Consider the following 56,021-nt stretch of genomic DNA (forward strand, 5'->3'; position numbering starts at 1 on the left):
CCCGCCTCCATACGCTGGAGAAGCTCCAGCTTTTGACTTTCATCAATATTTTTTAGCCGTTTGGCCATGCCCAGTTCCCTCTTCTTGCGAGGAACTGTCCGCTATTTTCCCGGTCTCAGGCTGTCTCAGTTTGAGGGTGCACTCCAATCGTGTCCGGTTTTTGATTGGAACGCCGTCCGGTAAATCATCGGAATCTACAACAGATGGAATAAAACAGCGGCATGATGCAAGTTTCCGTCCGATAAGCTCTATTATTTGCATTTTAATTCATCTTATACGTGAATATTACTCGGGTGACGAATTGATGTAAAATATTTTTATTCTGTATATTTGATTCATCTCAAGGATGGAATTGGCAGAACCTGCTTCTCTGCGCGTGGAGTGAAACGGAGGAGCTGCAATGGACACCCACTGGTCGACGGAAACTTCGAACTCATTTGCCACATTTCAAACGGCCGATTTTCAATTGACGAAAATAGACACTGGCAATTGGCGTCTTCGAATCCTGACGCAAAGAGGTAATGCCTGGGTTCGAGTCAATGGGCCGGCCATCGACATTAATGAATTGACGTTGTCGCTCCAGGCGGCAAACAGCTTTCTTGGTCGAGCGCGAGTGAACGGGCTTTGCACCGAGTACGTCGGTCCTTTCGGCAGAAGTCTGATATAGTGTGATCCTAAGCGGAAGTTGCTTGCAAGCGAGAACCTACATCTATGCCGGACGGATGAGCCCGGTATTCGGGGCGGAGTGTCTTCGAAATGGCTGCGACAAAAGCCAAATCGAGCAAACAAGGTGCGTCGAACGGGGAGCGACGTTTGTTACCGATCAACGATTCGGACGCTGAGGGGTGATATTGTTTTAAAGACCAGAGGAGGGCCAGATGTTTTCCAATATTCTCGTTCCAACAGACGGGTCGCCGCTTGCTCTATCAGCCGTAGAACGGGCCGTCAGCTTTGCTCGTGATGCAAATTCGTCGATCATCTTCATCACGGTTATCGAGCCGTTCCGTTTATTCTCAATCGACAGCAGGCAGCTTTCTAGCACACGCGAAGATTATATGAAGTTCGCGGATGCCGAGGCCTCGCAGTTCCTGACCGAGGCTGAGATGAAAGCGCGTGACCAGGGTGTTGTCTGCCGCACGCTTAAAGTGGAAGGAGACGACGTCTATTCCACGATCATCAAGGCTGCGATCGATAATGGCTGTGACCTGATAGCGATTGCTTCCCACGGTCGGGGAGGGGCCGGCACTCTGCTGATCGGCAGCGTGACTGCGAAGATTCTCAGCCATTCGCGCATCCCGGTTCTCGTCTATCGTTGAGCGAGCAAGAAAAATTTGGCTGATAATGGGAAGATGGCTATGATCGCTGCTGCCCCATAGCTGCGGTGATATTCATCTGCGATGAGCTGACGGTGGATCATATCCTTGTGACGGCAGCCCAATCCCAGACTTCTCTTCCATATGAAGTGCATCCAAAGATCGGAATTTTGCTCGGAGAGTTTGAGAGATTTCAGCGGGTCATGAGGACAGGCACCTCACGCTGCTCGACCATAGTCCTTGTTACGCCACCAAAGAAACGTTCCCGCAGCCACCAATGCCCATAGGCGCCCATCACGATGAGGTCGGAGTGTATATGGACAGCATGGTCAATCAGGACGTCGGCGATCGGTCGGCCGTAACTGGCGAGCCGTTCAAGTTCAACACGAATGCCGTGGCGTGCGAGGTAGCGCGCCATATCCGCGCCCGGTTCGGGATCTTCGTCGGATGCCAAACGTTCCGGGTCCACCATGATGACGTGGACCATTTCCGTTGACTTCAGGAAATCGAGTGCCGCACGGGCAGCACGGCTTGCAACAACGCTTCCATCCCATGCAAGAAGAACCTGTTTCGGATGCAGGCTCGAAAGCGGCCTGTCGGGCATGAGGAAGACAGGTCGGCCAGCCTCGAACAAGAAGCCATCCATGAGGTTTTGTCTTAAATCCGGATCATCGAGAGCGCTGGCGCCTGCCAACGCGAGATCGCAATAGAGCGCGCGCTGCCCAAACGCAGCGGCTGCCATCCCACGGTCGGGATAGATGCTCGAAACATCGAAGGACGAGACTGCCGAGGCGCACTCCTTCTGACACTGAGCAACGATCGAAGCGAGAGTCTCGGAATCCCGTTTGCGTTTTTCCAACCACGTCTCGCTGACAGGGTAATCGCCGACGGGGGAGGGATCGGCGATCGCCACGGCAAGCACCGAAAGATGGCTGCGTTCTTCGATGGAAAACATCAATGCCTGCTGGAGATCCATTTCCCAGTCAGTTCGCCCAATCACCAGCAAGATCGATTTCGCATCCATCGTCGTTCTCCGCAGAGGTTGATGGATTCGAGGCTATGTCTCTTTGCCGATTGCGACATTGACGCCGGTCAAGATTACCATCGAAACCCGTCCGCCGATTGCGGCAATCGATTGCCGCCGATGATCTTTGCTTAAGATCAATGCCCAGAAGTTCCTTTCGTGCCAAGAGAAAGGCAATGAGGAGTACTTCACATGGACGGTTCGGTGGAAGCACGGGTGTCGGGGGAAGTATCCCCGCCAGGACTAAAGCATGGGGGCCGCAAGCGTCTTCAGCGTTTGTCTTGGCTGCTGGCGAGCGGTGCGATTATCTCGGTAATTGTGCTCGCCGTGACTTGGCAGCATGTCGCGCAGCCGGATCGTCCCCCCTTCGAGACGGTGCCAGTTGGCAGAGGAGATGTGATCCGGCAGGTGGCGGCTACCGGCACGGTGAACCCGGAACTGACGATCATCGTTGGCAGCTACGTCTCCGGACCGATCACTGAAATTCGTTGCGACTACAACACGGTGGTAAAAGCTGGGCAGGTCTGTGCGACGATCGATCCGCGCAGCTACCAAACTGCAGTGAACCAGGACAGCGCCAATTTGTCGGTCGCCAACGCTCAGCTCAAGAAAGACAAAGCCAATTTGGACTATGCACGGCTCAACTATGAGCGGAACAGTCGCCTGATAGGCTCTCAGGCGGTCTCGCAGGATACTGTTGATATTGCCAGAAGTCTCGCCGATCAGGCCGAAGCGCAGGTCGCTCTCGACGAGGCAACCATTGAACAGCGCAAGGCGGAGCTTTCCGCCGCACTGATCAATCTCGACTATACGAACATAAGGTCTCCCGTAGACGGTGTCGTAGTCTCTCGCAATGTGAGCCAGGGCCAAACGGTCGCGGCGAGCTTCCAGACACCGACCCTCTTCCTAATCGCCACCGACCTTACCAGGATGCAGGTGGACACGAATATCAGTGAAAGCGATATCGGCGCGATAAGGACCGGCGAAGCGGTCGCCTTCAGCGTCGATGCATTTCCCGATCGCACTTTCCGGGGCAAGGTAAAGCAGGTTCGGCAATCACCGCAAACTGTCCAAAACGTCGTTACGTTCGACGCAGTCGTCAGCATCGACAACGGGGATCTTGCCCTCAAGCCAGGCATGACGGCGTCTTTGATCATCACTACCGATCATGAGACGGATGTTCTACGTGTTCCCAATCAGGCTCTGCGGTTCGAGCCGAAAGACGCCCTGGTAAACCGGACTGTATCGCAGCCGTTCGACACCAACGGCACTCACATATGGGTAGAGCGAAACGGTGAGTTCTCCGCGATACCTGCAAAGCCGGGTATCAGCGACGGCTCTTATACTGCGATCGATGAGGGCAACCTGCAAGCAGGTGACAGGGTCGTTGTTGCCCAACGTTTGCCATCAGCGGATGCCTCAGCTTCATTCCGCTTTCTGAGATGGTGAAACTCGGTGCTGCGATGACGTATCAAATAAGCCAACCCCTCATAGAACTTCAGGATATCACCAAAACCTTTGTGATCGGCGATACACACCTCGCTGCGGTCAGTGGGGTGACCTTTTCAATAAGGCGCGGGGAATTTGTCGCGATCATCGGTTCGTCCGGTTCGGGTAAATCCACGTTGATGTCCATTCTAGGATGTCTCGACCGGCCAAGCGGCGGCCGGTATCTCCTGGAGGGTATCGATGTTGCCAAGCTTGCGGAGCCGGAACTTGCAGCGGTCCGCAGTGAGCGCCTCGGCTTCGTTTTCCAGAGCTTCAATCTTCTACCACGCACAAGTGCCCTCGAAAATGTCTGTCTGCCACTCTATTACGCCGAAGCCGGCGCCGGTAGCAGGGCGGGCATGATCGAACACGCACATGTCGTGCTTGCGCGCTTGGGTCTTGGAAACCGCGCACACAATACGCCCGGCCAGCTATCAGGTGGGCAACAGCAGCGGGTCGCGATAGCGCGCGCCCTCGTCAATACGCCGCGGCTGTTGTTGGCTGATGAGCCGACGGGCAATCTCGACACGAAGACATCGCATGAAATCATGGACGTGCTCGTCACTCTCAATCGCCGCGAAGGCGTGACGATAGTGATGGTCACGCATGAACAGGATATTGCCGCCTATGCTGATCGTGTCATCACAATGCGCGACGGCCGGATTGTCTCGGACGAGCAGAAAGAATACCGGGATCGCACAGCCGACTCTGATGTCCCCATCATGTCTGCAGGCCGCGGTGATCGCGTCCGATTAGGATCCGGCGGCGGATTTGCTTTCGGCCGGATGGCGCTGGACGCGGCGGTACAGGCCATCATGCGCAACAAGATGAGGTCAATGCTGACGGTGCTGGGGGTTTTTATCGGCGTCGCGTCACTTATTGTCATGGTGGCCGTAGGACAGGGAGCGAATATCGCGGTTAAAAAGCAGCTCGAAAGTCTCGGAACGAATGTGGTGGTGGTTTTGCCCGGTGCGCTGATCAGCAGCGGCGTGCGCGGCGGATATGGGAGCGCAAGCACGTTAACAGTTGCAGACGCTAAAGCGATCAGTGAGGGCTCGGCAGTTGCCAGCGTCGGCTACCTTATCCGCCAGCAGGGTCAGACCGAATATGGCGGAAACAACTGGACAACAAATATTCAGGGGGTCAGCGAATCCTATCCAGTCATCACAAACTGGCACCTAGCTACGGGTGATCCGATTACCGGCGACAACGAACGCAACAGAGATTTGGTGGCGGTCATCGGTCAAACTGTTTATCGCCAGTTGTTCATGGCAGGCGAAAATCCGATCGGAGCGACGATCAGGATTAGGAATGTGCCGATGCGCATCGTCGGTCTGTTTGCCGCCAAGGGGCAGTCTGCGATGGGGCAGGATCAGGACGATGTCGTCATGATCCCGTTTACAACCGCTGAACGACGCGTGCTTGGCGTTGCAGCGCCGAGCCAGGCGCAAACGCCGAATAACTGGGCTTACCTGCCGGCGCCTAATCCCTACAATCTGCAACCTCGCCTGACCGGTTTTACCAACATGCTGTTCGTGCAAGCCAAGAGCGCCGAGCGCGTGCCCGACGCGATCAACGACATCAATACCATCCTGATGCGGCGCCACAATATCAAGACGGCCGAAAGCAAGGACTTTGATGTACGGAACCTCAGCCAGTTCGCGGAAGCGGCAAAAAGCAGCAGCCGCATTATGGCGCTCTTGCTTGCGACCGTTGCATCCATTTCGCTTCTGGTGGGCGGTATCGGCATCATGAATATCCTGCTCGTGTCGGTGACTGAACGGACGCGCGAGATCGGCTTGCGTATGGCGATCGGCGCGCGACGTTTGCATGTGCTTTTGCAGTTTCTCGCTGAAGCGATCTTCCTTAGTGTAAGCGGCGGCATAGCCGGAATTTTCATGGGCAGCGGCATGTCGTTGATCGTCTCGCAGGTCTTTCAGTGGCCCGCACCCTTATCGGTGGCAGCGATGGCCGGAGGCTTTCTTTTCGCCGCGATGGTGGGGATCTTTTTCGGATATTATCCCGCACATAAGGCGGCCAATCTCAATCCGATCGAGGCACTTCGATATGAATGATCTAAACGGGGACATTTGCGCTATTTGGGCCGCCTTAGACAGCCGCGCTCCTGCTGTCCGAACCACAACTGGCAAGCTGCAGTAAGGCGAACGATGATCACTTGGGCCATGCGGTTCAGGTGTCATCCCAAAGCGGAGAAGCGATATGAACCTCGCCTTGGCAAGACGATGTTATGTTCATCATCGGTCTGCGGTTATCGAAACCACCCTTACATTGGCTGCTGCCAGACGTTGATAAAGACGGCGTCGACGGGCAATCTCCCACCAACCATAAAGGAAGATTTCCAATGGCCGCCAATTGGCGACCCAGCCAAAAATCAGGAGGCTTTCACTGATGACCTTTGCTGGGGCCGCTGGGCCGGCCAAATTGCTGATGATCTGGCTTGCAACGATACTGAGAGCGAGCACGGGGATGCCGATCACAAGAGCTCGCCGTCCCTCTCGCAGCAACTCACGCACCTCCCGGTAGGCTTGAGCCGCGCGATCCTGAAAATTATAGCAAAGCGCCTGTTGCAACGTCTCAATGGCAGCCGTGCCAGCTTCTTCGCCGGTTAGCTGAATGACTATTTCAAGCATTGCGTTGCTGGGAGCCTCCTGGGCCCACTCGACGATAAAGCGCTCCGCTTCCCTGTCGAGATCTCTTTCGCGGAACGGGGTGGGATCAAGCGAATTGAAAAGCCGTGCGGCACGATCGACTTGGACCAGGATAGTGTAAGGGTTCTCCATTTGCCGATCTCACAACTCAAGGTGCCCCGCTATCAAGCAGTTTTGGAAACTTCTTTGGCGACCTGGATATATTTCAAGGCTAGCGGCTGCCACTTCCAGGGATTTCGTGGATTTGGATCCAAGAAGTGGGCCATGCACATCCGAGCCCGCAGCACGGCTCGGAATATCACATAGAAACGATATAACTTTTCGGGTGGTCGACCGCCAAGGAGAGAGGCGATCCTACTCATCAAGAGATCGGCGACCCAGGGATATCCGGCAATGCTGCATTCCTTGCCGAATTGTGCGATTTCTTCGTAGGGATCAACAATCCGCATCATGCGGTTGAACTCCAGGCAATCGATGATCTGAAGAGGGTTTCCCAGCCAGACGTGTTCGGGCCTGAGATCGCCGTGCCCTTCGCGAAACCGACCCGAAGCAATTCTATCCTGCAGTTCTGGAGCGCATTCTTGGAGCAGGCGGTGTGCCTTGTTCAGAAGCGGGGATAGTTGTGCGGCAAGCCCGAATTCCTTGCGGCAAAGGACGACCGCGTCGATATTAAGCTGCTCAGCAAGATAAGCCAATTGGTGATCGGCGTCGATCCTTTCGGACGGCAGGCTCTCGAAAAAGCGCGAAAGAAGGGATGCGATAGCTTCGATGTCCAGTTCTTCCTGCAGACCAGCCCGCATTCGAGTGTCGAGCATATAGTAATCTGAGAGCCGCTGCATCTTCACCACCCAATCAACGGCTTCCCCGTGGTCTCCGAGGTGAAGACCTCCATCGGCTGCGCGGCAGATCGGCAGTACAGATAAATAGGTGTTGCTTGCCAGCCGTCGGTTCAGCCGGAGTTCTTCAAAACAGAAATGGCGTCGTTTGGCGATCGAGGAGAAGTCGAGGAAAGGATAACGCACTGGCTTCTTGATCTTGTAGACGCGGCTGGCTCCGAGAAACAGCCACGACATAAGCGTCTCGCGGATTTCAAGCGTGTCGCCATCAGCCTGGCATAGATTGCCAAGCAGGAGTTTTATTGGGCTATGGAGATCAACGGTCCTATCCATCAACTGCATTTGAGCACCGATCCCGCACGTTCGACATTGACGGAGGTCAACGGCCGAAAGACTGATACAGCGAGCGCGGCCAATGTTTGATGAAGATCAACGCGCGCGGCCGTATTGCAGGTAATCTTAGGATGAATGTGGTGAAGATTAAGACGCGGAGGTGACGTGATGTTTTCGGCAAGAAGAGACTATCTCGTAGGTCCGTCGCGCAATGCAATGCCGTGTTTAGGAGAGATTGAAGGGCGTCTTCTTGTGCTCGAGACAATCGCGTTGACAGCCCTGCCGGCGCTCTACCAAGCGCATAAGGGGGATAGGCGGCGCGTGCTCGCAAGGATCAGGCGCGCAATCAAAGATAAATGCAACGATGCAAAGCTCAGCATGAGTGATGTCGACGCGGCCACTTGTTATGCAATGGAGCTTCTGGAAACGGCCGAGGAGCAAGTCGATCTGGAACCGCAGGCAAGCAGCAAGCGGCAAGAAAAAACGCCTGAAAAGTGCGCCGAAGTTCACGTTCAAACATAGGCGTGACGGAACAATATTACCGCGTACGTAGAATGCTTTTGTCAAAGCCGCAAAACTGTTAGGCAGAAAGCCGTCGAGGGGATGCCTTTCCTGCCGATGCTCGATATATCACGAATGCAGATGCTATAATCTGCCGTCAACCGGCTTTCTTTTAATAGCTCAGCGGCCAGAGGTACTTAGAAGCGATACTTCAGCCCAACATGGCGCAGATGACCGAGTTTGAAATCACCGGATGCCGCTGATCGCACCATCAATATCTCACCAATTGTCTCGTAATTGATAAGGCCGCACAGCAAGCCTGCGTCATCGACCACTGCCACCACTGAGGCATCTTCCTCCCGCATGCGACCCAGGCCTTCCTTCAACGGGGCTCGATAGCCGATTTCCGGAATGTCGCTGCGCATAGCCTGCGCGACCGGCGTCTTAGGCCCTTGTTCCTTCAGCGCCGTGATGATGCTGTTGCGGTTAAGCAGGCCCACGAGGTGCCCATCAGATCCAACGACAGGAAAATCGTTTTGCGTCGTTGCAAGCAACTTGTCGACGGCCTCTTCGATGGAAGAAGAGCGGGAAAGGGTCTCGAATTCGGTGATCATCACGTCCGACACGCAGACATGATCAGCAAGATCCTCAATCTGCGCATCCCGTTCCTCGCTGGTCGCGGCAAGATAGACAAAGACCGCAATCACGATGAGCCAGGGATTAAAAAGCAAACCGAAGAGACCGAGCGCAAGGGCAATGCCCTGCCCGATCGCTGCGGCAATCTGGGTTGCTCGAACCCAGGGCAGCCAGAGGCACAGAATGGCGCGCAGAACCCGGCCGCCGTCCATTGGAAATGCCGGGATCAAGTTAAACAACATGAGAAAGATATTGACGCCTGCCAGTCTCACGAGAAAGCCGATGCGGGGGTCCTGAGGCTCGAAAGCCTGATCCAGACTTCCCGTCCCTCCGATCACCACCATGATCAATGCCGTTATGGCAAGGTTCACGAGCGGACCGGCGATGGCGATCAACATCTCTTGCCGTGGCTCTTTGGGAAGTCGCTCGAGAGTTGCCACGCCGCCGATCGGCAGCAACATGATCTCCGGTGTTTTGATGCCGAAGCGGCGCGCGACGGCGATATGACCGAATTCATGCAACAATACGCAGCCAAAGACCGCAACGATAAAGGCCAACCCATCCCAAGCGGCCCGCGCTCCACTGATTTGATAGTGGGCCAGCCATATCCAGACGAGTAGGATAATAAAGGTCATATGCACGCGGATCGCGGTTCCAGCGATCGTACCAATCTTAAGTGACCATCTCATGCCTTAACCCTCATCTGAACTTAACGTGCTGTCATGTCGAACGATGCAGGCAATCGGGGTGTTTCAGCTTGTCCACAAGCATGGGCACCCACAACCCCATGGCAACGGCAATTCATGCTCCAACGGTTCCAACACCTCAGAAGGAGCAGTTTTGATCTGCGCAGGTCTCAGTGCAGTTCCGGGCATCGACCAATGCCTATCGCAAAGGCCAGTCAGGCTTTAAAAAGCCTTGGGGGGCTTTGATTATCACCGTCCTCAGCTCGACCGTTGCTGGTCGGCATCGGCTAGGCGAACTTGCTGGGCCGCATCGAGGGAAAACTTGCGCATTGTTTCACGCAGACCCTCCTGTTCGATGGACGCGCCTACAGACTGCAGATCGGACCATATTTTACGAAACACACCTTCATCCCCGGCTTCCGCAAGACCTGCTGTCATGACCTCACCGAAATAGGCGTCGACATCCCGCCTGCCGATGAGGTCAGCAGCCCAGCGCGACAACAACCTGTCGCGCCTCGCCCGTACCCGAAACGTCTGCTCGAGCTTTGTCACGTATTCCTTTTCTGCAGCTTCCTCGCGCTTTTCAAGAATGGTCATTGAAACTTCCTCCACGTGAAGGCGCCAATATGGCGAGCTCCAATAACGTCACTTTGATCGAATTCCGCGATTGCGCGTTGATGTCCGTCAAATGTGCAGGATCTTTTTCAGACGACATCGCGTGCGAGCGGAATTTTGCCCGATTTATTTCACCGCTAGAAAGCGTCTGTGGCCGTCACGGAATATTCCCAGCAGAAGCAAGTCATTTTCTTGTCGTGCGGCATCGATAACCGATTGCGGCGTGGGCGTTGGCTTTTGACCGACGCTGATGATGACGTCGCCTGGCGTTAAGCCGGCCGCAGCAGCCCTGCTGCCGTCGATGGTGGAGGCTACAAATGCGCCTTCCACTTTGCCGAAGGCATCCGAGTCCGGCTCAAGCGTCTGAAGCGTGACAAGCGCCAGCAAGCCTTCTCCTTCCACCTCTACCGGGCGAGGTGTCTCCACGATGGGTATGCTTGCGCTCAGCGTCGCATTTACGTCGACTTTGCCATTGGGGCGCATCACGGACAGCTTGACCACCATGTCGGGCGGAAGGGATGAAATCGTCATACGGAGCTCGCCGGCGGTCCGGATCGGCGTGTCGTCGACGGCGATAATGACATCTCCCATCATCATTCCAGCCCTCGCGCCGGCAGACCCGGGGATGATTTCGCCAACCAGAGCACCCGTCGAGGCTTTGATCCCCAATGCCCTCTCGAAGTCGGTATTGTTGTCCTGTACCAGGACGCCAAGCTGGCCCCGGCGAATTTCGCCATGCGCAATGAGTTGCTCCATGACGTCCTTGGCCATGCCGACTGGGACGGCAAAGCCGATACCTATGTTTGCGCCCGACGGGCCCAGGATAGCAGTATTAATACCAACCAGTTCTCCTTGAAGATTGACCAGAGGGCCGCCCGAGTTGCCGGGATTGATGGAGGCGTCGGTTTGAATGAAGTTCTCATAACCTTCGAGCCCAAGCCCAGTCCGACCAAGAGCGCTAACGATTCCAAATGTGACCGTCTGGCCAAGGCCAAATGGATTGCCGATAGCAACGACATAGTCTCCGACCCGCAGTTTTTGCGAGTCACCCAGATGCGCGGCGATCAGACCGGTTGCTTTGATCTGGATGACAGCCAGGTCGGTATCTGGATCGGTGCCGATGACCGCGGCGTCATAGCTGTCGCCGCTGGCGATCGTGACTTTGATATCAATGGCGTTGTCGATGACATGATTGCTTGTCAATATGTAGCCGTTTCTTGCATCGACGATCACGCCGGCACCGGTTGTCTGGGAGATGCGTATTAGGGGGGCGCTGTCGTTTGAAGGGCCATCAGGTTTTTCGGCGCCGGGCATCACGAGTGAGCTTTCATCGTTGGCCCCGCCTTGTGCTCGGACTGCGATGCTGACGACGCTAGGCAGAACATGCTCGAGCATCGGTGCCAGGGATGGTTGCTCTAGGGAAGCCGCCCCGGCCTGGCAAAGGCCCAGGAAAAATATAAGACCGGCCGAGATAGTGACTTTTAGGCCGTTTTGCAGGAAATCATTTAAAACGCGGCTGCTGTTGCTCCTTTGGTATCTGTCTGCGGCCATCTCCGTCGCCCTCCATTGAAGGTCACTAGGATGGATTGGAGGAACGATACGTGCATTGACCAACCTCAAAGAAGCCACGGCATTCGGTACAGGCGGCGCGGTACCAGCGTTCTTTTCCAACATCAGCGACGGTGATGTCTCGCAGCAATGGAAAATCCCACGCCCAGCGGGGCCCCATAGATGGCAGCGCGGATTGCCAACGAAGAGCGCAGCTACGATGAACGCCCGACATTGGCGCCAGTGCCCACGACGGACTGCGGCAAGTTCAAAGATGGTCCCGGGCAGCGATTTCGCAGGATTCACCAAACATGGACAGTGCTTCCTCGAGATAATCGGCGAGTAGTGGCGTACCGAGCAGATAATTGGCCGTTCGGTGATTATGGACCTCGACCGCGAGATCGCGTATCTCGAGCCAGTCCTCTGCGGAACCGTCGCCGCGGCCCAGCCAGACTAAGGTTACGAGGTCGATCTGCTCATCCTCGCTAAGCGCCCATATCGCGCTGCGAAGCTCCTCCTGAACCGGATCGTCGAACCTGTCCTCAAGGACATCGATCATCTCGTCGTCTGAAGGATTGGATGCCGAGCCTTCGTCTGTGACAGCGTCTTTCACGTCGAACTGGCGCGCCCTGAAAACGAAATAGCAGACCTTGTCGGGCGAAATCGTCGCCGGCCAGCCCGGCGGTTCTCTATCTCGAACGTCCTTCATCTTTGGCCTCCATAGCAAGCACTGCATGCTTTGAGCGAATGCGGGCAGCTCGCGGACAAGCTGTCCGCATTCCGTGCTAGCCGATTGAAATATGATCTTCGACCGTTCGTACGCCCGGGGCGGACCACGCAGCATGTTCGGCTGCTTGCCGTTCAGACCAAGTCTTCACCTTGCCATCGAGCGTCACTTTGCCATCTGCCACATTCACGCGAATGGATTGTGCTTCAAGCTCGGCGTCTCGGCGGAAGGCATCCTCGATGCGTTTCCTCACGTCCACGGAACTGACGCGTGGCATCACCTCTATCATGTTCGACACGCCGATGACTCCCGACAGATCTCGAACAGCAGCGGCGGCCGCATTCTTTTGGTAGTGCCATTCCACCTTGCCGTTCAGGGTAATCCAGCCCTTCTGCACCCGAACCTGAACCGTATCCTTGGGGATGGCGACATGCCAGCCAATCATATGGATGGCGCGCTTGGCGATCTCGTCATCCGCAGTGATATGTGTTCCCGCCGGTCGAACCTCGATCTCCTGCGCAATGCCCTTGACGCCCTTGATACGCCGCACCACGCGTTCGGCGGTCTCCTTTTCGGCGTAAGTCGCAACGTGGCCGGTGAGCGTGATGACACCTTCGTCCGCCGTGACGCCGATGTCGGCTGCGTCAATGCTTGGTTCGAATTCCAGCTCGTCGATCACGTTCTGGCGAAGTGTGATATTGTTCATGAGATAGCCTCCTTGTTGATATCTCAAACAATAAAACAGTAGGACGATCTCTCGTTTTCACATTGATATCGCTCAAATGCGAATAAGAGCCGAAACCAGACGTCTGACGGCTTGCCAAATCCACTATTGCAAACTGAAATCGCTAAAAGCGCCATGTCCGAAACTGGGTAGGGGACATGTGAATAGGCAGTTATCGCAGCATTTTGGAAGGCTATGTCTCGAGCTGCCGAATGGCGGCGATCGCTCGCGCCGCCAGTTGCGGCGTCCGGGCGGCGACAAAGCCGCTCACCTTGGATGTCTGATCCTCTTGGTAGCGCAGGGCGGATCCGTCCGCTCGCAGGACGACACCGCCCGCCGCTTCGATAATCGCCTGACCTGCCGCGCAGTCCCAGATCATTGTCGGAGAGAGCCTTGGATAGACGTCAGCCTCCGCTGCCGCGATCGCCGCGAATTTGAGCGAGGAGCCGCATTTACTGACAGTGCAAGGCTGCAGCATGGCCAGAAGGGCTTCTGTCTCGCAGTCCAGATGAGAGCGGCTGGTGAGGATGATTGGCCGTCGCGGCGCCACAGCAAGCCCTGACAGGCTGCGTCGCCCGCTGCCGGTTTCCTCAAACACCAACCCGGTGCCATAGGAGAAGAACAATCGCTCTTCAGCCGGCGCATAGATCAGCCCAGCAGTTGCGTACCCGTCTTCCACGAGGGCGATGTTGATCGCAAATTCTGTGCGCCCCTGAATGAATTCCTTTGTGCCGTCAAGCGGGTCGATAACAAGTGCGGCCATGTGCGGAGCGGCCGCCGTGAAGCAATGATCCTCTTCGCTAATCACGGGGATTGCTGAAGACAAGGCCTGACACCCGGCCCGCAAGATATCATGGCTGATAAGATCGGCGGAAGTTACCGGCGAGCCATCCTGCTTGGAACTCTGTACGATGCCGCTTTCCTGAAGGGAGCGGACGGCTTCGCCGGCTCGTCGAATGGTCGGTATCAATGCCTCGACAAGCTGTCGTCGCGACGAGAGGTCCATCGCTCCACTTCCCAAAATAGTCTGACACGAATGTTTTCATAGAACACGACATCTGTCGGGTCATTGACGCGCGTCAATGCGGGAGCTGCCATCTGTGAAACGATGGTGCATTCCCGTTGGAGCCGCCGCGCGAGAGGTTGGCAGATGATAACCGAAGATCAGTCCGAAACTATCGCCTTTATCGAGCACGCACTCTCGCGAACTGGCTCGGTCGAAATGATCGAGACGCACATCTCCCGCATATTTCTTGCGGGCGACCGCGCATATAAGATGAAACGGGCGGTAAAACTGCCGTACGCCGATTTTTCCACTGCCGAACGAAGGCTGGCGGCCTGTCAGAAAGAGGTGCAGTTGAATGGCCCGACGGCTCCGGGCATTTATCTCGGCGTTCGCGGTATTTCGCGTACAAATGACGGCTGCATGGCTTTTGACGCCGGCGGACCGTTGGTTGATGCGCTGGTCGAGATGCGTCGCTTCGATCAATCTGCCTTATTCGACCGCATAGCGGGCGCGGGTGGATTAACGACGTCGTTGATGACGGCACTCGCGCAGGTCATCGTCGATTTCCATCGGCGCGCACCGGTTATTCATGCCGGCGGTGGCGCGGCTAACGTGGCGGCGGTGCTGAAGGTTAACGAGGCGGGCTTTGCGACGAGTCATGTTTTCTCCGCCGAAGAGGTCAAAGGGTTGACAGCGGCTTTCGAGAGCCAGCTCGCAGTCCTTTCGGAGTTGTTGGACAAGCGTGAGGCAGCCGGCAAAGTCAGGCGCTGCCACGGCGACCTTCATTTGCGCAATATTTTCCTGCGTGATGGCAAGCCCTGTCTGTTCGACTGCATTGAGTTCAACGACCAGATCGCCACCGTCGACATTCTCTACGATCTCGCTTTCCTGCTGATGGACCTTTGGCATCGCGGATATCCGCAATTTGCGAACCTTGTCATGAACCGCTATCTCGATGAGACCGGTGAGGACGATGGTTTTTCCGCGTTGCCCTTTTTTATTGCTTTGCGTGCAGCGGTGCGGGCGCATGTAATCGCCACCCAGGCGGAAGAATCCGACGCTCGTACGCCGACTCTTGCCGCCGAGGCGCGCTCATATTTCCGGCTTGCGCAGGCACTTCTGCAGGCAGTCAAGCCGCAGCTCATTGCAATTGGCGGCCTTAGCGGATCGGGTAAAACAACGCTTGCCGAGGCATTGGCACCGCGCCTTGGCCTCGCTCCAGGTGCGCGTATCGTTGAGAGCGATCGTGTTCGCAAATCCATGCACGGCGTTTCGCCGGAGACCCGGTTGCCCCCAGCCGCCTATCGCGCCGAGGTTTCGGCCAAGGTCTACCAGGAGCTTGGCTTGCGCGCCCGCTACATCCTGGCAGAGGGTGGCTGCGCTGTGGTCGACGCCGTTTTCGATAAGCCTGGCAACCGACGGATGATTGAAGAAGCTGTGAGTGAACGAAGGCACGTCTTCTCCGGTTTCTGGCTCGAAGCCGATCCCGCCTTGCTTTGGCAGCGTGTCGAAGCGCGAACGGGTGGGTGTTCAGACGCGACTGTTGACGTCCTGGCTCACCAACTGTGGAAAGGTAGTGGCGCGGTCGACTGGATAAGGCTGGAGGCGGCCCTTCCTGCAGAAAAACTCGCCGGCGAAATCTTGCATCATCTTGCCATAAAAGATGCCGACCTTGTTTCGATGGCCGCCGACATCTGAGAAGACGGCGCTTACCTCATTGGAGTCAACTGTCACGACCGAGAACAGCGCCCATGTTTCCTTTGTACGAGATGAGGGCGCCGCTTCTGCTAAGAAAACCATGGACGACATAGTTTGACGGTAATGCCGCGTACGCCGGGTTGTCGCAAAGTGGGAGCAGTTGATGGATGATCGAGCAGATTCCATGCAGTCCGCTCAGCAGCCTCCGTACGATGTCGGGGCTCTGTCCGGAGAGACCAGTACCGTCAGTCTCCTCTTGGGCTGGGGCGTGGGTCTTATCGTCCTCGGTGGCCTGATCAGCTTCATTCTCCATTATGGTGACATCACAATTTTCATCGCGACACTAAAGGCGGCCGATCCGTTATGGCTCGCAGTCGCGCTCGTCTCGCAAGCGGCAACCTATGCATGTGCTGCCTCCATCTGGGCTACGGTCATGGCCAAAGCGGGGTTTCGTCGACGCGCGCTCGATCTGCTCGGTCTTGCCGTCGTGGAGCTTTTCGCCAATCAAGCCATACCAACGGGTGGATTGAGCGGCAGTATCATCGTGGTCCGCGGTCTGCTGCATCGGTCCATTCCCTCTGCAATCGCGGTTACGGCGCTTTTGATCGCGGCGCTTTCCTATTACGCGGCCTATCTCCTGATGGCCATCGTCGCTTTCATCCTGCTGTGGTATAGTGGTGAGTTGAGCGATGCATGGCTTTCGCTATCGGTTGCCTTTGCCGGCGTCGTTATCCTCATTGCAGGTGTTCTGCTGCTCATTACGCGCTCGCGAGGTCGCTTTATTCCGAAACCCATTCTCGATTGGCACCCTGCAAAAAGGCTTGCGGATGTGCTGAAATCGGTGAGGCGCGACTTAATCGGCGACGGTGTCATTCTCGCGCAGACGATTGCCTTGCAGGCGGCCATCTTCTTGCTCGATGCGGTGACGCTTTGGCTTACATTGCGATCCATCGGTATGGACATCGAACCGACGAAAGCTTTCGTGAGTTTTATTCTTGCCTCGGTCGTGGCAACCCTATCGCCCCTCCCGCTTGGTCTCGGGTCCTTCGAGGGTACCTGTGTCGGCGTGTTGCATTTACTCGGGGTACAAGCCGAGGCGGCGCTCGCGGCCACACTTATCTTTCGCGGTTTTACCTTTTGGTTGCCGATGTTGCCGGGTCTATGGCTCATTCGCCGCGAGACCAGAGCTGCGTAACGAGGTTGAAACCCTGTCCATGCCCACAATTGCAAATTCGACCGTCTTTATGCAGGCCAGCTACCGCATGGAATTGTTAAATCTTGCGGATCGTCAGGCTGTTGAAACATGATGACGACAGGCCGATCCATTTCTGCGTTTGACTCGGATCAAAGTGAGTTGCTGCTAAAACCGCTATTGTATCCATGCTCACTTTCGAACGTGGAGATACGATCATGCGCTACAAGACAATTCTGGCTCCCGTTGGCGTCAATCAGTTCCAGGAGGATATCAAGAACGCCATCGCCGTGGGTCAATCCGCAGGGGCTCACCTCGCTGTGACGGTTGTCGCATTGGCGGCGCCTCCGCCGGTCGGCGGCTATGCTGAAATCATCTCCGCGGCTTGGCTGGAAGAACGCCAAGGTGATCTTGCCAAGCTCGCCGACCAGGTGGAGATTGCCAAGGATATGCTCGAGGCATCAGGCTTGTCCTATGATGTCCAGGATCTCTACACTGAATTTGCGTGGGCTGATGAAGATATTGCCAAGCGCGCCCTGTATGCCGACCTGACGCTCGTGGGTCGCCAAGCGGCGCAAGATCAGGATCTGTGCAAACGCATTCTGGACGGCGCCCTGTTTCAATCGCCTACGCCAGTCCTCTTCAATCCGGTAGATCGAATTCCAAATCTGACGCCACGGTCAGTGCTCATTGCTTGGGATTCCCGAATGGAAGCAGCGAGGGCTGTTCAGCAGGCCCTGCCAATGCTGCAGACGGCAGGTGAGGTGCACGTAACCTTGATTGATCCCATTGCGACCGAGTCCAACAGCGGCGAGGAACCCGGTGCGGATATCGCCACCTATCTTGCTAGGCACGGTGTTTCGGTTGCCGTCGATGTTGTGTCGGGCGGCGGAAGAACCGTTGACGAGACGTTGAAACAGCATGCAGTCGATGTGGCTGCCGAACTTGTCGTTATGGGCGCTTACAGCCATTCCCGCCTTCGGGAGATTATCTTCGGCGGCGTGACGCAAGCTATGCTTGAAACAGCCAAGCTCCCCATCTTCTGGAGCCATTGAGCGCAGTCAGCGACCGCTAGGAATAACGAAATCATATGCGCCTTAGCGGGATCGCAGGACCTGCGATCAAACCGGGGCGCGTATCAAAATCGCAGTGTCTGGCTGGTCTTCGCTCAGCAACCCATGTGATCTGGCTCTAACTCCGGCCGAGGAGGCCATCCATGTTCAAGCACATCCTCGTTCCTACGGATGGTTCCAAGCTGGCATCGCAAGCTGCCGAGCAGGCGATCGCCCTTGCAGCGGACATGAAAGCAGACATCACGCTGCTGGCGGTTACTGAGCCGTTTCACATGTTGGCGGTTGACAGCACCGAATATCTTCATCAGCGCGAAAAACATGAGAAAACCGCTACCTTTAAGTGCAGTGCTATGCTGGCACAGCAGAAAGTTAAGGCCGACGGCCTTGGCGTTTCCTGCAATACTCTGGTCCTTGGGAGCGAAGATGTCGCTCGCACCATTACGGACACCGCTGCCAATTTGGGATGTGATCTGATTGCTATGGGGTCCCACGGCCGAGGGGGCATTACCTCGCTGCTGCTCGGAAGTGTCACCAGCAAGGTGCTTGAAAAATCGACCAAACCGGTTCTCGTTTACCGTTAAGGGAAGGTTGGGATGTCCATCAAGAATCTCGCGCCTCTTTTTCATCCACGCTCGATCGCCATCATTGGCGCTTCGAACCGGGCCGGCGCCATCGGTACCAAAATACTGCAGAACGTCATTGACGGCGGGTTTGTGGGGGAGGTTTGGCCCGTCAATCCGAAATATCATCAGATTCTACAACTTCAATGTTATGCACGCGTTTCCGAGCTGCCCGCCGCACCGGACATCGCTGTGGTCGCAACGCCCGCTCCGACTGTGCCATTTATTCTGCGCGAACTGGGGGAGAAGGGAACAAAAATTGCCGTTGTCGCAAGCGCAGGACTAACGGCTGAAAACGGTCTGAGAGAGGCGGCGCTTGCTGCCGGCAAACCTTACGGCCTGCGGATCTTCGGACCGAATGTCGTCGGCCTGATCCTTCCGGGAGCTAAACTCAACGCAAGCTTCGTGCTCACAGGCGCTAGTCATGGCAAGATTGGGCTGCTGTCTCAATCCGGTGCGATTGTCAGTTCTCTTCTCGACTGGGCAAGCGAACGTGCCATCGGTTTCTCACAGGTTCTGTCGCTTGGTGACATGATCGATGTCGACATCGGTGACGGGATCGATCTCCTGGCGGCAGACCATGAAACGTCTGCGATCGTCATGTATCTGGAATCGATCGTCAATCCGAGGAAGTTCATCGCCGCGGCCCGGGCCGCGGGCCGGCTGAAGCCGTTGATAGCCATCGTTCCCGGCCGGCATAAGGCAGCGGCAAAGGCAGCGGCAACCCATACCGGCGCGCTTACTGGAGAGCCGCGCATTATCGATGCGATCCTGAAACGGGCTGGCATTATTCGAGTCACTGTGCTGTCAGAACTGTTCGCTGCTGCGGAGATCACCGCCAAGGTGCCGCCACTTACATCGGCGCGGGTGGGGATTGTCACGAATGGGGGAGGGGCAGGGGTTCTTGCCGTCGATGGCCTCCTCGATCGCGGGGAAGTCCTGGCGTCGCTGGCCGAACATACGATTGCAAGTCTTGATAGTCTGTTTCCCAATGGTTGGTCGAAAAGCAATCCGGTCGACGTTCTGGGAGATGCGTCGCCCGATCGGATCGCGGAGGCCATCCGTGCGGTCGCGCTCGATCCGGCTGTCGACGTCGTCCTGGCTTTGTATTGCCCGGTACAGGCCGCGCCGCCATCAGAGGTCGCGTCGGCAATCATCTCGACGGTGCAAGCGCCCAACTGGCCGCAAAAACGCCTTTTGAGTTGCCTCCTCGGCGGCAGAGCAAGTCGCGAAGGCCGACAAATGTTGCGCAATGCCGGTATCCCTGACTATGGCTTGCCTGATGATGCGATCACTGCGCTGCACGTGCTCGGACAATGGGGGCGACGACAGGAACAATTGACTCACGTCGCGACCACCGCAGAACTCCCGTTCGATCGCAATGGGGCGATGTGTGTTTTCGAGCAAGTGGCAAAACAATCGCGAAAGATGCTGACGGAAGTCGAGGCGAAGGCCATTCTTGGCTTTTACAAGATACCTGTTGCCGAATGCGCTGTCGCTAAAACCATCGGCTCCGTTGATCAGCTTGCGGCAGCGTTGCTGCGCCGGCATCCTTCCATCGTTGTCAAGCTTCTATCACGATCCATTACGCACAAATCCGATATTGGCGGCGTGATGCTCGATATCACAACGCGAGCAGGTGCCCGTCGCGCAGCGCGCGCCATCGCGGCATCGGCGGCTGCCGCCGGACTCACTGATCAGGTGGATGGGTACGTCCTGCAGCCAATGATTAAGATAGACGCTGGTGTCGAGCTGTTTGCTGGCCTCTCGGCCGACAAGATTTTTGGTCCGACGATTGCCGTTGGCGCTGGCGGCATCGCCGTCGAGCAGATGGATGATATTGCGGTCGGCCTGCCGCCGCTCGATGACGGTTTAGCAGTCGAGTTGATAAATGCGACCCGGATAGAACGTCTGCTACATGGTTTTCGTCATGTCCAACCCGCAAATCTGGATGCCGTCAAAAACGTTCTCCTAGCCTTGTCGCAAATGGCCATCGACTTTCCGTTCGTTCGCGCGATCGACATCAATCCGCTGTCAGTCGGACATCGAACCGTCGTTGCGATCGATGCCCGTATAGAGATTGATCCCTCTCGGCTGCATGACGCGGTGCCCAACCGCAGTCTTGTCATCAAGCCGTACCCGAGCGAGTGGATAAGACAAATCACCGTGAGCGGTCAGGACTTCATCTTCCGTCCAATTCGCCCCATGGATGCCAAAGCCTACACGGCCATGCTCGGGCTGACAGCATCAGAGGACTTGCGGATGCGGTTCTTCGGACAGGCGAAACTCTCCCAGGCTACGATTGTTCGCATGACTCATATCGATTACGAACGCGAGATGGCTTTTATAGCGATTGATCGCAGAGGCGAGATCGTAGGTGTCGCGCGGCTGGTCATCGACGTTGGCAGAGAGTGGGGCGATTTCGGTCTGTTGGTCCGAAGCGATCGCCAGCATCGCGGCTTAGGGACCGCGCTCTTGCGACAACTTTTGGAGTTTGCTGGCGCTGAAGGATTGCAAGAGGTGCGAGGTTTGGTTCTTGCCCAAAATTACAAAATGCTGGGCTTGTGCCGGAAGGAAGGCTTTAAGATCGTGACGTCGCCCGATGATACCGCCTCTTTGCAGGTAAGGCTGCGGTTGTCAGGCTATTGTCCGTCAACAAGCAAAGCAGCATTGAGCCCACTCGAGACGATCGATGCAGCGTCCGTCCCTTCGTGATACGACACTTGCCAATTTTCGCCGCATGAAGACTCCTCGCCATGCCAGCTTATTGACGAAGCGCAATGACACGACGTCGAGACAGATCATCATCTGAGGCTGAGGTTCAACCTCAGCAAATCTAACCAATTTGGAGAGATGCGATGAATGATCTCAGTTTACGTCAGGATGTGCTTGACGAGTTGGAGTTCGAGCCCAGTATCGATGCGGCCAATATCGGCGTCACCGTGGAAAATGGCGTCGTCACTCTAACGGGACACGTCAATAGCTATGCCGAGAAATCTGCTGCGGATGCTGCAGTCAGACGCGTCAAAGGTGTGCGCGCTATAGCCCAGGAAATCGAAGTTCGATATGCCGAGCGGAAAAAGCATGCCGACGATGAAATCGCGGCCCGCGCACTCGATATCATCGAGTGGGACACGGCGCTTCCCGAAGGCGTCATCGATGTCGAAGTTCAGCGTGGATGGGTGACGCTTTCAGGTGAAGTGCGGTGGCATTTTCAACGGATAGCGGCGGAAAACGCTGTAAAAAAGCTTGGCGGGGTCGTGGGGGTGACCAACCTTCTGACCATTCGCCCGGCTGCTGTGGTTTCCGACATCAAGAGCCGCATCGAAGGCGCATTGCGGCGCTACGCCGAAGTTGAAGCCAGCCGCATCCGGGTTAATGTCGTTGATGGAAGAGTGGTGTTGGAAGGCGGAGTGCATGCGTGGACGGAGCGCAGCGCAGCCGAACAGGCGGCCTGGTCGATACCGGGGGTCACCGCAGTTGAAAATCACTTGTCTATCGGTTGAAAATCACTGACGTGGCGGCAACGCCACGTCGCCCCCAAAGCAGTACCACACTGAGTGCAAAGCAATCTTGTGCCCGGAATTGCAAGAAGCCATGGGGACGGAGCGGATCGCCGTTCGTGGAAAGCTATTTGCCTCTCGCATCTACGTCAGTATCGTTGCAGCGCCATTCGCAAGACAAGTCATTTGGCCGGCGGTTCGAGTTGACCGCCTTATGTGGTCACTGTTATCTCTCTGACAAATCGGTTCGATACGTCAGACGTCGTTTCTCCAGGCTTTCGCGTCCCACAACTCGGGGGCATTTAAAAAGCAGGCAAAGCGCTGACGCGCTTCGCCTGTGCAGGCATCACGTTGCCTTGATGACGACTTTCCGCTCGTTCTTCTGAGCTTGTCCAGTCTTGGGAAGAGTTACCGTCAAAACGCCATTGTTGAACGAGGCTTCGATCTTGGCCGCGTCAACGCTTTGGGGTAGCTGGAAGCTGCGCTGGAAGGATCCATACCGGCGTTCGGAAAGGTAATATTCCTTTTCCTTCTCTTCTTTGGTTTCCTGCTTTTCGCCTTTGATCGTCAGCGTTTGATTGGCGACGCGTACGTCAAGGTCCTTGGGTTCGATGCCGGGCAACTCGGCCGAGATTTCGTACGACTTTTCCTTTTCTACGACATCGACAGCCGGCGCTGCGATTGAGGGGAAGGATTTGCCAAGCGAAAGGCGGGCGAATGGGCGGTGCCAGAACGTGGGCGTGAGATCATCGAACAGGCGATCGATTTCCGTACGCAAACTTTCAAAGGGCGACCAACCGATGTCCGGGGTCCTGGGTTGTTTGTCTTCCGTCTTGACGGGTAGCTTCGTTGCTGTATCGGCCATCTTCATTCTCCTCATGTTTGAAAGATGGAGCGGCGGCAACTCCGGCCTCACCGCTTCAACTGCCGGCAGTCATGTCATGCGCCGGCAGTGAGAACAGCAAAGCCGATTGGCGGGCATCCGACATTGATCGCCGTCAAACATCGATGCGGTATATTAGTTTTGATGAATATCAATGACCTCTCCTGCCTTCTGTTGGAAATTTGCATCCGGTTCTTCGGAGATCGGATCATGTTTGAAGATCGAATGGATGCTGGGCAGAAGCTCGCAAAAGCGCTCCGCCACTATTGCAATCGCGATGTCGTTGTTCTTGGGCTGCCTAGAGGCGGTGTTCCGATTGCGTTTGAAATTCCCAAAGCTTTGCATGCGCCTATGGACGTTGTTTTCGTGCGGAAAATCTGCCTTCCCAGCGTGCCGGAGGTTGCTATGGGTGCGGTTGTGGAAGGGGTCCGCCCCCATATTTATAGGAACGAGGCAGTGATCCGACGCGCTCGCGTCACGGAAAAAGTCTTTCAGTTTTCCGCTGAAGAGGAGTTGCGGGAGATCGCCAGAAGAAAGGCTGTACTTAAGGATGTTTTGCCTCGCCGCGACATACAGGGCAAGACTGTTATTTTGGTTGACGATGGCTTGGCGACCGGCTCGACAATGAAAGCCGCCCTGTCGGCGATCAAAGGGAGGGGCGTTGGCCGTATCATCATTGCCGTTCCTGTCGCGCCCCTTTCGGTAATATCTGCGCTCGAAAGCGAAGCAGATGAAATCATCTGCCTGAAGACGACGCATTTCTTCCGGGGTGTTGGCGATTTTTACCGCCATTTTCCTCAGCTCACAGATGACGATGTGATCCGATATCTTCGTCCAAAAATGGCTGCCCAGCATTTGGGATTATGCCCATGAAGAATTACCTCGTGACGTCAACGCGCCGGCCGCCTGTTCGGCCTTGCTCGGTGGTGCATCGATATTTCACGGCACCGGGGAGTGCCCGCCGGGCCTGTTCTCATGTGCGGCTAGCGAAGGCCGCCGCGGATTCTGATCCGGAATACGTGACCCCGGCGACCCGTCTCAGAACCTCGCGTGCAGGCTCTGAGATCGGAGGTGCTATATGAGACAGGCGCAGGATTCTCTTCGTTGGTTGCGTTGGATGGTGCTTGATCATCTGCTTTTGATCGTTGTAGTTTTGATGATTGCTGCAGTATTCAGTGTGCTGTTCTTGCGCTCAAAAAGCGAGTTGGATCATCAAAATTATGAACTCCAGCGCTCGATAGAGCGACCGCTATAATGACGTCACCAGCCGACGTCGCCAATGTAAGTGTGGCCCTGATTTTATCGAGACGTACCGCGCAGTCGTCAGGACGAGCGCTTGGATTTCAGTTTTTCGTCAAGGACCCTTTTTCATAAGCGCCAAACTGCCTCGGGCAATTGCCCGTCGGCTACACCATACGGCGTAGTCGCCCTGTCCGGCTTGCTCCGTGATCCGGAAGGCGCCCGACACGTTTAATGTCTTCAGCTCATCCGATCCCACAAACGGGCTGACGGTGTTCGCCTGCTTGAGCCGTGGATGCTCCATGAAAAGAGCCTTGCATTACGGAGGGATGATGAGCCTGGTGCCGCGCCGAATTGGCAGCGCGGCAGAAAAGGCTTCGAAGTTTAGGCTTACGCGGCACAAGTTGAACGACCTGAAAACGTATAGGTGCCCCTTAAGCGTGATGTTCGCTTACGGATTTCATCAAGAGGTCGGTCAGAGGTTTACTGCCGCAATGCGAGATATCGCCGATACTCAGCATGCCGACCATCCGGTTTTGAGCGTTCATCACGGGTAGCCGCCGGATTTTATGCTTCTCCATCATGTGCACCGCCTCTTCGATCCGATCGGTCGCATGACAGAATGTCGCGCCAGGCGACATCACTTCACGTGCTGTAAGCATTGATATGTCGTGCCCGTCCGAAAACGCGCGCAAAGCCAAATCCCGATCGGTGATCATTCCAATCATCCGGTCGTTTTCGACAACGGGAATTGCTCCGATGTCTTCTGTCTTCATGATTTTCGCGAGGTCCTTCACCGGCATTGTCGGCGTAACTGATCGAACCTCTTTGTGCATCGCCTCGGAAACATGCATCGCTATTTCCTCCTTCAGCAACAACGATGATCACAGATTTCCACGATGTGGTCCCTGCAGCATTGATGCTGGTCAATGTATAAATGAAGCGAAGCATTCGATCGGCTGAAATGCGCCTCTCCTTCAGAACTCGTTGCTTGGCGTCTGAGACGACCTCATTCAATATTCGCTTTGTTCGACTTATAACGCGGCTTCGGGACGAACGGCGCCTTCTTTCGCATCATCGGGTATTTCCGTCATCGTCGCTTCCGTCAGGAGCAACACACTGGCCACCGAAACGGCGTTTTCGAGCGCGACTCGGACGACCTTCGTGGGATCGACGATGCCTGCGGCAAACATGTCGGTATAGACCTTCTTCTCCGCATCGTAGCCAAACGTGCCATTGCCGTCCAAGACTTTCGCTACAACGACGCCGCCATCGGTCGAGGAGTTTTCCGCTATCTGACGGATCGGTACCTCCAGGGCGCGCTTTAAGATCTGTACGCCCGTCCGCTCATCACCTTCGCAATGCTCCTCTTCGGCGGCGATGGCCTCCGAGCAGCGCAGCAGACCCAGGCCACCTCCCGGCAATATGCCCTCGGCGACCGCTGCTTTGGTAGCATTGATGGCGTCATCAAGGGCCTCTTTCTTGGTTTTCATTTCCGCCTCTGTTGCCGCCCCGACTCTTATGACCGCGATCCCGCCTGATAGCTTTGCCAGGCGCTCCCGCAATTTTTCCTTGTCGTAATCGCTTGAGGTCTCCTCAATTTCGCGGCGAAGCTGATCGATGCGCGCCGCAATCGTTTTCTTGTCACCTGCACCACCGACAATGGTGGTCGTGTCCTTCGTAATGACCACACGGGCCGCGTGACCGAGCTGGTCGAGCGTTACTGCCTCAAGCTTGATGCCAAGGTCTTCCGACAGAACCTGTCCACCCGTCACGATCGCAATATCCTGCAGCATCGCCTTTCGCCGATCACCGAAACCTGGCGCCTTGACCGCGCAATTGCGAAATGTGCCGCGGATCTGGTTGACGATCAGTGTCGCGAGAGCTTCGCCTTCGACATCCTCGGCAACGACCAGCAAAGGCATGCTCGCTTTTGCAATGGATTCCAGCAGGGCAACGCAATCGTTGAGCGCGTTAAGCTTGCGGTCGACTAGAAGGATCGCGGCTTCCTCCAAGACAATTTCCATGCGCTCGCTGTCGGTCACGAAATAGGGCGACAGAAAACCGCGATCAAATTGCATACCCTTCACGACTTCGAGCACGGTTTCCGTTGTCTTGGATTCCTCGACCGTGATGACGCCGTCATCACCAATTTTTTCCATCGCATCGCCAATCAAGGCTCCGATCTGCGCGTCGTTGTGGGCCGAGATCGTTGCGACTTGCACTTTTTCGCGCTTGTCGGTAACCGGCCTGCTGTCTCGTTTGAGCAGGCCGACGGCGCATGCGAGTGCTCGGTCCAGACCGCGTTTGATGTCGATTGCACTGGCGCCGGCCACGACGTTACGCAGTCCGTCGGAGAAGATGGCTTGAGCCAGGACCGTTGCCGTGCTGGTTCCATCTCCGACAATGTCGCCGGTTTTCTCCGCCGCCTGACGGAGCATACGGGCACCGAGATTTTCTTCGGGATCCTTCAGATCGAACTCCTTGGCAATTGTCACGCCGTCGTTGCAGACGAGCGGAGTTCCCCATTTTTTCTCGATAAGCACGGCCTTGGATCGGGGGCCAAGCGTAACGCGCACCGCGTCGGCGAGTTGCGTCGTACCTCTTAGGATTTTCTCTCGTGCAGCCGAGCGAAACAAAACTTGTTTATGCGCCATGACGTCACCTCCATATCGGTAACCTACGCGCAGGCTACCCGTCGGACATTGATCGCAATCAACATCCACAAGAGCGGGGCTTTGCCTGCCCTGTCGGAATCGGAAGTGGTCTTTTCAGTTCGACAGAAAGAGATTTATGGAGGAATTGCGAAGCAGAGAACGCGTAATGCCTCCAAAGATCCATTCCCTGAAGCGGCTATGGCCGTATCCGCCGGCGACAATAAGATCTGCTCCGACCTCCGACGCGATATCAGCGATCGTTGTGCCGATATCGCGGGGTTGCCGTGGTTCAACAACACACCGTCCTTGCACCCCATGCTGCGCAAGATAGTGGACAACGTCACCGAGATCGTAAGGCTGATCGGTTTCGCGTTCCGGGATCGCCAATACTACGACCTCGTGCGCCCGCTTGAGCAATGGCATCGCGTCTGCGACAGCTCGCCGTGCCTCCTTTGTGTCTTTCCAAGCAACGACAATTATTTGAGCCTTAAGCGGCGTCATGGACATGGATGGAAAGAGCACGGGCCGTCCGGCGGTAAGCAGTATGGTGCCCGGATCGATTGTGCGTCGATAGTCGCAGGCTTGGCCTTTGTCGCAGTGGTAAAGAATGATCAGGTCTGCGCAGCGTGCTTGTTCTGTAACAAACGAGGTGGGATCGGCGATCATGGCGCGCCATTCGAGGTGGTTCCGGAAGGGCGCGTTTTGCATGATGCGCTCATGAAGATCGCGCTGGCGGGCGTCGATGGCCTTGATCTCCTCGCGCAAGGTGTCGGTGATTGAAAAGAAACCCAATCCCGTTTCTTGAAGCAAAATGGGACTGGCGGCTGAGGTGCACAGAAGTTCAGCATCGAACCTATCAGCAAGCGCCAGCGCGAAAGTGGCGCGCTTTTCTGGCGCTGCATCAATGTCGAAATGGGTCAGGATTGATCTGAACGTCATGCCCGCACTCCGAAAGGTGGAGGATACTCGGTTGTCGCACCGTCAAATCCCATGATCGGATGATTGCGGTTGTGACGCTTTGATCTTCGTCAAAGCCAACTTGAATGGATTGAGGGATAGTTGAGCCAATTACGTTGGCTTCGCTACACGCGATCTTGGCCGCGTGCCGGTCGACGCTGTCGCCTCCAAATCACCCGGAAAGGCATCGGAAATGTCGCGGGTGTCCTCTCGGAACAGCACATCAAGCCCATTCCGAACAGGTTCAAATGCATCCGAATGAAACAACGAAGCGGAAGGAGAAAGAAATGTTATCGGCAAAACAACGACATGCAGCCATTCTTGCTGCCGTAATCGCGTTCTCGGGAGCAGATATGGCACTCGGGCAGACGTCACCCGATATGGCAGACGGCATGGCGCAAGGAGAGGGAACCGGCTCCTGTGGATACGGCATGATGCCTCATGGGATGATGGGGATGAACATGATGCGGCCCGGCATGATGTCGGGTATGCCGATGATGGCCATGCGAGGGCACATGATGCAGATCATGTTTGCGATCGCCGATACCAATGGAGATGGCGCGCTTTCCTTCGATGAAGTGATGGCGATCCACAAGCGCATCTTCGATATCGTGGATGCTAACAAGGACGGCAAAGTCACGCTCGAGGAGATGCAGGCATTCATGCACCAATAGTCCACGGATGCGCGCAGGCGTCGCATCTCCAACGCTTGCAAAGCGCGTGGAGATTGATCGAGAACAATGATCGGACGCCTGCCGCGGTTAAATAGCCTCAACAAGGAGGGGCCGGCATGACGTATATCCCGTCACAAACGTTCCCGGACGCGGCTAGACAGGCAGAGATTTGGGTGGCGGAGCTTGCTGAACAGCTTCATTGCGAACGGCGGCAGGCCTACGAAATATTGCGGTTGGTTCTGCATGCCGTCCGTGATTGCATCTCGCTGCAGGAGAGTGTTGATTTTGCCAATCATTTGCCGATGCTTCTCCGCGGTCTTTTCTACGAGAATTGGCATCCGACCGAGGCGAAGCCTGCTCAGACCCGAGCGGACCTGAGCGCGGAGGTTTCCAGGCGCCTCAAGCATATCGAATTTGATGCTAAGAAGGTGATGGAAGAGTTTTTCACACTGCTCGAACATCGGCTGAACTCGAACGGCTTCGCCAAGCTCGATAGGGTGCTGAGAGGTGGCGTTGCGGTAACCTGCATCGAAGTACTTTCCGAATCCGGGATTGTTGGGGAGCGCCGCTCCGAGAAGCCCACGGATACCGACATCGGCCGAATTGGTACGAACCCCCCACCGTCTCGCGACACAGGAACTTAGCTTCAGGGAGACAGTCCATGCGGGCAATGGTGATGGAAAAGATTGGCGCACCGTTGCGCATGATGGAACGTCCCGATCCTATGCCCGGAGAGGACGAACTTTTGGTGCGTGTCGAGGCCTGCGCCGTCTGCCGGACGGATTTGCATGTGCTGGACGGCGATCTGTCCGATCCCAAGCTGCCGCTTATCCCCGGCCACGAAATCGTCGGTATTGTCGAAGCGGTTGGCAAAAAAGTGTCCCCGAAGATAATAGGGCGAAGGGTCGGCGTTCCCTGGCTTGGCCATTCTTGTGGCGAGTGTCCTTTCTGCCTTACGGGACAGGAAAACCTCTGCGACGCGCCATTATTTACGGGCTACACCCGTGACGGTGGCTTTGCCACTCACACGGTCGCGGATGCCGATTTCGCCTTCGACCTCGATGAGGAGGCTGATCCCGTCGCTTTGGCTCCGTTGATGTGCGCAGGTCTCATAGGCTGGCGGTCGCTGAAACAGGCCGGCGATGCGAAGCGCATTGGCCTCTATGGCTTTGGTGCGGCCGCGCATATCATCTGCCAAGTTTGCCGGTGGCAGGGAAGAGAGGTCTATGCGTTTTCACGACCCGGGGACGACACCGCCCAACGGTTCGCGCTCAGTCTCGGAGCAAAATGGGCAGGCAATTCCGATCAACCGCCGCCGGTGCTGCTTGACGCGGCAATCATCTTCGCTCCTGTCGGCGCTCTCGTCCCGGCTGCGCTGAAGGCCGTTCGCAAGGGCGGGCGCGTGGTCTGCGGCGGCATTCATATGAGCGATATTCCACCGATGCCCTACCGCCTGCTATGGGAGGAGCGAAGCATCATGTCCGTCGCAAACCTTACGCGTCAGGACGCTCGTGAATTCTTCCCGATTGCTCGCGAGGCGATGGTCACGACGCATACCAGCGTTTATCCCCTTGCCCAAGCCAATGTGGCGATTGCCGATTTGCGGGCGGGCCGAGTAAGTGGCGCAGCCGTCCTCAAGCCGTAATCGCTTTGCGCGCAATGCATACACGCACGCATTGCAACAGGAGCCAAGCGACTAGCCGCGACTGGGAGATAAGGCCCTTCGCAAAGCGCTTGCCGCTACGATCTAGATGCCGCCATAAGCAGGAGCCGTCGGCTGGTCTCGCATCCGGATTTTGAGCCCGGATATGCACCGACCGCCTCGACAGCGGCATCCAGAAACTGAAACGCGTATTCGACGGCGGCCTCGATGTCTTCGTAGTTGAGTTTCTTCTTTTTGCAGCGATCTTGAAGGGCTCGCTTAACCCGCCTCCGGATCGAGGCAAGAGGTTGATCATTGTCGTCGCCTAAAAGTTCGCGCAGGCAACAACTGGCTACTACCTCCGAAACGATCAGCTTTCCCTCGATTTCTCCCATCGTCGGAATGGCAAAGCGTTCGCCGCCTCTTCGGCAATCCCGGTTCGTTGTCAGCATCGTTTTTCCTCCTGCCTTTGCCTCAGACGGCGTCGTCTTGAAGCGCTCTTTTGATTCTGCGTAAAATGACGGCGCGTCCCTTTTGATCGGCAGCCTGATCTAGCTTGTCCTCAAGGTCCAAAATGACGGATTGATAGTCGTTATGCCAATCGCGATGTCCAACCTCGTTAGCTGACAGACGCGGCAGAGGTGCGGGAGGGCCGAGTTCGACAGCGCCGAATTTCGTAAGGCGAAATTCACTGTCTAGCTTGGGTGTGAAGATGGCCGGTACGGGTGCTCGTCGAGACAGTCGGCTCTTCAATTGATCGATCGCTGCCGGTTCGCCGTGGACGAGGAACAATCCTGATTGGATCGGCTCCCGCTCGGCAATCCAATCCACCAATTCGGTCGCATCGGCGTGGCCGCTATAGGCTTCCAGCAATCTGATCGCGGCCCGCACTACGATTTCCTCGCCCTGTATCTTCACCGTGCGCGCACCATCCTGAAGTATGCGCCCCAATGTTCCCTCAGCCTGGAAACCTACAAGCAACACTGTGCCCTCGTCACGCCACAGCCAATTTTTCAAACGATGGCGGATGCGGCCAGCCTCGCACATGCCACTCGCGGCGATGACGATATGAAACCCGTGAATGAGATCGATTGCCTTCGACTGCTCGGCGCTCTCCGTGAAGCGGATATTTTGTGAGTTCAGCGCTTTCTGAAGTAGTTCACCGTTGGGGAGCGATGGAGCATGGCGCTTAAAGATAGCAGTTGCCCGTGATGCCAACGGAGAATCGATGATGATCGGGCTACGCGGCAGCTTGCCGGTCTCCATCAGTGCATAGAGATCGGCCAGCAGCTCCTGCGTACGCTCGACAGCGAAGGACGGAATAAGGAGGGCGCCATTAGGATGATAGGCCCGACTTACGATCTGCCGAAGTTGCTGCCGTCGGCCTTCTTGTGAAGCGTCATCACGTTCTCGGTCGCCATAAGTGCTTTCGCAGATAACATAATCGAGATTCTGAGGCGCATCCGGGGGATATTCCAACAATTTGTGCTCTGGACCAACGTCGCCGGAAAAGAGGATTCGGATCGGGCCGTCGTCGGCGGTTAGTTCGACTTCGACGGAGGATGAACCCAGCAGGTGACCAGCATCCCAGAAGCGAAACCGAAGTCCACCCTGTCCCTCCTGCCATTCTTTGTAGGAGACGGCGCGGAACTGCGTCATGGCGGCTCGCGCATCGGCGACCGTGTAAATCGGTTCTATCGCCGCATGCGAGCGATGACGGTTTCGTCGATTGAGCTGTTCGACCTCCATTTCCTGAATGTGTCCGCTGTCTTGCAGCATGATTGTGCAGAGGTCGACCGTGGCGGCAGTGCAATAAATCAGGCCATCGAAACCCGCTTTGACCAGCTTCGGCAGAAGGCCCGAGTGGTCGATATGGGCATGGGTCAGGATAACTGAGTGAATTGACGAAGGCTCAAACGGGAATGGCCGGTAGTTTAGCTCTTTTTCCGTTTTTGAACCCTGGAACATGCCGCAATCGAACATGGTTCGAAAGCCATCATGCTCCAGAATGAAACAAGAACCGGTAACGCCGCCCGCTGCACCATGAAAATGTAGGATAGGATTTGTCATCGCATCTCCCCGTGTAATGACCGATATTAAGCTGGCCGTCAGCGTCCTGCTTTGAGGAAGATCAAGTTCAAAGCGTCGTCTTTTTCCGTTTTCGGCGCTTCCTGGCTGGAGGATTCGAGGAACCGCAAAAGGAGCAAGGTTTTGAAACGTCTTAGCCGGGCGAAATCAAAGGCAGCGGAGGGAACTCCGTTGTTGCTGAAACTCCGCCGCTCGGCAGATTTTCAAATTAACCTGCCATCATGTGCGACCATAGCTTCCACAACGATAGAGGGGCCAAGCCCACACCGTTCGTGAACGGTGTTGTCGGTTAGCTGCCACTCAGGAAACCGGGTTATTCGTCGACCATGATGATCCCGGTTTCTAAAAACGCGATGATGATTAGGGCCTGCCATCCAACAGTGAAGGCGAGCCCCAGAACTCTTATCCCCGAGCTGGGGTTCCCATTTCTGTTTCGTTCGCTGCTCAGCGCTCTGCCAAGGCCGCCAAGGAAATCAAGGATCTGATCACTGATTCAAACGCGCATGTGAAGGATGGTGTCGCACTGGTTGGACAAACGGGTACCGCGCTGACAACCATCGTGTCCCAGGTGCAGGAGGTCAACGGCAATGTCGGAGCTATCGTAGAGGCCTCCAGGGAGCAGGCGACTGGGATCAAGGAAATCAATCAGGCGGTCAATATCATGGATCAGGGCACGCAGCAGAACGCCGCCATGGTCGAAGAATCGACAGCCGCTGCACACAGCCTCGCGAAAGAGGCCGATGCGCTCTTCCAATTGCTGGCTCAATTCAACATCGGAGGCAGCCCGGCGTCACGGCAAACACGGCCGGCTGCGGCAACTGCGACCTCGAAGCCTGTCACATCCCCGGCGCGGGCAATGGCGACCAAGGTGGCGGCTGCCTTCCACGGCAACGCTGCCGTTGCAAGTGACGGCTGGGAGTCATTCTGATGACCGAGCCTAAATCCCTGATCGGCGCCGGACGCGATACGCTCGAAATTATCGCCTTTCGTCTCCATGGACAGGAATTCTGCGTCACGACCACCACCATCCGCGAAATTCGCGGATGGTCCCCTTCCACCCCGGTCCCGCATGCGCCATCCGATGTTTTGGGAGTCATGAACCTGCGCGGCTCGGTCATTCCAATCATCGACCTCGCTCGCAAGCTCGGCATGGCGGCAACCGCGCCCAATGAACGCAGCGCCATTGTGGTGGCGGAGGTTCACGGGATGGTGCTCGGTCTGTTGGTCGACCAAGTGTCGGACATTCTCACCGTCCGCGGCGACGAGATCCAGCCCGTACCGGAAATAGCCACCTCCTTTGATCGCGGCTTTTCCGATGGCATCATCACCCATGAGGACAGCATGATTTGCTTCCTCAATCTGGCGCGAATGTTCCCGCCGGGCGACATCAACGGTCTTGCCGCGTAAACGTTCCACGGCAAGATTCGACCCCTTAAGTATTGACGACCATATGAGCGCACAGCGTTGCCGCCGAACAATGCTGTGCGCCTCATTTTGCGCGACAAACGCTGCGGATGCTCTTCTCGGCAGGTGAGTGTCCGACGCAGTTGCGACCCCGGTAATAAATGGTCGATGGTTGCCAACCGTCGCTTCGCCTCAATAGTCTTTTGAGCCGTTGCAGCTTGTGCTCGGAAACGGATGGATCCGAGCTTCGACGGCGAGGTCTATATGTTCGACGGGCCGCACGGCTTGACGGTTTGGCTCCACGCGGTAGGTCTTCGGAAGGCATTAGCTTGCGTACAAACACGGCTGCTATAATTCACATGACTATCAGTTCCAACAAGCATCCTATACCCAATGAGTTGTGAAGCCATTGCGCGGGGACCATCTATGACGCAACCGATACGCTCGAACTATAGCCCATTACAACGCCTCCTTCATTGGACCATCGCGTTGCTGATTTTCTTTAACCTTCTCTTCCCCGACGATATGAACGCCTGGCACCGTATCGTGCGACATGGTGGGACACCATCGCCGGACGACATCTCGGCCGCAAACGTTCATGCCTATGTTGGAATTATCATATTGGTGCTTGCCCTGGTACGCTTGGGCATTCGTTACACGCAAGGCGTGCCCGAGGAGACGACAGGCGAACCCGCGCTGTTTCGGATCGCGGCTCGATTGGCCCATGTCGCGCTGTATGTATTGCTCTTTGCCATGCCATTGTCCGGCATTGCTGCCTACTACTTTGGTGTCGAGGCCATAGGCTCCGTACATGCAGGTATCCTGAAGGTCTTGCTGTGGGCCTTAATCATTGCTCACGTCGCCGGTGCTCTGGTTCACCAGTTTTATTGGAAGACGGACGTCCTTCGGCGCATGACAATTGGCTAGAGACATAAATTCGAAACATTTGCGGTCACCGTTTTCGGCAAGTGCGTGGCTGAACGAACTGGTTCAGCCGGGCAACATCGAAGGCGGTGAATGAAACGCCATTGTGGCGGAAGCTCCGCCGCCGGGGAGATTTTCCAGTTTCAATCTGCCGCCATGTGCGGCCATGGTTTCCGCGACTATGGAGAGGCCGAGCCCAAGGCCATCTTTACGATCACTTTTGCCCTCCTGAACGGCGGCGTCAGTTAGTCGCCATTCGGGAAAGCCGGGTCCTTCATCGATCACAGTGATCCCGGTTTCGAAAACCACGATGGTGATCAGGCCTTCCACAGGACTATGATGCAGCGCATTCTCGACGAGATTGCGCAGAGCCCGGAAGATGTAATCGGCGGCGCCAGTGATGAAGACCGGCGTGTTTTCGGTCCGCAGCTCGATATTGTGCCCCGCATCGATGATCATGGGGGCCAGGTAGCGTGCGACATTTGCGGCCACATCGCAGAGGTCGACCACGTCGTCCGACTCGTAGTGAAGCGTTTTGATCCTCACACGATCGACGAGCTGTGTGATGACGCGCTCGATGTCGTCGAAATCCCTCTCGACCGCGCGTGCGGTATCGTCTTGAGACAGGGAGAGCCGGGCCTTGGCGATCGCCAGAGGCGTTCGCAGTTCGTGTGCGAGCTGACCGGAGAATTGCTCCAGCGATAAAAAACCCGCTTGCAGGCGGTCCAGCGCTCCGTTGACCGATCTGATCAGCGCCAACACATCCTCAGGCATTCTGGCTTCGGTCAATCGCTTCGCGATGCTCGACGGGCCGATCGTCATTGCTTCCTGGGCTGCGGTGTTGAGTGGCCTTAGCGCAAAGGCAAGTACTGCGACGTTCGTTGCCAGCAGCACGAGGACAAAGGGTATCCAGATCCAGCCGATATCGGCGACGAACTCTTCGAGAATGGAATCGAAGATGACATGGTCTCGCGGAAAAGCGACCTGTATGAAGCCGGCGGCTGAATTGTCGCCGATCGGCAGCATCATGCCGAAGAGGGCCTTTCGTCCATTGGAGGCCGGGAGCTGAAAATATTTTGTCCTATGTCCAAGAAGCGGAATGAGCGACTGCTCCAGACCTGAAGAATCAAGAATGCTGCCATCCGCGCCGATGACGACATATTCACCACGCAATTCCTTAATGCGCATCTTAAGCGCTGTGGCATGGATGCCGGTCAGAGTTGGATCGGTCAGCAACTCTTTGCGCAGGTCCTTGGCAAAGGTCGAAAGCGTTTCTTCTCGGAACTCGTCATTCGAGGACTTGAAGCGCATATAGAGGAAGAGCACGCTGGCAGCGATTGCAACCATTGCAACGATCGACATCGCCAAGACAAGCCGCCTTAGCAGTGTAAATCGCGCCCTTTTCATGGACGCTTTTCCGTCAGCATGTAGCCGATACCTCGCATATTGTGAATATCAGCCGTCGAACTCGCGCCCAGAAGCTTCTTTCGCAGCCGGTGGATCAGCACTTCGATCGCATTGGAGCTTAGCTCGTCTCCGTATCCATAAAGAGCCTCTTCCACCTCCGCTTTGGACAAAACGTGGTTGGGACGCCGGAGGAAAAGATGGAGTGCTGCAAATTCTCGGCGACTGAGCTGCAGCTCGGCACCGCCGACCGAGGCGGCATGCTGGGTCGGGTCAAGCGCCACATTGCCGAGCTGGAGCACGGTGCCATATCGTGGTTGGCCGCGACGCATGACGGCACGGAGCCGCGAGACCAGAACGCCCATCACAAAAGGCTTGCAGAGATAGTCGTCCGCTCCCCGATCGAGAGCATCGATAATGGAACTCGATGCGTCGCGTGCCGTCAGAATGAGCAAGGGCGTCGATGGAGAAATCTTCCTCAGGGGCTCGATCAGCGTCAGGCCGTCACGATCAGGAAGGCCCAGATCGAGTACTATGGCGTCGTAGTCGACCGTCGCGGCCGCTTCCTCGGCATCGAGCGCCGTATTCACGTTGTCGATGGTAAAGCCATGCGCGCGCATGGCATCACTCGTTACGGCAGCAAGCTTGGCGTTGTCCTCAACGAGCAAAACACGCATGGTCTGCTCTCTACCATGTTTCTGGTGCGCGGTATGGCGCGGTTTTGGAAAACGTGATTTCGGCAAGCCGACCGGTGCGACTTTGTTGCTGTTTGAAGGTGGCCCCGTGCAGGGCTGCAATCCGTTGCACGATCTTCAGACCAATGCCCAGCCCGTCGCCGCTTCCGGGAAGCTGGCGATTCTTGGAGCAGTTTGCGAGATTTAGATCTTCAACCTGCAAGCCATCGGCGATCAACCGCACAACGATGTCGGTGCCGGTCGGGGTGTGCCTCACTGCGTTTTCGATGAGATTGCGGATACTATCCTTCAAGAGAGTTTCTACACCGAGCACGATGGTCGTTTCCGTCTGAAGCTGCAGTTCCAGAGTGTGCTCGCTCTGATAGACCCATGGGGCAAGCTGTTCGACAACTTCGGTGCAAATCTGAGCGAGGTCGACTTTCGCGAACATGCCGTGGTCGAAACTGTCAAGACGAGCAAGCGCCGTCAACTGGCCAACGAAAGCTGCCAGCTCGTCGAGATCGGCCTCCGCTTTGCGCGCTCGAGGATGATCAATTCGGCTGAGTTCGAGCTTGATTGCCGCGAGCGGCGTGCGAACTTCATGGGCAATGCCGGTGGTCAGCAGTTTTTGCGATTTCATAAGCTCGCCGACACGTTGAAACGCTCTGTTTACCGCCTCCGCCAGATGCGCAATCTCGAGCGGCATGCCCTTTACAGAGAGATGAGATCGAGCATCCATCGGGTCGATGGCATCCGCCGCAATGGCCGCCGCATGCACAGGCCGCAGCGCCCAGTGAACGGAAAGAAGCGTGGCGCCCAGAACCAGGACGAGAAGTATGCTCATCGGCACGATCATATGTTCTCGTACTTCATTCCAGAAGACGTTGGTAACGACGTTTTCTGGGTCTCCCATCGATGCGACGTCGACGAAATAGTTTTTGCCATTGATGGTGAACGCTCGGCCGCCGACCAGCGTCAAGGGCTTGCCGGGCGTCACGGTCCTCAGCCAAAAGTCGGGCGGCCTTATGTCGGCGGGCAAAAAATGCCGTTCGCATTCGTTGTCACAAGATGCAAAGATTACCCGCCCACTGGCATTGCGGATGCGTGCGACATAGCCCGTATCAGGCTTTCCATATCGATCCTTCAGTCCTAGGGGGAGCTGGTAGGTCGGTTCCCCACCGCTATTGCCGATACCGGAGGCGAGGCGCTCAGTCTCCTGCTCAACAAAAAGCCGGGAAAGCTCTCCGACGTTCCAGTAATAGTCTGAAAAGACGACCGCGAGCTGAACGAGCATGGCAAGTACTGCAAAGAAGACGATCCTACGGGTGAGAATGGTCGCAAGGGCCGGGCTTGGCATGCTCACGGTGAAGCCTCGCGCAACATGTAGCCAACGCCGCGAACCGTCTCGATCTTAGCGTTCGATGATCGGCCTTCCAGCTTCTTGCGCAATCGCGAGACGGCAAGCTCAATGGCATTGGAACTGCGCTCCTCGCCGAACTCGGAGACTGCGTGCTCAAGGCGGCGCTTGGAAACGACCTTGCCGGCGTCGCGCATGAGAAGTTCCAGCAACGATTTTTCCGAAGGCATCAAGGCAAGGTCGGTGCCATTGCAAATCACCTGCCTCGACGTCAGGTCAAACTCCAGTTTGGCGAATTCGAGCGTCGGCATGAGCGCGGAAGGCGACCGCCGCATCAGGGCGCGAATGCGGGCCAGGAGTTCGCCGTTGTTGAACGGCTTGGTGAGGTAGTCGTCGGCTCCTGCGTCCAAGCCGGCGATGCGTTCATCGATGGCGTCGCGTGCCGTAAGAATTAGCACCGGGATTTGATGTTTGTCTGAGCGGATTGATTTCAAAAAAACGAGGCCGTCCGCGTCCGGAAGGCCAAGATCGAGAAGGAGGAGGTCATAGTCAGCAGATTCCAGCGCAAGCCGCCCTTCCTCCGCAGTACGGAAGGCATCGATCCGCCAGTCTGCCTCGCGGATCGTTTCCGAGACCAGCTCCCGCAGGCGTGCACTGTCTTCAACCAACAGAATCCTCATGCCTTTTTTCGTCCCGTTACCATCGACCAAACGAGATTTTCCCGATGTCTCCAGCTTTCGATCAGTGCAGCGGCTGCGTGGACGAAAGCAAGCACCATGATGCTATTTGCTATGACGCCATGCAATTCCTCCAGCCATTTATCGCCCCAAAAGGCATCGAGCGTTGTCATCCAACCCGTCAGACAAGTCGCAGCCAGCAGGGCCATCAACAGCAGCATCATAACGGATGCCAGCGGATTGTGGCCGATCGACCGGCTTTTGCGACCATCGACGATGTCGAATATGTGGCCCATAACTTTGGCCGGCGTTGGGAAAAAGTCGGAAAAGCGCGCATGCTTGGTTCCGACAAACCCCCACAGTACGCGGACGGTCAAGGCGACCGCCACCGTATAGCCGGTCATGCGATGCCAATATCGGCCTTCTTCGAGGATGAAGAGATTGAGCACGCATGCCGACACAACGGTCCAATGGAAGAGGCGCACGACCGGATCCCAGACCTTGATCGTCGCGGACGGAGCCAAATCGTTTTCGTTGGTCGTGATCTCCGTCATGGCTCAATCCCCGATTTCGGCTTTGACGATGGCGCCGGTAACCGGATTGAAGTAGACCTCGGCGCGCTTGCCGTCCTTGTCCTTGCCGTAGATTTCGTAACAGTTGCCAGTCACCTGGAAAGTTCTGACCTTGTAGCCTTGCTGATCGATCTTGGATTTCATGGCGTCTTGCGACATCCACGCAGATTTGGGCTCTTTCGTGCAGCTAGGGCTCGCATGAGCCAGTGCCGGAACTGTGGCGACGACGGCGAAGGCAATCAGCATCTTAAAGTTCATTGGATCATCCTTTTTTGCATATTGAAGTTGTTGGTGACGAAAGATCACTAATGCAGTGAAGCTGTCCGTTTGCTGTCGGCTGTCGAAGATTATGCGGGTGGACGGCAATGCAATCCAATGCAGGGGGTATTGAAACGCAGCGCACTTCAATGCGGCGAGGAGCTGTGAAATTCCTTCTTCTTGCCGGAATCTTGTAAGCGTCCCGTAAGTCGGGCTGAACAGTGTCTGCTCCGAAAGCACGGTCATAAGGCCGTTGCCGCCGGAGTGGAGCAGAGCATGCATGAACAGAAGCCGGACAACCGGCCGCTAAAGGTCTTTTTGATTAATCTCGACCGCGCCGGCGATCGGCTTGCCGCAATGCAGGCGAAGCTCGATCGGGTTGGGTTGCAGTTTGAGCGGGTTGCCGCCGTTGACGGCGAAATGCTCGACTTTCCGCTTGCGGAATTCAGCGAACGCTCCTTTCGTTTCATGCATGGTCGGCACCGCAATCCCGGGGAAGTCGGCTGCTATCTAAGCCATGTGGAATGTGCCAGGCGCCTGCTCGAATCCGAAAGCGAGTTTGCCCTCGTTTTAGAGGACGATCTCGAATTTCCCGCGGATTTAACCGAGTTTCTGCAGGCCGCACTCGAGGCTGCGGCGGCATGGGATATTTTGCGGTTGTCAACGGTCAATCGTGGCAGGAAATTCAGCTTTGCCAGATTGACCGACAAGCGGAGCCTCGCGATTGCGCTGACCCGCGAAAAGGGATCCGGTGCCTATCTCATCAATCGGCGCGCGGCGCATTGGTTCGTCGAAAAGCTGTTGCCGATGAGATTGCCTTTCGACCTCGCTTTCGACGTCGAATTTTTCGATGGCCTTAAATCAGCATTTGTCTCACCGGTGCCCATCGACCAAACGATCGGATTGCCTTCGCAAATACAGTCGAAACGCCGTCGCTATCACCGATCGCGGTGGCATTACCTCACCGTGCTGCCTTACCGGGCCTTCATCGAAGCAAGTCGCCTGTTCTTCCGGCTGCGGCGATTGTCGGTCGCGCTTGTCTACGCCTTTGCGGCAGCGGTGTGGAAGAGCGATAGGATCGGGCGAGGCGCAGTTCAGTTCCCACGAAATGCCGTGAAACAAGCTGGCGACACGCAATGAAGCTCGGCCTGTACGTCATCAATCTCGACAGTTCTATCGAGCGGTGGCGGGCGATACGCGCCAAAGCGGATCAATACGGCATGCCCATGATGCGTGTGGCGGCGGTCGACGGTCGCCAATTGTCGCAGCGGGAGTATGGTGATGTGGATTGGAAGGGATTTCTCCGGCATGGCGGACGCCTAATCCTGGCAGGCGAATATGGTTGCTATCGCAGTCACATCAAATGTCTTTCGATGCTTGTCGAAAGCGACTTTGATGCGGCGATCGTCATGGAAGACGATGTTGAAGTTACGGCGGACCTGATTGAAAGAACGACCTCCATCATAGATGCGGTCCGCAACGCCGATGTCGTCAAACTCTTCAATCATCGCTGCCGGGGCTTCCGGCACATGGCGACCAGCGCTCTTGGAGATGAAATCGGCCGCTGTCTCCACGGTCCTCAGGGGTCCGCAGCCTGTTATGTCATCACACGGCTCGGAGCGGAGAAAATGCTGTCGGCCTTACAGCATATGGCTTTTCCATTCGACGTCGCGCTGGAAAGGGGATGGCACCACGGATCGAATGTGCTCACAGCGAAACGGAACCTTGTAAGCTTGATGACGCACAGCAGAGAAAGCCTGATTGGCCACAGAGCCGATTACAGGCGCGTCAAATTCTTCGGTCCGAAACGCTTGCCGACCCATGTTCTACGCGTCGTAGAGTATTGGCGCCGTGTTCGATACGCTTTGGAACTGTAAACGGGCGACCCATTCGCCGTTTAGTAAACCGTAAGCGCGCAAATAGCTGCACCTGTTCATTGACTGAGCGTTGAGCGAATCTGTGTCCACAACGGAGACTGTGGACATGAGATTGGATGGCGCGGGAATTTCAGGAGAGCTTCGGGTCGTCAAGGTTCTTCGCAATGGCAAACGGCGGTTTGATCCGGTCGAGAAGGAGCGCTTGATCGACGCATGCCTTGAGCCGGGGGTATCGGTTGCAGGGCTTGCGCTGAAGTACGGGGTGAACGCCAATCAGTTGCGCAACTGGATCAAGCTGCGTCAGCGCCGGCAGGCGGAGAAGGCGTTGACGGTTATGCCTTACGCGCCATCGGCCTTCGTTCCGGTGGTTGAGGCAGCGCCGACTGCGAGGCCGCCGGCCATGTCGGCTCGGCCGACATCGACAGGGGTGCGGTTGAAGGCGAGGCTACCGAACGGTGTGCGGCTTGAGCTTGAAGATGCGGATGCTGAGGCTCTATCGGCAATGATCGAAGCGTTGGGGCGTTGCGATGTTCCGGCTGGCTGATGATCTGCGTGTCTATCTTCACCGGGAACCGATCGACTTTAGGGCCGGGATCAACAGCCTTGCGATGTTGGTCGAGCAGTCCATGGGCCTCAATCCGTTCGAGCGGGCGGTGTTTGCCTTCTGCAACCGTCGTAAAACCCGGATGAAATTGCTGTTTTTTGATCGATCGGGCTTTGTGCTAATTTTGAAAGCGCTGACCGAAGACAGGTTCCACTGGCCTCGGCGACAAGAGGCTGTGGTGTCGCTTGATGCCGAGCAATTGCACTGGTTGCTCGACGGCATCGATCTCGACGCGATGGTTCGCCATCCGGTGCGGCAATATGAATTTGTCGGGTGAATTCGGCACAAACGCAGAGCGTTTGTCGCAGGGCGGTTGACGCAGAGGGCCGGTTCAGATTCAAGAATGCGATGACGAGAACTGGCACCCCGACCGTTGAAGAATTGATGGCGCTTTTGGCGGCGAATGCCGCCGAGATTGCCGCGCTGAAGGCCGAGAAGGATATCCTTGCGCAACGGGTCTTCAAGCTCGAGGAAGAGCTGGCGCTGGCGCAGTTGCATCGTTTTGCGCCTCGCAGTGAAAAGCACGTGGATCGCATCTTCAACGAAGCCGAGCAGGCCACCCTTGAGGGGGACGAGGACTGCGACCTCGCCGACGAGGCGGTTACCATCGATCTTCCGGACACGGGATTGCCGCAGACCGACAAGCCGGAACGCAAGAAACCCGGCCGCCGGCCTCTGCCGGAAAACCTGCCGCGCCAGCGCGTCGAATATGACCTTGCCGACGATCAGAAGGTCTGCCCGTGCTGTAGCCATCCGATGCACCGCATGGGCGAACTGGTCACAGAACAGCTTCACATCGAGGTGAAGGCGAAGGTTCTGCAGAATGTCCGGGCAAAATATGCGTGCCGCAACTGCGACCGGACCGGGATCAGCACGCCTGTTGTCATCGCGCCGATGCCCGCGCAGCCCTTGCCCGGCAGCATCGCCACGGCCTCGACGCTGGCCTTCGCGCTCGTCCATAAATATGTCGATGGCACGCCGCTCTATCGTCTGGCGCAGGCCTTTGAGCGTGCAGGCGTTCCTGTCAGCCGCGGCGCTCTCGGCCACTGGGTGATCGGTTCGAGCGAGAAACACCTCGTTCGCATCTACGACGCGCTGAAACTGCGGCTGCGATCGCAGACCGTCATCCATGGTGACGAGACCACAGTCCAGGTGCTGAAGGAAGAGGGTAAGGACCCCACCAGCACATCGTATATGTGGGCGTATCGCAGCGGCGAAGACAGTAAACAGCCGATCGTGTTGTTCGATTATCAGCCCGGCCGCGGACAGGAACACCCGCAGGCCTTCCTTGGCGACTACCGCGGCATCCTGATGAGTGACGGCTATCAGGCCTGGCGCACGTTGAAAGGTGCCACGCATGTCGGGTGCCTGGCCCATGCCAGGCGGCGCTTTGTCGATGCCCTCAAGGCGCGCAAGAAACCCGGTGGGCCTCCGGCGCAGGCCCTCAAGTTCTTCGACCAGCTCTACCGGATCGAAAGGCAGGTGCGGGACGAAAAGCCCGATGACGGCGAAACGCGAGATCATTACATGCGTCGCTTCCGCCAGAAACATAGCGTTCCGGTCCTTTCCGCCCTCAAGGAATGGCTCGACAAAATCGCGCCAAAGGTCGTGCCCGACACCAAACTTGGCGATGCCGTTTCCTATACGCTCAATCAATGGGAGTACCTGACGCGCTACACGGAAGACGGCCGAATGCCGATAGACAACAACATTCTCGAACGGGACATCAGAATTTTTTGTACCGGACGAAACAGCTGGCTGTTCAGCGACACACCTGCCGGCGCCAAAGCCAGCGCCGTCATCTATAGCCTGATGTTGACTTGCCGGGCCTGTGGCGTCGAGCCATTCGCATGGTTGAAATACGTCCTCACCGTACTGCCGCAGCGCCCCGACGATGCCAATATCGACGACCTACTGCCCTTCAACTTCAAAAAACAGACCGCCTGAGCCGCAGCCACTTCAAGCCGCTTTACGACGTGCAGCAAAATGCGCGCTTACAGTAAACCAACAGAAATCCACTCGCATTTTCCTTAACCCGCTCGAAGGGCATTGAAGATGACGGCGACGTCGATGATTTCTTGCAAGAGAGCGCCTTGAATTGGACTAAGGTACCCGCAACCGGCGGCGATCATGGCGGCGACTGAGAGCCCTATGCCGGCATAGACACTCTCAAGTGCAATCCGGCGCGACCAACGTGCAATTTCGATCGAGGTTGCGACGAGCTGCAGATTATCTCGTAGAAGGACAACATCGGCCGCCTCAGCTGCCGCGGCGAGATTGCCGCGGCCGACGGCCACCCCAACAGAGGCAGCAGCAAGCGCCGGAGCGTCATTGACGCCATCGCCAATCATCATCACGTGACCATGGTTCAATTCGTCTTTAACCGCTTCGACCTTCTGAGCCGGTGCAAGTTCTGCCCTGACGAAGTCGAGACTAAGTGCCTGGCCAACTGCTTTTCCGACAACGTTCCTGTCCCCCGTGGCCAGCGAAATGCGCTTGATTCCAAGCCTTCTTAAATTTTTGACCACGGCCAAAGCATCGGTTCGGATCGGATCTTGAAAGACGAACGCTCCTGCATAGTGTCCGTCGAGGGCGACGTAGGCCATGGCAGTTCCCACTGCATGTTCCGGCGGTTGCATGAGCCCGCATCTGGCTGCAATAAAATGCTTGCCGCCGATCCCTACCCTGTGATTGCCAACATATCCCTCAATGCCTTCCCCTGGGACTTCAGTCACGGTTGCCGGCATCGAAAGGACAAGTTTACGGCGTTTGGCTTCAGCGACCACGGCACGGGCAATGGTGTGAGCGGATGCCTGATCCAGCGATGCGGCCAGACCCAGCAGTTCGTCTGGATCTACGTTGGTATCAATGTGCCGTATCGTCGGTTGTCCGGTCGTCAGTGTTCCCGTCTTGTCGAATACGACCGCCCTGATGCTTGCCAGAACCTCGAGAACGCTGGCGCCCTTTATAAGAATGCCGTTGCGCGATGCTTTTGACATACCGGCAACAAGCGCCACGGGAACAGCGAGAATGAGAGGGCAAGGGGTCGCAACGACAAGTACCGCCACTGCGCGCGTCGGCTCTCCTGATAAAAGCGCCGCCAGGATAGCGATTACCAGCGTGATAGCGAGAAAGGCCAATGCGTAGCGGTCGGCAAGCCTTGACATCGGAGCCTTTGAGCTGCGCGCTTGCGCGATGAGACGGACGATGCTGGCATATGTGCTCGCGGCTGCCGGGTGGGCGGCAATCATTTCGAACGCATCACCGATGTTGGACGCGCCACTCATGATCATCTGTCCCGGATTGTGTCGCACAGGTAAGGACTCACCGGTCAGGGCGGCTTCATTCAAGATGGCGTGACCGGTGTCAATGTGCCCGTCAACCGGAACGACATCCCCATTGCGAACGAGAAGCCTGTCTCCCGCCAGAACCTCTTCGATGGCGACATCGGCGAAACCGGCGTCCGTCACCATCACCGCCAGACGCGGCACGCGCGACAGCAGTTCGGTCATCCCGCTTTCGGCGCGTGTTTGGGCATAGCTCTCCAGTGATTGCCCGCCGGCAAACATCACAGCCACAATAGCGGCTGCGACATATTCGCCAAACCAGAGTGCAGCTCCCATTGCGAGAGCAGCAATAATATCCAGACCGAATTCTTGCTTGCGAAGACTGAGAAAGACGTCCACCGTGAGTGCGAACAGGACGACCGCGGTTGCGCTGATCAATGCCGTGGCCGACCAGGAATCTAGGCGGAGCCATGCGAATGCAAGGCCCGTCCCGAGACCCATGACCGCGACGACAAAAAGCGGCAGGGACCAGGCCCTTTGCATCCGGAACAGATCAATGGCTTGACCCGGATCGCGATCACATTCGAATTGGTCCGCCGCTTCAGACATAACTCGCTTCTGATTTCGCATGATCGGTCGATGCGCCCATTGCCATATCCAATACGACTCGGCCTTCCACTTGCCCCTGTTTCAGATTGGCGAAAACCTTGTTGATATCTTCGAGCGGCGCGCGGCTGATCGCTGCCTTCACCTTGCGGTCGGCAGCAAAGGCAATTGCCTCATCGAGATCCTGACGTGTTCCGACGATCGAGCCACGCAGGGTGATGCGCTTCAAGACGACGTCGAAGATTGGCGTTGCGAACTGTCCCGGCGGCAAGCCGACCAAGCTTATCGTCGCCTTGCGCCGCGCGATCGAAATCGCTTGCGAAAAGGCAGCCGGAGATACCGCCGTTACAAGGACGCCATGAGCGCCGCCGCCGGTGATCTTCAATACCTCCGCGACCGCATCTGACGTCGCGGCATTGATAGCAAAATCGGCGCCAGCCATGCGCGCAAGGTTGAGCTTTTCCGGTGCGATGTCGAGGGCGATAACCTTCAAGCCCATCGCTTTTGCATATTGAATGCCAACATGCCCGAGCCCGCCGATGCCTGATATGGCGACCCATTCTCCCGGCTGAGCTTCGGTTTCCTTCAGCCCTTTATAGCTCGTCACGCCAGCGCAGAGGATAGGCGCGATTTCGGCAAAATCGATATTATTGGGAAGACGCGCCGCAAAAGCGGCGTCGGCGATCATGTAGTCGGCGAAGCCGCCGTTGCAGCTATAGCCGGTATTGTGCTGATGTTCGCACAATGTCTCCCAGCCGGATTCGCAATATTCACACCGCTGGCACGCGTCGTGAAGCCAGGCAACCCCGACGGCATCTCCTTCTTTGAGATTTGTGACATCGGGGCCAAGAGCGGCGACGACGCCCGCCACCTCATGTCCTGGAACGAAAGGTAAAATCGGACGAACAGGCCAGTCGCCGTCGACAGCATGCAGATCGGTATGGCACACGCCACAGGCCTTGACCTTGACGAGCACTTCTCCGGGACCTGGGACGGGTATCGGAACTTGTTCGATCGCGAGTGGTTCACCGAATGCCCTGACAACCGCCGCTCTCATCAACCTGACCATGGGAACCTCCGTTCATCGATAAGATAAGGTCGGCGACAAACATGCTCGCATCCTCGGCCCTCGCATTGATCTGAAACAATGACGGGTCAGCCCAAGCGCATTTGACTAGCGATGGGCATGATGGCGGTATCTCGGAGGCGAACGCTTATGGCCGACGAATACGCACTTCACACCATACGAAGTGATCAGGTCGTTCGCGCGTTCACCTTGCTGCGGAATGTCACTCCCACGCTCACGATCGATCAGTGGCAGTCCCTTGTCGACGGAGAGCGCTGGCATATTGTCGTTGCTACCGATACCGCATGTTATGTTCGGGGGCTGACGGTATCTTCGACCGGTAAGCATCCGGTCGCAGGTAAGCTGCTGGATGTGCCGGTGCTCGTCGTCGGCAGTGCCGTCGATGATGTCAATATTGCAGACCACCTTTTTACCGAGGCAAAAAGACGAGCCATAGTTTCAAAATGCCAGTTTATTCGAATTTGGATGCCGGCGCCGGATGTCTTTGAGCATCTTCGTGATCTTACACACTATAACAAATGGGATCATGGCTTGATGTGCCCCATCGATATTGCTCCTGCCGCCGACTTGACCTAGTGCGAAGATCATTGTTCACGGCAATGATGGTATTCCAACGCTAGATGTTGATGTTCGATAGTAAGCCATCCCGCGCCTGTTACACATTGTTACAAAGTCGCACCAATTCGTACGTTCTAGGCATTCGGCTGTCACGTAAAGATCGTCAACTGTGTCCACGACAAAGGGAGTCAGGGACATGTTGGCGAATAATCTTCATCTCGTTCCTAACATCATTGACGGAGCCGTCACTGCTTCGGACGCCGTGAGCCTTGGTATCATTTTCAAGAAACAACCTCTTGAGCGCGCCACAGCCGGGCAAATTTTATTTTTTGAAGGAGACGCGGCCAAGCACCTCTTTTCGATCGTGGAGGGGAACTTGCGCATCTGCCGCCTGTTGTCCGATGGCCGTCGTGTCATAACTGGTTTTCTGAAAAATGGTGACGTAGTCGGTGTGTCGTTCAAAAGCCGGTACCTCTACAGCGCGGAGGTGATCGACGAGGTTGTATTCCAGCGCATGACAAAGCGGTCCTTCGAAGAGGAGCTCACTGTGCTCCCCCAACTTCGCTCGTTGGTACTGTCGCGGTTGCGCGACGAGGTCGCCGCCGCGCAGGATCAGATGGTGCTATTGTCCTGCAAGAGCGCTGAGGAGCGACTTGCCAGCTTTCTGCTGAAGCAGCTTCGACATGGCGAGGCTCAGGGAGGACCCCGCGGTATGGTCTCGTTACCTATGACACGTCACGATATAGGCGATTATTTGGGGCTCACGACTGAGACCGTATCGCGAACGGTTACGAAATTGTCAGGTAGGCGGCTCATCGCAGTCTGCGGGCGCAACGCCATTCAGGTGCTGAATGAAACCGCCCTTGCGCATCAGGCAGGAGAAGGCGAAGATTACGATGACTTAGGAAAGGCGGTCGGACAGTACCGCCACTAAAGCTAAGAGGCGGACATGTCCAAGGCGGCTGCGGCGTCCACATCAGAACAGGATATGGATCGTATCGTCCGCATTCTTGATAACGTCAATCTCATCGTACACGCATTCGACGGCGTTATTTGCCGCTGGACCACCGGTTGCGAACGCCTCTACGGCTGGAGGCGAGATGAAGTGATTGGACAAGTCGTCCATGAACTGCTTGCCACCGAGTTTCCACAGCCGCTCGATGATATTAGGCGGGACGTCCGTTCGAGCGGGATGTGGGAAGGCGAAGTGATCCATCGTCACAAGGATGGGCGTCGTCTGGCAATCGCCACGCGCTGGGTTGCTCTCGATTCGCCCTCGCCAGGCCCCGTTATCATTCAAACGAACAACAATGTGTCCGACATGAAACAAATTCAGGACAATCTCGCAGAGCGAGAAGCGCATTTGAGGTCGATCCTCGCCACCGTTCCCGACTCCATGGTCGTCATCGATGAGCGCGGCACCATCACCTCGTTCAGCGCCGCGGCCGAGAAGCTTTTCGGCTACCGCTCGGACGAGGTGCTGGGGCAGAATGTGCGCATGTTGATGCCTTCACCGGATCGGGAGGCTCATGACGGCTACATCTCTCACTATCTAACAACCGGCGAGCGGCGCATTATCGGCTACGGACGAGTGGTGAGAGGCCAAAAGAAAGATGGGTCGACCTTCCCGATGGAGCTGTCTGTCGGCGAAGCGATCTCAAATGGGAAACGCATTTTCACCGGCTTCATTCGTGACCTAACCAGCAGGCGTCGTATCGAAGAGGAACTTCGCCAAGCTCAGAAGATGGAGGCGATCGGCCAACTGACCGGTGGGCTGGCGCATGATTTCAACAATCTTCTGACGGTGATTAGCGGAAATCTCGAAATGCTGGAGATGACCCTCTCTGAAGAACGTCAGCGTTCACTGCTTCACGAAGCGCAGGGCGCTGCTGATGATGGGGCCAAACTCACCGGTCAGCTTCTTGCTTTCGGCCGGCGCCAATCTTTGAACCCGCAAGCGCTGGATGTCGGCTCCCTTGTATCGGGGTTTTCCGAGCTTCTAAGACGAACGCTGGGAGAGACGATTGAGCTTCGCACCATTGTCACAGGCAATCACAATCACGCACTTGTCGACGGCTCTCAGCTTCAAAATGCCTTGTTGAACTTGGCGCTCAATGCCCGGGACGCTATGCCTCGGGGAGGCAGGCTGACAATCGAGATATCAAAGGCACATCTCGATATCGACTATGCGCAAATGTATCCCCATCTGCGGCCTGGTGATTTCGTCTTGATATCCGTCACCGATACAGGCGTTGGGATGTCGAGCGAAGTGAAGGCGCGAGCGTTCGAGCCCTTTTTCACGACGAAAGGCGTCGGCTCAGGCACGGGCTTGGGGTTGAGTATGGTGTACGGTTTTGTCAAACAGTTGGGAGGCCATGTGCAGCTTTACAGTGAACTGGGGCAGGGTACCAGCATCAGAATCTTTCTGCCGGCGGTGGAAGATGCCTCCGCTCGATCTGACAAACCGCAGGATGCTAGCAGCGACATACCCGGGGGAACGGAAACGGTCTTGGTGGTCGAGGACGACCCGCGCGTGCGACGCGTTGCCGTCGCACGCTTGTTGACGGCAGGATATACAGTTCTGGAGGCTGCAAGCGGTGCCGAGGCGCTCGATTTATTGTCTCGCAACGATGATATCAAACTGCTCTTTACTGACATCGTCATGCCGGGTGGCCTAACGGGAGATGAACTCGCCAAGCAGGCGCGCGTCCAAAGGCCGGAGCTCAAGATCCTTTTCACGTCTGGCTATGCAGAGCCGAGCATCGCCGGGCGGGAACTCGCGCAGGCGGGTAGCTGGCTCAAGAAGCCCTACACAGCCCGCGAGCTGGCCGTGCGTTTGCGTCAACTTCTAGATTGACACGAAATGTTCTGCATCCCTCAGGCTTGCTGCTGGAAAAGCGCTCGACGGTTCAGGGCCTCTTTCGTGCTCTTACATGACAGCACAACTGGCAATTGGCTCGTCCCGGCCAATATCGGCGAAACTCGCAAGCTTTCCAGACGAGTGTAGCTTTCACGACTTGATGGTTGAGTTTAATATAAGAATATTCTAATATGTTACAATGTGCCGTTGCCTGGTCGGGGGAAGTGCATACACTACGAAAAATGGGTTTGTTTCATTCTTTGCTGGAGGCGCGCCATGCAAAAAGAATCCACGTTGAAAAATAGAGAAATTATCGTCGAGCGACTGGAACGGTTTAAATCACGGCTTGATGCGATTGCCAATGGAGAACACGTTTTCGCGCGGGCACCGGACTCTGATGAATACATTGAAATAACGCCCAACGTCATCGTCCGCTACCAATGGATGGAAGAAATCTGCGAATTCGCGATTTTTCTACTTGATGATAGTTTGGAGAGAAAAGTTAGTGAGGATCAGGCGATGTCAGGTAGATGCCGTGCTGTCTGAGCCTTGGGACGGTGGGGGATCATCGCATTTTCTTGAATGTCACCGAGGCAAGCCGGATCTCAGCAGTACATCCATGGCCGACGGCAAAGTGATTAATCCGATCAAGAGCCATGTCATCCGTTCCAAACAATCGACAATAGTCGGAATATGCAAGCGTCAGTTGCTTCCCAATCCTTAGCGCGTTGAGACGGCTCTGAAGCCCTGGAAGACTCAATGTGTGATGAAGTGTCATCCTTATCTCCTGCTTAATCTGGCATATCTCGCCTTGAACAGGATCAGCCGAGGCTTGTGAAGCCGTTCCCACGAGTTGACTGCATCTCAGCCTGCGTCATTCGCCTGGTCGCGGGCGCAATCGACGCAATAGGGTGTAAACGGCAAAGCTTCCAATCGCTTTTCACTGATGGGCGCCTCGCAGAGAACGCATTTCCCGTAATCTCCACTTTCAATTCGGGAGAGTGCGGCCATAATCGCTTTCAGTTCTTTACGCCCGCTGCGTTCCAGTTGCGCCAGGACCTCATCATTCTCCATCTCGACTGCGCGCTCGTCGCTGTCGTCGTCCAGAGGTTGACTGACGTCATTGTCAATAGCGCCAAGGCGCTGTTCGATCGACCGACGCTGCCTTTCAAGACTATGTTTGAAACCTTCAATATTCATTTTCGTCGCCTCTTTCTGTGGTGAATTTCAGAGATCTGTCTTTCAGACGCATTGATGGGAAAATGCATCGCTGCCGGCGTGACTTCAGGCAGGCATTGCGGATGATCGCGCTACATTGCAAACTTCTAAAATAGGTCTTTGCCGCCTCGGCCGACGAATTCGGTTCTCAACCCCTGGCTATGGGCTTCCTTCAGGAAGCGATTGGCGCTCAAAATGTCGACGAGCATGTCGTCACCCAGGCACTGGCCAAGAGCGCAGCAGAACTCGTTGTGAACCCATTGGCGGGCACGCGGCGACAACACCGTGATCTTCCATTGATCGCTGCGCCAGTGATCAACACGGAGATCAGGTTCTGAAGACTGCGGAGTACAGGATCCAGACCCAGCCAATAATGCTTCTGTTGTGCGTGAAATGTCGTTGTTCATGGCGCCAGTCCTCTCTTGGCAGCACGCGCCTTGTCCAAATGCGTCCCCCGCTCGAGTATTCGGTTATCCTCATTGCGAACAGGTTTCCGCATACCTTCTCGATCGATCTAATGATAATAGTCCGTCGGACTCAGCCATCATTGATGCGGGTCAATATGTATCGGCGTGTGCCTGTGATTCATTGATTGAGCAGAGGTCGATTGTGCCGCGTGATTCAATCTAGCTTCTGACTGTAGAAGTCGATCACCGCCGGCAAGTTGCTGTTCACGAACTAGAATCTTCGCAAAACGGCGGAACGTGACCGATCCAATTGCGCGAATTTACACTGCCGTTATCAGAGGTCTGGCTGTCCGAGTTTAATACTCAGTGGATGACGGCCGATTGTTCATTGAACTGGTCGCTCGCCCCGTCAAGGCTTGTTGAGCCATAGCTCTCCATAGCATCGCGGATCAACGCATATTTGACCTGATTCGTTTTTAAATCACGATACCAATCCACCAGCGCGCCCCACGGGTCAGTGATCTTGGAAAGGCCGGAAAGAAAGGCGACGACCGTGCCGATTTCAGTCTGACCGGTGACGACGTAGTAGCCGCCCAGAACGAAAATGCCGGCATAACCGAGCTGAGTCATAAGGTTCATCATGAAGTTCATTGTGAACTTCAGCTTGTAGATGCTCATGTTGACGGAAAACAGCGTTTGAATGCGGCCGCTCTGTGCCTCGACGGCATCATCGGAGATTAGGTGTTCCACCATGCCTTCGCTTATGTTTCGCATCGCGCTGATCTTGGTTTTGATCCGGCGGTTAATGGCCGCTTGTATGAAGGGCACAAAGCCGATCTGAGGGAAATAGACGATGACAATGGCCAGCGCCATCAGGGGTTGCAAGAAGATCAGATAGCCGCAGACGGCAACAAGTATTCCAGCCTGCAGGAGAGGTTCGGAAATACTCGTGCCTACGAAGCCCCCAACGGGCTCGGCTTCCGCCAGGACGATAGATAGCTGCACGCCTTCGGCAATAGATTCCGGTAGCAGGTCGTCTGTGTGTATTGAGGCCACGAGAACCGACCGCCGGAGCCAGCGGACCGCGACTTCTCCGATCCAGCCGCGATAGATATTTAGCCCCAGTTTTGTAAGGCCCTGGGCACCGACCAGACCTAGATAGGCTGCCACGAGAAGTAGAACGAGATGATAGGAAGCGCCTGCAGTGGCAGCATTGACGATGCGCCTTTGCAGCTCGAGCGGAACGGTTTCCACGATGAAAAGCATGATGGAAAGCGCTGCAATTGCGATCTGGTGAGGTCGCCCCATCAGCATAATGAAGCCAAACAGGCTCTGCGGCACTTTCCGTTCCTTTCAGTCCAAATTGATCCAACGGCATGCGCTTGTCCGCGGAAAGGTCGAAGGGGCACGATTTCTGTCTATTCGCCCCAGCGATGCGTCGTGTTTCAGGCCCCGAAAATGCCGGTCAGGCCTCACTGCGAAGTCGAGCCTCGATTTCATCGATAGGTAACTTGGTGAGATCCTTGGCAAGTTCGGCGGTGATCGCTCCTTGTACCGACGGGCTAATATGCTTGCGCAGGATGCCGAGGGCTTTCGGAGGCGCGACTAATGTCAGATGCTCAATCGTGCCGTCATGAACGAATTTGTCGAGTTGCGCGGCGATTGCTTTAAGGAAACTTTCTTCCGTCCTTTCGTGGAGATCGACGTCTTCAACGGCACTGCGCGCGCCTCCTTTGGATGCATAGACTCGTCCCGGACGATCGGACCCCAAAGTTCTCGCGGCTTCCGCCGGCTCGGCGGTCTCGTGAACCAGAATCAGGTTCAAGATTTCGGCATCACCATCGTTCCGCAAGAAGAGTGCCTTAGCTCCATCGCAGACAAGAACCCAATTCTTCCAGTTGATCTTCAATTGAGTCATGATCTTGGCTCCTGTTGGTGAGCGGGTTTCCGTTACCGTTTCCGACTTTGTGCTATATCGACTTCTGCTCCTGCAAATTCTTCCGGATGGGAAACCGTCCAGGCGGCCGGTAAGAAGATGAGGGCAGCGCAGATAGCGCTTGTCCACGTGGTGCTGGCCACGCCGTGGAAGCCGAGCAACCAGGGTGAAATGGCAAGCCACAAGGCAAGCGTGATCCGTTCCCATTCTCTAGGATAGCGTTCCAAAGCGTTCTCGCTGGATAACAGTGCCAGCCCGCATAGGCCGGAATTTAGCGAAAAAGCGAGAATGCCGCTGAGATTTGGAAGGAGAAAAGCAGGCGCTAAGGATACGACAACAAGGCTGGTACCGATTGCGCTGGCGGCATAGTCGCTGACGTTTCGATGTGACATGGCGTGCTCCCTCGGCTTTAATAGGAAAACCATATCGCGGGCATGCATTGGTTACTTTGCGGAGGATCAATTCGACGGTTGCAAATCGGAAAATTTTGCCATTGCAAACGCATCTGGCGCGGGCTCGCGAAGTTGCGAAGAGTTGTCGCACGCAACATATTCTACGGTGTTTGTTGGATTCCATAGAACGGTCGAACGTGGCATCAAAAGCGATGGCCGCGTTGAAAGATGAAATGGATACTGGTGGCGGATTGCTATTTCGGCAGCGGAACTGCCACGCCGTAGTAAGGATCTATCCACGAGAGCTGGTCGGTGACGGATTTGACGCCCGGTACATTCTCTGCAGCGACTTTGGCCGCCAGACGTTCTCGTTCGTCGAAAATGGTACCCGAGAGTTCTGCAACGCCATCCTTGACAGCGACACAGATAAATCCATTGCCGCTCCAGCTATGTTTTGCCAACTCGGTCTGGATCGTCGCCTCGATCTGGGCATCATCATTTGGCGCGGACTTCGCCATCAGGATGTTGAGGAGCGCGCGCAGGAGGTCGGAGCGGGCGACAATGCCTATTAGCTGATCGTCTTCGACGACGGGCAGCCGCTTTATGTCGCCACGTTCCATCAGTCTGACCGCGTCTGCTATTGGCTGCTGTGGCGAAATAGTTGTGACCCGGGAAGTCATGACCTCTTCCACCTTGCGGCCATGGGCATGCACATATTCGTCAGCAAGCTTACCGGGACTGGTAAGAAATTCGAGGAAGCAGGAGCGCCGACGTTCAGTATCGAGTTCGCCGCGCCGCAGGAAATCGCCTTCGCTGACGATGCCGATTAGGGTTCCGTCATCATCAATGACCGGAAGGCCGCTTATTCGATTGTCCAGCATAAGACTAGCGGCTTCGGCAATCGACGAGGATGCCTTTACCGTGACCGGTGTTGACGTCATGATATCGCGGACAAGCATAGCTATCTCCATGAAAAGGCTCGATCCCGAAGACGAACTATCGCGTCGCCTAAAATCGATCGGCCCGCACGTTGTTTTCGTAAGCCGGAAATTCGCCGGACAACCGACATATGAATAGCGCCCAGTCGAGATCCGCGCGTTGATCGGCGTCAAAGTTGCGGGCCGCCCTGCACGAGATTTTCGTCGTCTCATCGATGCCGGCACAGAGAGACGAGTGAAAAGATGTTGCTATACGCCACGGCGCCCGAGGGCTTCCACTTTCGTAAGCCAACGCTTTCGGGCCGCCTCGTCCACTTGTTCTACCATTCCAAATAAGGTCTGCTTCACAGGTCGAACTCCAGCAAAGTTAAGGATGCTGCGTCTCAGCCCGCTGACGCCATGACCCCCGAACCAGAAGCGATAGATAGGTGTCGGCATTCCCATCGTAACGATAAGCCGGGCTGAGCAACCGACAAGCAGCCTCTTCGCCACACCGCGATTGCGATATTGAAAAGCAACGCCTGGCCGAAATACTTGCTCCAGGAAGGCCTTGAGGAGCGCCGGCATGGTTCCAAGCCAGAGGGGAAAGATGATGACGATATGTTCGGCCCACTGGATCGCCTCGGCGGCAGCGGCAAGGCCCTCGGGA

General features: G+C 56.2%; 57 protein-coding genes and 1 pseudogene (1 of these 58 running past the window's edge). 27 read left to right on the top strand and 31 right to left on the bottom strand.

The features are described from left to right. The first annotated feature begins 878 nt into the window (after window positions 1-878). Window positions 879-1,316 (top strand): universal stress protein, encoded by a 438-nt coding sequence (locus tag GGD50_RS22090; RefSeq protein WP_183939365.1) that lies wholly within the window; start codon window positions 879-881, stop codon window positions 1,314-1,316. A gap of 190 nt (window positions 1,317-1,506) precedes the next feature. Here the strand turns inward: GGD50_RS22090 and GGD50_RS22095 are convergent, their stop codons facing one another. Further along, window positions 1,507-2,337: a universal stress protein gene (locus tag GGD50_RS22095; protein ID WP_183939367.1), complete on the bottom strand. Its 831-nt coding sequence runs from the start codon at window positions 2,335-2,337 to the stop codon at window positions 1,507-1,509. A 192-nt stretch (window positions 2,338-2,529) separates the two neighbouring features. Between GGD50_RS22095 and GGD50_RS22100 the strand changes: the two genes are divergently transcribed. Then, window positions 2,530-3,786: an efflux RND transporter periplasmic adaptor subunit gene (locus tag GGD50_RS22100; RefSeq protein ID WP_183939369.1), complete on the top strand. Its 1,257-nt coding sequence runs from the start codon at window positions 2,530-2,532 to the stop codon at window positions 3,784-3,786. Beyond that, the gene (locus GGD50_RS22105; RefSeq protein WP_246451420.1) at window positions 3,780-5,900 is read left to right on the top strand and encodes an ABC transporter permease; all 2,121 of its coding nucleotides are present in this window, start codon (window positions 3,780-3,782) and stop codon (window positions 5,898-5,900) included. The genes GGD50_RS22100 and GGD50_RS22105 overlap by 7 nt, the downstream gene beginning before the upstream one ends. Before the next feature lie 180 nt (window positions 5,901-6,080). On the opposite strand, the gene GGD50_RS22110 is transcribed toward GGD50_RS22105, so the two are convergent. Further along, window positions 6,081-6,626, bottom strand: a complete 546-nt coding sequence (locus GGD50_RS22110; RefSeq protein WP_183939371.1) for a hypothetical protein — start codon at window positions 6,624-6,626, stop codon at window positions 6,081-6,083. Window positions 6,627-6,658: 32 nt separating this feature from the next. Continuing rightward, a complete protein-coding gene (locus GGD50_RS22115; protein WP_183939373.1) occupies window positions 6,659-7,672 on the bottom strand; it encodes a hypothetical protein in 1,014 nt (337 codons plus the stop codon). Window positions 7,673-7,831: 159 nt separating this feature from the next. Here GGD50_RS22115 and GGD50_RS22120 point away from each other — a divergent pair, with 159 nt between their 5' ends. After that, window positions 7,832-8,185 (top strand): hypothetical protein, encoded by a 354-nt coding sequence (locus GGD50_RS22120; RefSeq protein WP_183939375.1) that lies wholly within the window; start codon window positions 7,832-7,834, stop codon window positions 8,183-8,185. Window positions 8,186-8,361: 176 nt separating this feature from the next. On the opposite strand, the gene GGD50_RS22125 is transcribed toward GGD50_RS22120, so the two are convergent. From GGD50_RS22125 to GGD50_RS22150, 6 genes are all read right to left on the bottom strand, one after another. Continuing rightward, on the bottom strand, window positions 8,362-9,489 hold the full coding sequence (locus GGD50_RS22125; RefSeq protein ID WP_183939377.1) for a site-2 protease family protein: 1,128 nt from the start codon (window positions 9,487-9,489) through the stop codon (window positions 8,362-8,364). A 255-nt stretch (window positions 9,490-9,744) separates the two neighbouring features. Beyond that, the gene (locus tag GGD50_RS22130; RefSeq protein ID WP_183939379.1) at window positions 9,745-10,083 is read right to left on the bottom strand and encodes an ATPase inhibitor subunit zeta; all 339 of its coding nucleotides are present in this window, start codon (window positions 10,081-10,083) and stop codon (window positions 9,745-9,747) included. A gap of 144 nt (window positions 10,084-10,227) precedes the next feature. Beyond that, window positions 10,228-11,652 carry a trypsin-like peptidase domain-containing protein gene (locus GGD50_RS22135; protein WP_246451422.1) on the bottom strand — a complete coding sequence of 475 codons (1,425 nt, stop codon included), beginning with the start codon at window positions 11,650-11,652 and terminating at the stop codon, window positions 10,228-10,230. 265 nt (window positions 11,653-11,917) lie between these two features. After that, window positions 11,918-12,358 (bottom strand): DUF3775 domain-containing protein, encoded by a 441-nt coding sequence (locus tag GGD50_RS22140; protein WP_183939383.1) that lies wholly within the window; start codon window positions 12,356-12,358, stop codon window positions 11,918-11,920. Between the two features lie 76 nt (window positions 12,359-12,434). Further along, window positions 12,435-13,082 (bottom strand): BON domain-containing protein, encoded by a 648-nt coding sequence (locus GGD50_RS22145; protein ID WP_183939385.1) that lies wholly within the window; start codon window positions 13,080-13,082, stop codon window positions 12,435-12,437. 211 nt (window positions 13,083-13,293) lie between these two features. Beyond that, window positions 13,294-14,106: a 3'(2'),5'-bisphosphate nucleotidase CysQ family protein gene (locus GGD50_RS22150; RefSeq protein ID WP_183939387.1), complete on the bottom strand. Its 813-nt coding sequence runs from the start codon at window positions 14,104-14,106 to the stop codon at window positions 13,294-13,296. Between the two features lie 144 nt (window positions 14,107-14,250). Between GGD50_RS22150 and GGD50_RS22155 the strand changes: the two genes are divergently transcribed. The 6 genes from GGD50_RS22155 (at window position 14,251) to GGD50_RS22180 (ending at window position 22,195) form a co-directional block, all read left to right on the top strand. After that, window positions 14,251-15,804 carry a bifunctional aminoglycoside phosphotransferase/ATP-binding protein gene (locus tag GGD50_RS22155; protein ID WP_183939389.1) on the top strand — a complete coding sequence of 518 codons (1,554 nt, stop codon included), beginning with the start codon at window positions 14,251-14,253 and terminating at the stop codon, window positions 15,802-15,804. A 163-nt stretch (window positions 15,805-15,967) separates the two neighbouring features. After that, window positions 15,968-16,999, top strand: a complete 1,032-nt coding sequence (locus GGD50_RS22160) for a lysylphosphatidylglycerol synthase transmembrane domain-containing protein (protein WP_246451424.1) — start codon at window positions 15,968-15,970, stop codon at window positions 16,997-16,999. A 215-nt stretch (window positions 17,000-17,214) separates the two neighbouring features. Further along, window positions 17,215-18,051 (top strand): universal stress protein, encoded by an 837-nt coding sequence (locus tag GGD50_RS22165; protein WP_183939391.1) that lies wholly within the window; start codon window positions 17,215-17,217, stop codon window positions 18,049-18,051. Between the two features lie 161 nt (window positions 18,052-18,212). Continuing rightward, complete coding sequence (locus tag GGD50_RS22170; RefSeq protein ID WP_183939393.1) at window positions 18,213-18,650, top strand: universal stress protein; 438 nt, start codon at window positions 18,213-18,215, stop codon at window positions 18,648-18,650. Between the two features lie 12 nt (window positions 18,651-18,662). Then, window positions 18,663-21,404: a bifunctional acetate--CoA ligase family protein/GNAT family N-acetyltransferase gene (locus tag GGD50_RS22175; protein ID WP_183939395.1), complete on the top strand. Its 2,742-nt coding sequence runs from the start codon at window positions 18,663-18,665 to the stop codon at window positions 21,402-21,404. A gap of 143 nt (window positions 21,405-21,547) precedes the next feature. Continuing rightward, complete coding sequence (locus GGD50_RS22180; RefSeq protein ID WP_183939397.1) at window positions 21,548-22,195, top strand: BON domain-containing protein; 648 nt, start codon at window positions 21,548-21,550, stop codon at window positions 22,193-22,195. Between the two features lie 343 nt (window positions 22,196-22,538). Here GGD50_RS22180 and GGD50_RS22185 read toward each other — a convergent pair whose 3' ends face one another. Next, window positions 22,539-23,057: an Hsp20/alpha crystallin family protein gene (locus GGD50_RS22185; protein WP_183939399.1), complete on the bottom strand. Its 519-nt coding sequence runs from the start codon at window positions 23,055-23,057 to the stop codon at window positions 22,539-22,541. Between the two features lie 228 nt (window positions 23,058-23,285). Here GGD50_RS22185 and GGD50_RS22190 point away from each other — a divergent pair, with 228 nt between their 5' ends. After that, window positions 23,286-23,948 (top strand): phosphoribosyltransferase, encoded by a 663-nt coding sequence (locus tag GGD50_RS22190; RefSeq protein ID WP_183939401.1) that lies wholly within the window; start codon window positions 23,286-23,288, stop codon window positions 23,946-23,948. A gap of 205 nt (window positions 23,949-24,153) precedes the next feature. After that, window positions 24,154-24,330: a hypothetical protein gene (locus GGD50_RS22195; protein ID WP_183939403.1), complete on the top strand. Its 177-nt coding sequence runs from the start codon at window positions 24,154-24,156 to the stop codon at window positions 24,328-24,330. Between the two features lie 418 nt (window positions 24,331-24,748). Here GGD50_RS22195 and GGD50_RS22200 read toward each other — a convergent pair whose 3' ends face one another. From GGD50_RS22200 to GGD50_RS22210, 3 genes are all read right to left on the bottom strand, one after another. Beyond that, window positions 24,749-25,168 carry a CBS domain-containing protein gene (locus GGD50_RS22200; RefSeq protein ID WP_183939405.1) on the bottom strand — a complete coding sequence of 140 codons (420 nt, stop codon included), beginning with the start codon at window positions 25,166-25,168 and terminating at the stop codon, window positions 24,749-24,751. Window positions 25,169-25,348: 180 nt separating this feature from the next. Continuing rightward, window positions 25,349-26,971, bottom strand: a complete 1,623-nt coding sequence (gene groL / locus GGD50_RS22205) for a chaperonin GroEL (RefSeq protein ID WP_183939407.1) — start codon at window positions 26,969-26,971, stop codon at window positions 25,349-25,351. 114 nt (window positions 26,972-27,085) lie between these two features. After that, window positions 27,086-27,910: a universal stress protein gene (locus tag GGD50_RS22210; protein ID WP_183939409.1), complete on the bottom strand. Its 825-nt coding sequence runs from the start codon at window positions 27,908-27,910 to the stop codon at window positions 27,086-27,088. A gap of 305 nt (window positions 27,911-28,215) precedes the next feature. Here GGD50_RS22210 and GGD50_RS22215 point away from each other — a divergent pair, with 305 nt between their 5' ends. From GGD50_RS22215 to GGD50_RS22225, 3 genes are all read left to right on the top strand, one after another. Further along, entirely contained in the window at window positions 28,216-28,602 is a 387-nt protein-coding gene (locus GGD50_RS22215) for an EF-hand domain-containing protein (RefSeq protein WP_183939411.1), read from the top strand. Between the two features lie 116 nt (window positions 28,603-28,718). Beyond that, the gene (locus GGD50_RS22220) at window positions 28,719-29,246 is read left to right on the top strand and encodes a DUF2267 domain-containing protein (RefSeq protein WP_183939414.1); all 528 of its coding nucleotides are present in this window, start codon (window positions 28,719-28,721) and stop codon (window positions 29,244-29,246) included. 17 nt (window positions 29,247-29,263) lie between these two features. Further along, complete coding sequence (locus GGD50_RS22225; RefSeq protein ID WP_183939415.1) at window positions 29,264-30,247, top strand: zinc-dependent alcohol dehydrogenase family protein; 984 nt, start codon at window positions 29,264-29,266, stop codon at window positions 30,245-30,247. A 95-nt stretch (window positions 30,248-30,342) separates the two neighbouring features. Here GGD50_RS22225 and GGD50_RS22230 read toward each other — a convergent pair whose 3' ends face one another. Both GGD50_RS22230 and GGD50_RS22235 read right to left on the bottom strand, forming a co-directional pair. Further along, on the bottom strand, window positions 30,343-30,696 hold the full coding sequence (locus GGD50_RS22230; protein ID WP_183939417.1) for a hypothetical protein: 354 nt from the start codon (window positions 30,694-30,696) through the stop codon (window positions 30,343-30,345). Window positions 30,697-30,718: 22 nt separating this feature from the next. After that, window positions 30,719-32,314 carry an MBL fold metallo-hydrolase gene (locus tag GGD50_RS22235; protein WP_183939419.1) on the bottom strand — a complete coding sequence of 532 codons (1,596 nt, stop codon included), beginning with the start codon at window positions 32,312-32,314 and terminating at the stop codon, window positions 30,719-30,721. Between the two features lie 454 nt (window positions 32,315-32,768). Between GGD50_RS22235 and GGD50_RS22240 the strand changes: the two are divergent. The 3 genes and pseudogenes from GGD50_RS22240 to GGD50_RS22250 form a co-directional block, all read left to right on the top strand. Then, window positions 32,769-33,260, top strand: a pseudogene (locus GGD50_RS22240) (methyl-accepting chemotaxis protein); the annotation flags it as partial. Then, window positions 33,260-33,739, top strand: a complete 480-nt coding sequence (locus GGD50_RS22245; protein WP_183939421.1) for a chemotaxis protein CheW — start codon at window positions 33,260-33,262, stop codon at window positions 33,737-33,739. The pseudogene GGD50_RS22240 and the gene GGD50_RS22245, both read left to right, overlap by 1 nt. A gap of 423 nt (window positions 33,740-34,162) precedes the next feature. Further along, complete coding sequence (locus GGD50_RS22250; RefSeq protein ID WP_183939424.1) at window positions 34,163-34,663, top strand: cytochrome b; 501 nt, start codon at window positions 34,163-34,165, stop codon at window positions 34,661-34,663. Between the two features lie 63 nt (window positions 34,664-34,726). On the opposite strand, the gene GGD50_RS22255 is transcribed toward GGD50_RS22250, so the two are convergent. Genes GGD50_RS22255 through GGD50_RS22280 form a run of 6 tightly spaced genes read right to left on the bottom strand, consistent with a single transcriptional unit; the run spans window position 34,727 to window position 39,602 of the window. Then, the gene (locus GGD50_RS22255) at window positions 34,727-36,022 is read right to left on the bottom strand and encodes a sensor histidine kinase (RefSeq protein WP_210318939.1); all 1,296 of its coding nucleotides are present in this window, start codon (window positions 36,020-36,022) and stop codon (window positions 34,727-34,729) included. Between the two features lie 41 nt (window positions 36,023-36,063). Next, window positions 36,064-36,741, bottom strand: coding sequence for a response regulator transcription factor (locus GGD50_RS22260; RefSeq protein WP_183939427.1), 678 nt, complete (start codon window positions 36,739-36,741; stop codon window positions 36,064-36,066). A gap of 10 nt (window positions 36,742-36,751) precedes the next feature. Continuing rightward, the gene (locus GGD50_RS22265; protein ID WP_425503991.1) at window positions 36,752-38,101 is read right to left on the bottom strand and encodes an ATP-binding protein; all 1,350 of its coding nucleotides are present in this window, start codon (window positions 38,099-38,101) and stop codon (window positions 36,752-36,754) included. Next, window positions 38,098-38,775, bottom strand: coding sequence for a response regulator (locus tag GGD50_RS22270; protein WP_183939429.1), 678 nt, complete (start codon window positions 38,773-38,775; stop codon window positions 38,098-38,100). The genes GGD50_RS22265 and GGD50_RS22270 overlap by 4 nt, the downstream gene beginning before the upstream one ends. Continuing rightward, window positions 38,772-39,326, bottom strand: coding sequence for a cytochrome b/b6 domain-containing protein (locus GGD50_RS22275; protein WP_183939431.1), 555 nt, complete (start codon window positions 39,324-39,326; stop codon window positions 38,772-38,774). Before GGD50_RS22275 ends, GGD50_RS22270 begins: the two co-directional genes overlap by 4 nt. A gap of 3 nt (window positions 39,327-39,329) precedes the next feature. Beyond that, complete coding sequence (locus tag GGD50_RS22280; protein ID WP_183939797.1) at window positions 39,330-39,602, bottom strand: PepSY domain-containing protein; 273 nt, start codon at window positions 39,600-39,602, stop codon at window positions 39,330-39,332. A 276-nt stretch (window positions 39,603-39,878) separates the two neighbouring features. Here GGD50_RS22280 and GGD50_RS22285 point away from each other — a divergent pair, with 276 nt between their 5' ends. From GGD50_RS22285 to tnpC, 5 genes are all read left to right on the top strand, one after another. Beyond that, window positions 39,879-40,742 carry a glycosyltransferase family 25 protein gene (locus GGD50_RS22285; RefSeq protein WP_183939433.1) on the top strand — a complete coding sequence of 288 codons (864 nt, stop codon included), beginning with the start codon at window positions 39,879-39,881 and terminating at the stop codon, window positions 40,740-40,742. Next, window positions 40,739-41,479, top strand: coding sequence for a glycosyltransferase family 25 protein (locus tag GGD50_RS22290; RefSeq protein WP_183939435.1), 741 nt, complete (start codon window positions 40,739-40,741; stop codon window positions 41,477-41,479). Before GGD50_RS22285 ends, GGD50_RS22290 begins: the two co-directional genes overlap by 4 nt. Before the next feature lie 106 nt (window positions 41,480-41,585). Continuing rightward, window positions 41,586-42,023 carry an IS66-like element accessory protein TnpA gene (tnpA, locus tag GGD50_RS22295; RefSeq protein WP_183939436.1) on the top strand — a complete coding sequence of 146 codons (438 nt, stop codon included), beginning with the start codon at window positions 41,586-41,588 and terminating at the stop codon, window positions 42,021-42,023. Then, window positions 42,007-42,360: an IS66 family insertion sequence element accessory protein TnpB gene (gene tnpB, locus GGD50_RS22300; RefSeq protein WP_183939438.1), complete on the top strand. Its 354-nt coding sequence runs from the start codon at window positions 42,007-42,009 to the stop codon at window positions 42,358-42,360. The genes tnpA and tnpB overlap by 17 nt, the downstream gene beginning before the upstream one ends. A gap of 71 nt (window positions 42,361-42,431) precedes the next feature. Next, window positions 42,432-44,030, top strand: a complete 1,599-nt coding sequence (tnpC, locus tag GGD50_RS22305) for an IS66 family transposase (RefSeq protein WP_183939440.1) — start codon at window positions 42,432-42,434, stop codon at window positions 44,028-44,030. Between the two features lie 83 nt (window positions 44,031-44,113). On the opposite strand, the gene GGD50_RS22310 is transcribed toward tnpC, so the two are convergent. Next, complete coding sequence (locus tag GGD50_RS22310; RefSeq protein ID WP_246451429.1) at window positions 44,114-45,979, bottom strand: heavy metal translocating P-type ATPase; 1,866 nt, start codon at window positions 45,977-45,979, stop codon at window positions 44,114-44,116. Beyond that, window positions 45,972-47,045, bottom strand: a complete 1,074-nt coding sequence (gene adhP / locus GGD50_RS22315; RefSeq protein ID WP_183939442.1) for an alcohol dehydrogenase AdhP — start codon at window positions 47,043-47,045, stop codon at window positions 45,972-45,974. Before adhP ends, GGD50_RS22310 begins: the two co-directional genes overlap by 8 nt. Window positions 47,046-47,192: 147 nt before the next feature. Here adhP and GGD50_RS22320 point away from each other — a divergent pair, with 147 nt between their 5' ends. The 4 genes from GGD50_RS22320 to GGD50_RS22335 all read left to right on the top strand — a co-directional run bounded on the left by GGD50_RS22320 (window position 47,193) and on the right by GGD50_RS22335 (window position 51,027). Continuing rightward, on the top strand, window positions 47,193-47,639 hold the full coding sequence (locus GGD50_RS22320) for a hypothetical protein (RefSeq protein WP_183939444.1): 447 nt from the start codon (window positions 47,193-47,195) through the stop codon (window positions 47,637-47,639). A 178-nt stretch (window positions 47,640-47,817) separates the two neighbouring features. Next, window positions 47,818-48,555, top strand: coding sequence for a Crp/Fnr family transcriptional regulator (locus GGD50_RS22325; RefSeq protein WP_183939446.1), 738 nt, complete (start codon window positions 47,818-47,820; stop codon window positions 48,553-48,555). Between the two features lie 15 nt (window positions 48,556-48,570). Further along, window positions 48,571-50,478: a hybrid sensor histidine kinase/response regulator gene (locus GGD50_RS22330; RefSeq protein ID WP_246451430.1), complete on the top strand. Its 1,908-nt coding sequence runs from the start codon at window positions 48,571-48,573 to the stop codon at window positions 50,476-50,478. Between the two features lie 279 nt (window positions 50,479-50,757). Then, window positions 50,758-51,027 carry a hypothetical protein gene (locus GGD50_RS22335; protein WP_183939448.1) on the top strand — a complete coding sequence of 90 codons (270 nt, stop codon included), beginning with the start codon at window positions 50,758-50,760 and terminating at the stop codon, window positions 51,025-51,027. A 19-nt stretch (window positions 51,028-51,046) separates the two neighbouring features. Here GGD50_RS22335 and GGD50_RS22340 read toward each other — a convergent pair whose 3' ends face one another. The 8 genes from GGD50_RS22340 to GGD50_RS22375 all read right to left on the bottom strand — a co-directional run. Next, window positions 51,047-51,259, bottom strand: a complete 213-nt coding sequence (locus tag GGD50_RS22340) for a hypothetical protein (protein ID WP_183939450.1) — start codon at window positions 51,257-51,259, stop codon at window positions 51,047-51,049. A gap of 86 nt (window positions 51,260-51,345) precedes the next feature. Further along, the gene (locus tag GGD50_RS22345) at window positions 51,346-51,681 is read right to left on the bottom strand and encodes a TraR/DksA family transcriptional regulator (protein WP_183939452.1); all 336 of its coding nucleotides are present in this window, start codon (window positions 51,679-51,681) and stop codon (window positions 51,346-51,348) included. Window positions 51,682-51,806: 125 nt separating this feature from the next. Next, complete coding sequence (locus GGD50_RS22350) at window positions 51,807-52,106, bottom strand: hypothetical protein (RefSeq protein ID WP_183939454.1); 300 nt, start codon at window positions 52,104-52,106, stop codon at window positions 51,807-51,809. A 363-nt stretch (window positions 52,107-52,469) separates the two neighbouring features. Then, the gene (locus GGD50_RS22355) at window positions 52,470-53,447 is read right to left on the bottom strand and encodes an ABC transporter ATP-binding protein (RefSeq protein WP_183939456.1); all 978 of its coding nucleotides are present in this window, start codon (window positions 53,445-53,447) and stop codon (window positions 52,470-52,472) included. 124 nt (window positions 53,448-53,571) lie between these two features. Beyond that, on the bottom strand, window positions 53,572-54,024 hold the full coding sequence (locus GGD50_RS22360; protein ID WP_183939458.1) for a baeRF12 domain-containing protein: 453 nt from the start codon (window positions 54,022-54,024) through the stop codon (window positions 53,572-53,574). Window positions 54,025-54,056: 32 nt separating this feature from the next. Beyond that, complete coding sequence (locus tag GGD50_RS22365) at window positions 54,057-54,482, bottom strand: SPW repeat protein (protein WP_210318940.1); 426 nt, start codon at window positions 54,480-54,482, stop codon at window positions 54,057-54,059. A 206-nt stretch (window positions 54,483-54,688) separates the two neighbouring features. Then, entirely contained in the window at window positions 54,689-55,393 is a 705-nt protein-coding gene (locus tag GGD50_RS22370; RefSeq protein WP_183939462.1) for a CBS domain-containing protein, read from the bottom strand. Window positions 55,394-55,621: 228 nt separating this feature from the next. After that, a protein-coding gene (locus GGD50_RS22375) for an NAD(P)H-dependent oxidoreductase (protein ID WP_183939464.1) crosses the window boundary here: on the bottom strand, window positions 55,622-56,021 show its 3' portion. The gene runs 185 nt beyond the window's last position; only the last 400 of its 585 coding nucleotides appear in the window; its start codon lies beyond the right edge, outside the window; it ends in the stop codon at window positions 55,622-55,624.

This window comes from Martinezella paranaensis, from assembly GCF_014200235.1.
Lineage (GTDB): Bacteria > Pseudomonadota > Alphaproteobacteria > Rhizobiales > Rhizobiaceae > Rhizobium > Rhizobium paranaense.

Coding starts and splice junctions, on each gene's coding strand:
- adhP (WP_183939442.1), bottom strand. CDS start 47,045: ATGGTCAGGTTGATGAGAGCGGCGGTTGTCAGGGCATTCGGTGAACCA.
- GGD50_RS22260 (WP_183939427.1), bottom strand. CDS start 36,741: ATGCGTGTTTTGCTCGTTGAGGACAACGCCAAGCTTGCTGCCGTAACG.
- GGD50_RS22155 (WP_183939389.1), top strand. CDS start 14,251: ATGATAACCGAAGATCAGTCCGAAACTATCGCCTTTATCGAGCACGCA.
- GGD50_RS22350 (WP_183939454.1), bottom strand. CDS start 52,106: ATGAACAACGACATTTCACGCACAACAGAAGCATTATTGGCTGGGTCT.
- GGD50_RS22165 (WP_183939391.1), top strand. CDS start 17,215: ATGCGCTACAAGACAATTCTGGCTCCCGTTGGCGTCAATCAGTTCCAG.
- GGD50_RS22220 (WP_183939414.1), top strand. CDS start 28,719: ATGACGTATATCCCGTCACAAACGTTCCCGGACGCGGCTAGACAGGCA.
- GGD50_RS22215 (WP_183939411.1), top strand. CDS start 28,216: ATGTTATCGGCAAAACAACGACATGCAGCCATTCTTGCTGCCGTAATC.
- GGD50_RS22185 (WP_183939399.1), bottom strand. CDS start 23,057: ATGGCCGATACAGCAACGAAGCTACCCGTCAAGACGGAAGACAAACAA.
- GGD50_RS22255 (WP_210318939.1), bottom strand. CDS start 36,022: ATGTCGATCGTTGCAATGGTTGCAATCGCTGCCAGCGTGCTCTTCCTC.
- GGD50_RS22235 (WP_183939419.1), bottom strand. CDS start 32,314: ATGACAAATCCTATCCTACATTTTCATGGTGCAGCGGGCGGCGTTACC.
- GGD50_RS22345 (WP_183939452.1), bottom strand. CDS start 51,681: ATGAATATTGAAGGTTTCAAACATAGTCTTGAAAGGCAGCGTCGGTCG.
- GGD50_RS22210 (WP_183939409.1), bottom strand. CDS start 27,910: ATGACGTTCAGATCAATCCTGACCCATTTCGACATTGATGCAGCGCCA.
- tnpA (WP_183939436.1), top strand. CDS start 41,586: ATGAGATTGGATGGCGCGGGAATTTCAGGAGAGCTTCGGGTCGTCAAG.
- GGD50_RS22360 (WP_183939458.1), bottom strand. CDS start 54,024: ATGACTCAATTGAAGATCAACTGGAAGAATTGGGTTCTTGTCTGCGAT.
- GGD50_RS22285 (WP_183939433.1), top strand. CDS start 39,879: ATGCATGAACAGAAGCCGGACAACCGGCCGCTAAAGGTCTTTTTGATT.
- GGD50_RS22335 (WP_183939448.1), top strand. CDS start 50,758: ATGCAAAAAGAATCCACGTTGAAAAATAGAGAAATTATCGTCGAGCGA.
- GGD50_RS22175 (WP_183939395.1), top strand. CDS start 18,663: ATGTCCATCAAGAATCTCGCGCCTCTTTTTCATCCACGCTCGATCGCC.
- GGD50_RS22135 (WP_246451422.1), bottom strand. CDS start 11,652: ATGGCCGCAGACAGATACCAAAGGAGCAACAGCAGCCGCGTTTTAAAT.
- GGD50_RS22275 (WP_183939431.1), bottom strand. CDS start 39,326: ATGACGGAGATCACGACCAACGAAAACGATTTGGCTCCGTCCGCGACG.
- GGD50_RS22145 (WP_183939385.1), bottom strand. CDS start 13,082: ATGAACAATATCACACTTCGCCAGAACGTGATCGACGAGCTGGAATTC.
- GGD50_RS22365 (WP_210318940.1), bottom strand. CDS start 54,482: ATGCATGCCCGCGATATGGTTTTCCTATTAAAGCCGAGGGAGCACGCC.
- GGD50_RS22130 (WP_183939379.1), bottom strand. CDS start 10,083: ATGACCATTCTTGAAAAGCGCGAGGAAGCTGCAGAAAAGGAATACGTG.
- tnpC (WP_183939440.1), top strand. CDS start 42,432: ATGACGAGAACTGGCACCCCGACCGTTGAAGAATTGATGGCGCTTTTG.
- GGD50_RS22105 (WP_246451420.1), top strand. CDS start 3,780: ATGGTGAAACTCGGTGCTGCGATGACGTATCAAATAAGCCAACCCCTC.
- GGD50_RS22115 (WP_183939373.1), bottom strand. CDS start 7,672: ATGCAGTTGATGGATAGGACCGTTGATCTCCATAGCCCAATAAAACTC.
- GGD50_RS22320 (WP_183939444.1), top strand. CDS start 47,193: ATGGCCGACGAATACGCACTTCACACCATACGAAGTGATCAGGTCGTT.
- GGD50_RS22180 (WP_183939397.1), top strand. CDS start 21,548: ATGAATGATCTCAGTTTACGTCAGGATGTGCTTGACGAGTTGGAGTTC.
- GGD50_RS22230 (WP_183939417.1), bottom strand. CDS start 30,696: ATGCTGACAACGAACCGGGATTGCCGAAGAGGCGGCGAACGCTTTGCC.
- GGD50_RS22310 (WP_246451429.1), bottom strand. CDS start 45,979: ATGTCTGAAGCGGCGGACCAATTCGAATGTGATCGCGATCCGGGTCAA.
- GGD50_RS22330 (WP_246451430.1), top strand. CDS start 48,571: ATGTCCAAGGCGGCTGCGGCGTCCACATCAGAACAGGATATGGATCGT.
- GGD50_RS22140 (WP_183939383.1), bottom strand. CDS start 12,358: ATGAAGGACGTTCGAGATAGAGAACCGCCGGGCTGGCCGGCGACGATT.
- GGD50_RS22200 (WP_183939405.1), bottom strand. CDS start 25,168: ATGCATGTTTCCGAGGCGATGCACAAAGAGGTTCGATCAGTTACGCCG.
- GGD50_RS22095 (WP_183939367.1), bottom strand. CDS start 2,337: ATGGATGCGAAATCGATCTTGCTGGTGATTGGGCGAACTGACTGGGAA.
- GGD50_RS22290 (WP_183939435.1), top strand. CDS start 40,739: ATGAAGCTCGGCCTGTACGTCATCAATCTCGACAGTTCTATCGAGCGG.
- GGD50_RS22195 (WP_183939403.1), top strand. CDS start 24,154: ATGAGACAGGCGCAGGATTCTCTTCGTTGGTTGCGTTGGATGGTGCTT.
- GGD50_RS22340 (WP_183939450.1), bottom strand. CDS start 51,259: ATGACACTTCATCACACATTGAGTCTTCCAGGGCTTCAGAGCCGTCTC.
- GGD50_RS22370 (WP_183939462.1), bottom strand. CDS start 55,393: ATGCTTGTCCGCGATATCATGACGTCAACACCGGTCACGGTAAAGGCA.
- GGD50_RS22325 (WP_183939446.1), top strand. CDS start 47,818: ATGTTGGCGAATAATCTTCATCTCGTTCCTAACATCATTGACGGAGCC.
- GGD50_RS22170 (WP_183939393.1), top strand. CDS start 18,213: ATGTTCAAGCACATCCTCGTTCCTACGGATGGTTCCAAGCTGGCATCG.
- GGD50_RS22160 (WP_246451424.1), top strand. CDS start 15,968: ATGGATGATCGAGCAGATTCCATGCAGTCCGCTCAGCAGCCTCCGTAC.
- GGD50_RS22245 (WP_183939421.1), top strand. CDS start 33,260: ATGACCGAGCCTAAATCCCTGATCGGCGCCGGACGCGATACGCTCGAA.
- GGD50_RS22125 (WP_183939377.1), bottom strand. CDS start 9,489: ATGAGATGGTCACTTAAGATTGGTACGATCGCTGGAACCGCGATCCGC.
- GGD50_RS22120 (WP_183939375.1), top strand. CDS start 7,832: ATGTTTTCGGCAAGAAGAGACTATCTCGTAGGTCCGTCGCGCAATGCA.
- GGD50_RS22110 (WP_183939371.1), bottom strand. CDS start 6,626: ATGGAGAACCCTTACACTATCCTGGTCCAAGTCGATCGTGCCGCACGG.
- GGD50_RS22280 (WP_183939797.1), bottom strand. CDS start 39,602: ATGAACTTTAAGATGCTGATTGCCTTCGCCGTCGTCGCCACAGTTCCG.
- GGD50_RS22090 (WP_183939365.1), top strand. CDS start 879: ATGTTTTCCAATATTCTCGTTCCAACAGACGGGTCGCCGCTTGCTCTA.
- GGD50_RS22250 (WP_183939424.1), top strand. CDS start 34,163: ATGACGCAACCGATACGCTCGAACTATAGCCCATTACAACGCCTCCTT.
- GGD50_RS22100 (WP_183939369.1), top strand. CDS start 2,530: ATGGACGGTTCGGTGGAAGCACGGGTGTCGGGGGAAGTATCCCCGCCA.
- GGD50_RS22270 (WP_183939429.1), bottom strand. CDS start 38,775: ATGAGGATTCTGTTGGTTGAAGACAGTGCACGCCTGCGGGAGCTGGTC.
- groL (WP_183939407.1), bottom strand. CDS start 26,971: ATGGCGCATAAACAAGTTTTGTTTCGCTCGGCTGCACGAGAGAAAATC.
- GGD50_RS22190 (WP_183939401.1), top strand. CDS start 23,286: ATGTTTGAAGATCGAATGGATGCTGGGCAGAAGCTCGCAAAAGCGCTC.
- tnpB (WP_183939438.1), top strand. CDS start 42,007: ATGTTCCGGCTGGCTGATGATCTGCGTGTCTATCTTCACCGGGAACCG.
- GGD50_RS22150 (WP_183939387.1), bottom strand. CDS start 14,106: ATGGACCTCTCGTCGCGACGACAGCTTGTCGAGGCATTGATACCGACC.
- GGD50_RS22225 (WP_183939415.1), top strand. CDS start 29,264: ATGCGGGCAATGGTGATGGAAAAGATTGGCGCACCGTTGCGCATGATG.